General features: G+C 48.0%; 61 protein-coding genes, 2 pseudogenes and 1 riboswitch (2 of these 64 running past the window's edge). Of the genes and pseudogenes, 5 read left to right on the top strand and 58 right to left on the bottom strand.

Annotated features, from left to right (window positions below):
- From DESHY_RS00625 to metF, 3 genes are all read right to left on the bottom strand, one after another.
- Window positions 1-241, bottom strand: partial view of an L-lactate permease gene (locus DESHY_RS00625; protein ID WP_008409633.1) — the 5' end (the start) only. Its footprint begins 1,502 nt before the window's first position; only the first 241 of its 1,743 coding nucleotides appear in the window; its start codon is at window positions 239-241; its stop codon lies off the left edge, out of view.
- 435 nt (window positions 242-676) lie between these two features.
- Window positions 677-1,531: a nitrilase family protein gene (locus DESHY_RS00620; protein WP_008409632.1), complete on the bottom strand. Its 855-nt coding sequence runs from the start codon at window positions 1,529-1,531 to the stop codon at window positions 677-679.
- A 98-nt stretch (window positions 1,532-1,629) separates the two neighbouring features.
- Entirely contained in the window at window positions 1,630-2,499 is an 870-nt protein-coding gene (gene metF / locus DESHY_RS00615; RefSeq protein WP_008409631.1) for a methylenetetrahydrofolate reductase [NAD(P)H], read from the bottom strand.
- A gap of 191 nt (window positions 2,500-2,690) precedes the next feature.
- Between metF and DESHY_RS00610 the strand changes: the two genes are divergently transcribed.
- Window positions 2,691-3,182: a rubrerythrin family protein gene (locus DESHY_RS00610; RefSeq protein ID WP_008409630.1), complete on the top strand. Its 492-nt coding sequence runs from the start codon at window positions 2,691-2,693 to the stop codon at window positions 3,180-3,182.
- An 87-nt stretch (window positions 3,183-3,269) separates the two neighbouring features.
- Here the strand turns inward: DESHY_RS00610 and mqnC are convergent, their stop codons facing one another.
- The 23 genes from mqnC to DESHY_RS00495 form a co-directional block, all read right to left on the bottom strand.
- Window positions 3,270-4,337, bottom strand: a complete 1,068-nt coding sequence (mqnC, locus tag DESHY_RS00605) for a cyclic dehypoxanthinyl futalosine synthase (protein WP_174269689.1) — start codon at window positions 4,335-4,337, stop codon at window positions 3,270-3,272.
- Window positions 4,330-5,178 (bottom strand): menaquinone biosynthetic enzyme MqnA/MqnD family protein, encoded by an 849-nt coding sequence (locus tag DESHY_RS00600; RefSeq protein WP_008409628.1) that lies wholly within the window; start codon window positions 5,176-5,178, stop codon window positions 4,330-4,332. The genes mqnC and DESHY_RS00600 overlap by 8 nt, the downstream gene beginning before the upstream one ends.
- Complete coding sequence (mqnE, locus tag DESHY_RS00595) at window positions 5,178-6,281, bottom strand: aminofutalosine synthase MqnE (protein ID WP_008409626.1); 1,104 nt, start codon at window positions 6,279-6,281, stop codon at window positions 5,178-5,180. Before mqnE ends, DESHY_RS00600 begins: the two co-directional genes overlap by 1 nt.
- Window positions 6,282-6,317: 36 nt before the next feature.
- A complete protein-coding gene (locus DESHY_RS00590) occupies window positions 6,318-7,172 on the bottom strand; it encodes a UbiA-like polyprenyltransferase (RefSeq protein WP_008409624.1) in 855 nt (284 codons plus the stop codon).
- Window positions 7,162-8,607 carry a menaquinone biosynthesis decarboxylase gene (locus tag DESHY_RS00585; protein WP_008409623.1) on the bottom strand — a complete coding sequence of 482 codons (1,446 nt, stop codon included), beginning with the start codon at window positions 8,605-8,607 and terminating at the stop codon, window positions 7,162-7,164. Before DESHY_RS00585 ends, DESHY_RS00590 begins: the two co-directional genes overlap by 11 nt.
- A gap of 56 nt (window positions 8,608-8,663) precedes the next feature.
- A complete protein-coding gene (locus DESHY_RS00580; protein ID WP_048817774.1) occupies window positions 8,664-9,380 on the bottom strand; it encodes a demethylmenaquinone methyltransferase in 717 nt (238 codons plus the stop codon).
- Window positions 9,381-9,399: 19 nt separating this feature from the next.
- Window positions 9,400-10,167, bottom strand: a complete 768-nt coding sequence (locus DESHY_RS00575) for a polyprenyl synthetase family protein (protein ID WP_008409619.1) — start codon at window positions 10,165-10,167, stop codon at window positions 9,400-9,402.
- Window positions 10,168-10,338: 171 nt separating this feature from the next.
- Window positions 10,339-10,722, bottom strand: coding sequence for an adenosylmethionine decarboxylase (gene speD / locus DESHY_RS00570; RefSeq protein ID WP_008409617.1), 384 nt, complete (start codon window positions 10,720-10,722; stop codon window positions 10,339-10,341).
- 274 nt (window positions 10,723-10,996) lie between these two features.
- Window positions 10,997-13,231, bottom strand: coding sequence for a hypothetical protein (locus DESHY_RS00565; protein WP_008409615.1), 2,235 nt, complete (start codon window positions 13,229-13,231; stop codon window positions 10,997-10,999).
- 29 nt (window positions 13,232-13,260) lie between these two features.
- Window positions 13,261-14,403, bottom strand: coding sequence for a glycosyltransferase family 4 protein (locus tag DESHY_RS00560; RefSeq protein ID WP_008409613.1), 1,143 nt, complete (start codon window positions 14,401-14,403; stop codon window positions 13,261-13,263).
- Window positions 14,404-14,752: 349 nt separating this feature from the next.
- Window positions 14,753-14,941 (bottom strand): ferredoxin, encoded by a 189-nt coding sequence (locus DESHY_RS00555; RefSeq protein ID WP_008409611.1) that lies wholly within the window; start codon window positions 14,939-14,941, stop codon window positions 14,753-14,755.
- A 53-nt stretch (window positions 14,942-14,994) separates the two neighbouring features.
- Window positions 14,995-16,113, bottom strand: coding sequence for an HD domain-containing protein (locus DESHY_RS13300; RefSeq protein WP_008409610.1), 1,119 nt, complete (start codon window positions 16,111-16,113; stop codon window positions 14,995-14,997).
- Between the two features lie 179 nt (window positions 16,114-16,292).
- On the bottom strand, window positions 16,293-16,508 hold the full coding sequence (locus tag DESHY_RS00545; RefSeq protein WP_008409609.1) for a hypothetical protein: 216 nt from the start codon (window positions 16,506-16,508) through the stop codon (window positions 16,293-16,295).
- A gap of 167 nt (window positions 16,509-16,675) precedes the next feature.
- Entirely contained in the window at window positions 16,676-16,813 is a 138-nt protein-coding gene (locus DESHY_RS14165; RefSeq protein ID WP_162829788.1) for a hypothetical protein, read from the bottom strand.
- 94 nt (window positions 16,814-16,907) lie between these two features.
- The gene (locus DESHY_RS00535; RefSeq protein WP_008409608.1) at window positions 16,908-18,545 is read right to left on the bottom strand and encodes an ASKHA domain-containing protein; all 1,638 of its coding nucleotides are present in this window, start codon (window positions 18,543-18,545) and stop codon (window positions 16,908-16,910) included.
- Window positions 18,546-18,565: 20 nt separating this feature from the next.
- The gene (locus DESHY_RS00530; protein WP_082210437.1) at window positions 18,566-20,968 is read right to left on the bottom strand and encodes a homocysteine S-methyltransferase family protein; all 2,403 of its coding nucleotides are present in this window, start codon (window positions 20,966-20,968) and stop codon (window positions 18,566-18,568) included.
- Window positions 20,958-21,650 (bottom strand): Vitamin B12 dependent methionine synthase,activation region, encoded by a 693-nt coding sequence (locus DESHY_RS00525; protein WP_008409606.1) that lies wholly within the window; start codon window positions 21,648-21,650, stop codon window positions 20,958-20,960. Before DESHY_RS00525 ends, DESHY_RS00530 begins: the two co-directional genes overlap by 11 nt.
- Window positions 21,651-21,720: 70 nt before the next feature.
- Window positions 21,721-21,825, bottom strand: a riboswitch (SAM riboswitch).
- A gap of 27 nt (window positions 21,826-21,852) precedes the next feature.
- Window positions 21,853-22,884 (bottom strand): BaiN/RdsA family NAD(P)/FAD-dependent oxidoreductase, encoded by a 1,032-nt coding sequence (locus DESHY_RS00520; protein ID WP_052307675.1) that lies wholly within the window; start codon window positions 22,882-22,884, stop codon window positions 21,853-21,855.
- A 178-nt stretch (window positions 22,885-23,062) separates the two neighbouring features.
- Window positions 23,063-23,734 (bottom strand): aminoacetone oxidase family FAD-binding enzyme, encoded by a 672-nt coding sequence (locus DESHY_RS00515; protein WP_008409605.1) that lies wholly within the window; start codon window positions 23,732-23,734, stop codon window positions 23,063-23,065.
- Window positions 23,735-23,819: 85 nt separating this feature from the next.
- Window positions 23,820-24,920 carry a redox-regulated ATPase YchF gene (gene ychF / locus DESHY_RS00510; protein WP_008409604.1) on the bottom strand — a complete coding sequence of 367 codons (1,101 nt, stop codon included), beginning with the start codon at window positions 24,918-24,920 and terminating at the stop codon, window positions 23,820-23,822.
- A gap of 120 nt (window positions 24,921-25,040) precedes the next feature.
- Window positions 25,041-25,574, bottom strand: a complete 534-nt coding sequence (gene rbr, locus DESHY_RS00505; protein ID WP_008409603.1) for a rubrerythrin — start codon at window positions 25,572-25,574, stop codon at window positions 25,041-25,043.
- 150 nt (window positions 25,575-25,724) lie between these two features.
- Window positions 25,725-26,390: a formate dehydrogenase subunit gamma gene (locus tag DESHY_RS00500; protein ID WP_008409600.1), complete on the bottom strand. Its 666-nt coding sequence runs from the start codon at window positions 26,388-26,390 to the stop codon at window positions 25,725-25,727.
- 2 nt (window positions 26,391-26,392) lie between these two features.
- Entirely contained in the window at window positions 26,393-27,409 is a 1,017-nt protein-coding gene (locus DESHY_RS00495; protein WP_008409599.1) for a 4Fe-4S dicluster domain-containing protein, read from the bottom strand.
- 165 nt (window positions 27,410-27,574) lie between these two features.
- On the opposite strand from DESHY_RS00495, the gene DESHY_RS00490 reads away from it, so the two are divergent.
- The gene (locus DESHY_RS00490; protein ID WP_008409597.1) at window positions 27,575-27,853 is read left to right on the top strand and encodes a metal-sensitive transcriptional regulator; all 279 of its coding nucleotides are present in this window, start codon (window positions 27,575-27,577) and stop codon (window positions 27,851-27,853) included.
- A 147-nt stretch (window positions 27,854-28,000) separates the two neighbouring features.
- On the opposite strand, the gene DESHY_RS00485 is transcribed toward DESHY_RS00490, so the two are convergent.
- The 9 genes from DESHY_RS00485 to DESHY_RS00445 form a co-directional block, all read right to left on the bottom strand.
- Window positions 28,001-28,294, bottom strand: coding sequence for a PDGLE domain-containing protein (locus DESHY_RS00485; RefSeq protein WP_008409596.1), 294 nt, complete (start codon window positions 28,292-28,294; stop codon window positions 28,001-28,003).
- The gene (locus DESHY_RS00480) at window positions 28,281-28,925 is read right to left on the bottom strand and encodes an energy-coupling factor ABC transporter permease (RefSeq protein WP_008409595.1); all 645 of its coding nucleotides are present in this window, start codon (window positions 28,923-28,925) and stop codon (window positions 28,281-28,283) included. Before DESHY_RS00480 ends, DESHY_RS00485 begins: the two co-directional genes overlap by 14 nt.
- Window positions 28,926-29,084: 159 nt before the next feature.
- The gene (locus tag DESHY_RS00475) at window positions 29,085-29,420 is read right to left on the bottom strand and encodes a DUF4870 domain-containing protein (protein ID WP_008409594.1); all 336 of its coding nucleotides are present in this window, start codon (window positions 29,418-29,420) and stop codon (window positions 29,085-29,087) included.
- Between the two features lie 72 nt (window positions 29,421-29,492).
- Window positions 29,493-30,545 (bottom strand): hypothetical protein, encoded by a 1,053-nt coding sequence (locus DESHY_RS00470; protein WP_008409593.1) that lies wholly within the window; start codon window positions 30,543-30,545, stop codon window positions 29,493-29,495.
- 63 nt (window positions 30,546-30,608) lie between these two features.
- A complete protein-coding gene (locus DESHY_RS00465; protein WP_008409592.1) occupies window positions 30,609-31,448 on the bottom strand; it encodes a tetratricopeptide repeat protein in 840 nt (279 codons plus the stop codon).
- 1 nt (window position 31,449) lies between these two features.
- Entirely contained in the window at window positions 31,450-33,900 is a 2,451-nt protein-coding gene (locus DESHY_RS00460; protein ID WP_008409591.1) for a tetratricopeptide repeat protein, read from the bottom strand.
- A 41-nt stretch (window positions 33,901-33,941) separates the two neighbouring features.
- Window positions 33,942-36,980 (bottom strand): hypothetical protein, encoded by a 3,039-nt coding sequence (locus tag DESHY_RS00455; protein ID WP_008409590.1) that lies wholly within the window; start codon window positions 36,978-36,980, stop codon window positions 33,942-33,944.
- A gap of 151 nt (window positions 36,981-37,131) precedes the next feature.
- The gene (locus tag DESHY_RS00450) at window positions 37,132-37,653 is read right to left on the bottom strand and encodes a hypothetical protein (RefSeq protein WP_008409589.1); all 522 of its coding nucleotides are present in this window, start codon (window positions 37,651-37,653) and stop codon (window positions 37,132-37,134) included.
- A gap of 220 nt (window positions 37,654-37,873) precedes the next feature.
- The gene (locus DESHY_RS00445) at window positions 37,874-38,512 is read right to left on the bottom strand and encodes a response regulator (RefSeq protein WP_008409586.1); all 639 of its coding nucleotides are present in this window, start codon (window positions 38,510-38,512) and stop codon (window positions 37,874-37,876) included.
- Between the two features lie 851 nt (window positions 38,513-39,363).
- Here DESHY_RS00445 and DESHY_RS00435 point away from each other — a divergent pair.
- Complete coding sequence (locus DESHY_RS00435) at window positions 39,364-40,068, top strand: SDR family oxidoreductase (RefSeq protein WP_008409585.1); 705 nt, start codon at window positions 39,364-39,366, stop codon at window positions 40,066-40,068.
- Between the two features lie 96 nt (window positions 40,069-40,164).
- Here DESHY_RS00435 and DESHY_RS00430 read toward each other — a convergent pair whose 3' ends face one another.
- The 3 genes from DESHY_RS00430 to DESHY_RS00420 form a co-directional block, all read right to left on the bottom strand.
- Complete coding sequence (locus tag DESHY_RS00430) at window positions 40,165-41,265, bottom strand: plasmid pRiA4b ORF-3 family protein (protein ID WP_008409583.1); 1,101 nt, start codon at window positions 41,263-41,265, stop codon at window positions 40,165-40,167.
- Between the two features lie 300 nt (window positions 41,266-41,565).
- Entirely contained in the window at window positions 41,566-42,810 is a 1,245-nt protein-coding gene (locus DESHY_RS00425; RefSeq protein ID WP_008409581.1) for a DUF4153 domain-containing protein, read from the bottom strand.
- 2 nt (window positions 42,811-42,812) lie between these two features.
- Window positions 42,813-43,019 (bottom strand): helix-turn-helix domain-containing protein, encoded by a 207-nt coding sequence (locus tag DESHY_RS00420; RefSeq protein WP_048817751.1) that lies wholly within the window; start codon window positions 43,017-43,019, stop codon window positions 42,813-42,815.
- A 144-nt stretch (window positions 43,020-43,163) separates the two neighbouring features.
- On the opposite strand from DESHY_RS00420, the gene DESHY_RS13390 reads away from it, so the two are divergent.
- Window positions 43,164-43,535 (top strand): HNH endonuclease, encoded by a 372-nt coding sequence (locus tag DESHY_RS13390; protein ID WP_072866169.1) that lies wholly within the window; start codon window positions 43,164-43,166, stop codon window positions 43,533-43,535.
- 8 nt (window positions 43,536-43,543) lie between these two features.
- Here DESHY_RS13390 and DESHY_RS14830 read toward each other — a convergent pair.
- The 19 genes and pseudogenes from DESHY_RS14830 to DESHY_RS00335 all read right to left on the bottom strand — a co-directional run.
- Window positions 43,544-43,621: pseudogene (locus DESHY_RS14830) on the bottom strand (type II toxin-antitoxin system YafQ family toxin); the annotation flags it as partial.
- Between the two features lie 39 nt (window positions 43,622-43,660).
- Window positions 43,661-43,930 carry a type II toxin-antitoxin system RelB/DinJ family antitoxin gene (locus tag DESHY_RS00410; protein ID WP_008409577.1) on the bottom strand — a complete coding sequence of 90 codons (270 nt, stop codon included), beginning with the start codon at window positions 43,928-43,930 and terminating at the stop codon, window positions 43,661-43,663.
- A gap of 706 nt (window positions 43,931-44,636) precedes the next feature.
- Window positions 44,637-45,401 carry an IS21-like element helper ATPase IstB gene (istB, locus tag DESHY_RS00405; RefSeq protein ID WP_008409571.1) on the bottom strand — a complete coding sequence of 255 codons (765 nt, stop codon included), beginning with the start codon at window positions 45,399-45,401 and terminating at the stop codon, window positions 44,637-44,639.
- Window positions 45,398-46,057, bottom strand: a complete 660-nt coding sequence (locus DESHY_RS14445) for a Mu transposase domain-containing protein (RefSeq protein ID WP_476580433.1) — start codon at window positions 46,055-46,057, stop codon at window positions 45,398-45,400. Before DESHY_RS14445 ends, istB begins: the two co-directional genes overlap by 4 nt.
- A gap of 72 nt (window positions 46,058-46,129) precedes the next feature.
- A pseudogene (locus DESHY_RS14920) lies at window positions 46,130-46,252 on the bottom strand (hypothetical protein); the annotation flags it as partial.
- A gap of 20 nt (window positions 46,253-46,272) precedes the next feature.
- Window positions 46,273-46,884, bottom strand: coding sequence for a helix-turn-helix domain-containing protein (locus DESHY_RS14440; RefSeq protein WP_235695486.1), 612 nt, complete (start codon window positions 46,882-46,884; stop codon window positions 46,273-46,275).
- Window positions 46,862-47,377 carry a hypothetical protein gene (locus tag DESHY_RS00395; RefSeq protein WP_008409566.1) on the bottom strand — a complete coding sequence of 172 codons (516 nt, stop codon included), beginning with the start codon at window positions 47,375-47,377 and terminating at the stop codon, window positions 46,862-46,864. The genes DESHY_RS14440 and DESHY_RS00395 overlap by 23 nt, the downstream gene beginning before the upstream one ends.
- A 112-nt stretch (window positions 47,378-47,489) precedes the next feature.
- Window positions 47,490-48,263, bottom strand: a complete 774-nt coding sequence (locus tag DESHY_RS00390; protein ID WP_008409564.1) for a distal tail protein Dit — start codon at window positions 48,261-48,263, stop codon at window positions 47,490-47,492.
- A gap of 13 nt (window positions 48,264-48,276) precedes the next feature.
- Entirely contained in the window at window positions 48,277-50,463 is a 2,187-nt protein-coding gene (locus DESHY_RS00385) for a phage tail protein (RefSeq protein WP_008409562.1), read from the bottom strand.
- A gap of 27 nt (window positions 50,464-50,490) precedes the next feature.
- A complete protein-coding gene (locus tag DESHY_RS00380) occupies window positions 50,491-50,682 on the bottom strand; it encodes a hypothetical protein (protein WP_003520671.1) in 192 nt (63 codons plus the stop codon).
- Complete coding sequence (locus DESHY_RS00375; protein ID WP_048817770.1) at window positions 50,679-51,062, bottom strand: hypothetical protein; 384 nt, start codon at window positions 51,060-51,062, stop codon at window positions 50,679-50,681. Before DESHY_RS00375 ends, DESHY_RS00380 begins: the two co-directional genes overlap by 4 nt.
- The gene (locus DESHY_RS00370; protein ID WP_008409548.1) at window positions 51,062-51,661 is read right to left on the bottom strand and encodes a major tail protein; all 600 of its coding nucleotides are present in this window, start codon (window positions 51,659-51,661) and stop codon (window positions 51,062-51,064) included. Before DESHY_RS00370 ends, DESHY_RS00375 begins: the two co-directional genes overlap by 1 nt.
- Window positions 51,662-51,666: 5 nt before the next feature.
- Window positions 51,667-52,011 (bottom strand): hypothetical protein, encoded by a 345-nt coding sequence (locus DESHY_RS00365; protein WP_008409546.1) that lies wholly within the window; start codon window positions 52,009-52,011, stop codon window positions 51,667-51,669.
- On the bottom strand, window positions 52,008-52,439 hold the full coding sequence (locus DESHY_RS00360; protein ID WP_008409544.1) for an HK97 gp10 family phage protein: 432 nt from the start codon (window positions 52,437-52,439) through the stop codon (window positions 52,008-52,010). The genes DESHY_RS00365 and DESHY_RS00360 overlap by 4 nt, the downstream gene beginning before the upstream one ends.
- 17 nt (window positions 52,440-52,456) lie before the next feature.
- The gene (locus tag DESHY_RS00355; protein WP_008409542.1) at window positions 52,457-52,792 is read right to left on the bottom strand and encodes a head-tail adaptor protein; all 336 of its coding nucleotides are present in this window, start codon (window positions 52,790-52,792) and stop codon (window positions 52,457-52,459) included.
- Window positions 52,793-52,899: 107 nt separating this feature from the next.
- Entirely contained in the window at window positions 52,900-53,208 is a 309-nt protein-coding gene (locus DESHY_RS00350; RefSeq protein ID WP_013297317.1) for a head-tail connector protein, read from the bottom strand.
- Between the two features lie 20 nt (window positions 53,209-53,228).
- Window positions 53,229-54,431, bottom strand: a complete 1,203-nt coding sequence (locus tag DESHY_RS00345) for a phage major capsid protein (RefSeq protein ID WP_008409539.1) — start codon at window positions 54,429-54,431, stop codon at window positions 53,229-53,231.
- Window positions 54,432-54,481: 50 nt separating this feature from the next.
- The gene (locus DESHY_RS00340) at window positions 54,482-55,210 is read right to left on the bottom strand and encodes a head maturation protease, ClpP-related (RefSeq protein ID WP_008409538.1); all 729 of its coding nucleotides are present in this window, start codon (window positions 55,208-55,210) and stop codon (window positions 54,482-54,484) included.
- Window positions 55,149-56,471 (bottom strand): phage portal protein, encoded by a 1,323-nt coding sequence (locus DESHY_RS00335; protein WP_008409536.1) that lies wholly within the window; start codon window positions 56,469-56,471, stop codon window positions 55,149-55,151. Before DESHY_RS00335 ends, DESHY_RS00340 begins: the two co-directional genes overlap by 62 nt.
- A 107-nt stretch (window positions 56,472-56,578) precedes the next feature.
- Here DESHY_RS00335 and DESHY_RS00330 point away from each other — a divergent pair, with 107 nt between their 5' ends.
- Window positions 56,579-56,983, top strand: coding sequence for a hypothetical protein (locus tag DESHY_RS00330; RefSeq protein WP_008409535.1), 405 nt, complete (start codon window positions 56,579-56,581; stop codon window positions 56,981-56,983).
- Here the strand turns inward: DESHY_RS00330 and DESHY_RS00325 are convergent.
- Window positions 56,980-57,671, bottom strand: the 3' end of a protein-coding gene (locus tag DESHY_RS00325) for a terminase large subunit (protein WP_476580434.1). It continues 910 nt past the right edge of the window; 692 of the gene's 1,602 nt are visible here — the last part of the coding sequence; its start codon lies off the right edge, out of view; its stop codon occupies window positions 56,980-56,982. The two genes, DESHY_RS00330 and DESHY_RS00325, sit on opposite strands and share 4 nt — an antisense overlap.

Genomic DNA, 57,671 nt, shown 5'->3' with positions numbered 1-57,671 from the left:
TCCAGCCGATCGGGAATAAACCCGTTAATACACCGTACAGTGTGGAAAGCAAGGCTAATTTTACCGGCATACCATAGGCAATAATAGCCACTGCAATGGCGGAAGCCAGGGTAATGGCACCGGCAATGTGCCCTTTCATTCTTTTAATGGCCAAGGCGTAAAATAAGATCAGTATGGGAATTGATGCCACCAGGGCCGACAATCCTATGTTACCGAAAGGGTTTGTTTCTTGTACCCACATGTTGCTTTACCCCTCATTTCCAAAAAATTAATAAAATTATTGCTGCAAAAAATCCGGTTGCTTGCCAAATTCCTTCCTTCCACCTCCCGACTGTAGTTTTATATTACACAACATTCTTTTTTGAAGAATGTCACTTGCAGTCATTAAATATCCCTTCATTATTCTGGCATTACTTTATAGGTTAGCCGGTTAACCAGTCAAACGGTTAATCAGTGTGTTGTGGTTTGTGGTTTGTGGTTTGTGGTTTGTGGTCAAGCGCTCTTATGTTTAGAAGTTATTATCGTCATATGGCATAATGGTATGACCACAAATAATAATATAAACTTTACTCATCATTGTCATTTTTCAGTATATTAAAAAAATCGACAAAAATCAACTTTAATTTTAGCCGAAAAATTTAATTTAACCACTTTTATCCTTAAATATCCAGCCTGTTTAACCTGTATTTAAACCAGTCTGGCCTTTCACCAATTCTTGATACAGCTCAGGTCGCCGTGCCCGAAGATAAAAACTGTTGGCCATGGAACCGGCCTGTTGCTGCCTGATGGTGTTAATTTTGCTGCCCGCTAAATCTGCCACCAGCAAAGATGCTTCTCCCCGAAAATCTTCCGCCACAATATTACCTTTAGGATCAAGTATCAGGGCACCGCCGCAAAAAATACGCCCCTGTCCGTCCTCCCCCACCAGGTTGCATGCCCCGATAAAAACGGTATTATCATATGCCCTGGCCGGCAGGTACTTTAGCCAGATATCCCGCCTGTCACCCACAAAGGAAGGAGAGGCATGGGGAGCAAAAATGATTTCGCAGCCCCGCAGGGAAAGAATGGTTGCCAGTTCCGGAAAATGAGTATCCCAGCAAATTTGTATGCCGAACTTTGCCTTGGCAGTAGCAAATACCTTAATATCATCACCGGCACTGAAGTAAGGTTGTTCACTTTTGCCCAAGTGTGTTTTCCTGTATTTATCCACCGTACCGTCCGGATATACAACTATTTGCGTAATAAATGGCTTGGCCTCTCCGTTTCTTTCTGCCATTCCGGCAATCACCGTGATATTATTCAGTTTTGCCATTTGTTCCAGGGAAGTGACAAAGGCACTGGACGTAATATCCTGGGCAAATTCACCCGCCTTTTCTCTATGGTACCCTTGTAAGCACATTTCGGGAAAACAGATGATATCCACCGCCTGCGCGGCTGCTTCCTCAACAAATCTCCCCATCACTGCCAGATTATCATTCAGCCGTCCCACTTTGGCCTGCATCTGTACCAGCCCAATCCTGGTGTCCAGCAATTAGCAAAACCTCCTTGCCCTTTAAGTCGGGGACGGTTGACAAGCGGCATTCGTCAGACAAATGCCGCTTGCCAACCGCCCCGACCAAAAAATAATTATTAATACACTCTCCCGGTATTACATAATATTTCAGTAATTTGCCGTGGCTTATTCATAGTGTATAAATGAATGCCTTCTACGCCATTTTCCATAAGATCCAGTACTTGTTGGCTGGCATATTCTATGCCGGCCTTTTCCATGTCTTCCGGCCGGTCACCGTATTTATCCACCATCATGAGCAGTTTGGCAGGCATTGAAGCACCGCATAAAGATATGATGCGTTTAATTTGTTTTGCGTTTAGCACCGGCATGACTCCGGCCATAACCGGACAGGCAATGCCGATTCGGCGGGCGTTTTCCATAAAATTATAAAAAATTCTGTTATCAAAAAATAACTGGGTAATTAAAAAGTCTACCCCTTGATCAACTTTGTACTTTAAATGGTTCAGGTCTTCACTTAAACGCCTGCAGTGGGCATGTCCTTCCGGATAAGCGGCTGCCGCAATGCAAAAGTTGTTATGCTTTTTAATATGACTTATCAAGTCAGAAGCAAAGGAGAATGCACCCTTTGTAAAATCATAATGCGGATTATCAGCCGGCGGGTCACCCCGCAAAGCCAACACGTTTTCTATGTTCGCCTCCTGCAGCCCTTGCAAAATCATATCAATCTCGCCGGCTTCATGTCCTACACAGGTTAAATGCGCCAGTGTTTCCACCCGGTAGTGGTTTTTAATACGGGAAGCAATTTCTTTAGTCCTGCTGCGGCTGCTGCCGCCGGCACCGTAGGTAACACTTATAAAATCAGGTTTTAATTTTATTAAACCTTCCAGGGTAGTAAAAATTGTTTCTACAGGCGTATCTGCTTTGGGAGGAAATATTTCAAAAGAAATAACCGGCTGTTTGGTTGCAAAAAGCTTAGCAATTTTCATTTTTCATCACCTTGTTTATGTAGTTTGTCTGTGTTTTATTATAACTGCAGTTAACCCATTGGAAAATAACAAAATGTTTGCCCTTTCCTTACAACCTTCTTAAATCTTGACTGCTGTTATTGAATGAAAGTTCGGGAGATAATATACTGATAACTGTCAAGAACAGAGATAATTTGGTAAGGAGGATTTCCATGACTACTGAAAACAATTTGAAAGCCGCTTTTGCCGGCGAATCCCAAGCCAACCGCAAATATCTTGCTTTTGCCGCTAAGGCCGATCAGGAAGGATATCCTGCCGTGGCTAAGCTCTTTCGTGCCGCCGCCGAAGCGGAAGCCATTCACGCCTTGAGCGAATTAAAGGCTCTGGGGGCTGTTAAATCTACCGCTGAAAATTTACAGGCCGCCATAGACGGCGAAACCTATGAATTTACCCATATGTACCCTGGCTTTATTCAAGAAGCCTCGGGTGAAGGTAATGAGCAAGCCCGGCGGGCTTTCCATTTTGCCAATGAGGCGGAAAAAGTACACGCTGCATTGTACAAAAAAGCCCTGGAAGCTCTGGAGAAAAAAGAAAACCTCGATTATTACCTCTGTCCGGTATGCGGCTATATCCATGAGAATACCGCACCGGATAAATGCCCGATCTGCGGTGCCAACGGCAGTGCCTTTAAAAACGTAGGTTAACTTGCACCGGCTTTAAAGATTAAAAGGCCCTTCTAATTCCTGACTGGCTTAAATGTAAAGCAGGCTGTATGCAGCCTGCTTTGTTCGTTACATCTCCCTGATAATCCGGTAATCCGTGGTGCGCTGGGCCGGCCGAAACCCGGCATCTCTGATGCAACGCAGGATTTCCTCCAGTTTAACCCGGTAGGTGACTCCTGCTGCCCGCACAACATTTTCCTCCAGCATGGTACTGCCAAAATCGTTGGCTCCAAAACGCAAGGCCACCTGAGCCAGCTTGGCTCCCTGGGTCACCCAGGAAGCTTGCAGGTTTTTCACATTATCCAGCATTAATCTGGCCACTGCCAGGGTTTTTAGGTACTCAACGCCGGAAGCGGTTTCACCGCCCAGCCGGGTATTCTTGGGTTGAAAACTCCAGGGGATAAACGCCGTAAAGCCGCCGGTTTTGTCTTGAACCTCCCTCACCCGAACCATGTGCAAAATTCTTTCGGTAGGGGTTTCAATATGCCCGAACATCATGGTGGCAGTGGTTTTCATGCCCAGGCTGTGGGCAGTGGTCATAACCTCCATCCATTCTTCCCAGGTTATCTTATGCGGGCTGATGGCTTTACGCACCCGGTTATCCAGTATTTCGGCACCGCCGCCGGGCAGCGAGTCCAGGCCGGCCGCCTGCAATTGCTGTAATACCTGGCGCAAGGAGAGTCCTTCCTTTTTGGCAATATGCCAAATTTCCGGCGGGGAGAAAGAATGAATATGAATGTTATACCGCCGCTTGATGTCTTTAAGTAATTCTAAGTAGTAGTCCAGTCCCAGTTCTGGATGCAGGCCTCCCTGAATCAGCAGTTCGGTTCCTCCGGCAGCAATGGTTTCGTCAATTTTTTGATATAGTTCCTGACGAGCAATGATATAGGCATCCGGGGCATCCGGTTCCCGCCAGAAAGCGCAAAATCGGCACCGGCAACTGCAAACATTGGTATAGTTAATATTGCGGTCAATGATAAAGGTAACGCGGTTTTCCGGATGCATCCTTTGCCTGACGGCATCCGCCGCTGCCCCCAGGGCAAGCAGATCAGAAGAATTTAAGAGGGCAACGCCCTCTGCCACACTTAACCTTTCTCCTGCCACAGCCTTGGCCAATATTTCAGATATTTTAGGCATCTTCTTCACCCCAAACAGACAACCGCACCCGTTCCTCAATCAGACCGCTTTTATAACAGTAGTCATAATAGGTAAGCAGGGCCCTGCGATGATCTGCCTCAAATTCATTGTTTATGGTTTTAAAGTATTCCTCCAGGTACTCCAGCGGCATGCCGGTACGGCGTCTGCTTTTTTCCAGCAGTGCCGGCATGTTTTCTCCCGCTATGCGTTTGGCTTCCGCCAGCATGCCGCAAAGGGCCTGTACCTCTGCCGGGTATTCCCTGGCAAAATCCTTGCGCACTATCCATAAGGCATAGACCATTCTTTCGCCGGTAAATTGCTTCCAGACCTCTCCCAGGTCTGTTACATGATAAGGTAATTGTTCTTGCACAACCCTGAGATGCGCCCGCATGGCATCATCACCGATTAACAAGGCAGCGTCTCCTTCTGCCATCATGTTATCCAGATTCGGCGGCATGGTGACAAAATTAGCTTCTACATGATAATAGTGATCAAAAAGCACCTTTAACAGAGCCACTGCAGTGGCAGAAGAAGATGTCAGGCAAACCTTCTTGCCGTCCAACTCGGTAACAGAGTTATGGCTGAATAATAAAATGCTTTTCACCGGCCCGTCAGCACTTACCGATAACCGGGGCAAAATCATATACTTGTCAATATGCCTGGCATATTCAACAGATGATATAGAGGCTACCTCTAACCGGCCCGCAGAAAGCATTTGGTTTAACATGGTGGGCGGTCCCTTCACCAGCTCACCGTTAAAGGGCAGCAAACCTTCCTCAAAAGCATGGAAAACCGGTAAAGTGTTCAGGTAATCCACCTGCCCCAACCTTATTCTGGCCACTAAAAACCCTCCTCAATAACGTTATACAGGGTATCTCTTTCAACTGGTTCCTTGCCTGCCGACTTAATTAAATTTATCAATCTGCTTTTTGCCATCATTTGAGCTGTTGCCGCACCGGCTTCGTGAACAATTTTTTCTTCTACAACCGTGCCGTCTAAATCATCGGCACCAAAATGCAAAGCTACCTGGGCAATTTTGGGACCCAGCATTACCCAATAGGCTTTGATGTGATCAAAATTATCCAGCATCAACCTGGCAATGGCCAGGGTTTTTAAGTCATCAAAGCCGGTTGTCAAAGACAGGTTATGGTCAGCCAAAGCGGTATTCCGGGGGTGAAAGGCCAGCGGTATAAAGGCTAAAAATCCACCGGTCCGGTCCTGCAACAGGCGCAACTGAATCAGGTGATCTATTCTTTCTTCAATGGTTTCTACATGCCCGTAAAGCATGGTGGCATTAGTCTTCATCCCCAAACCATGAGCCGCTGCATGAACTTCCAACCAACGACGGGCACTGATTTTTTGGGAGCAAATAATATCCCGTACCCGCTGTGCAAAAATCTCGGCACCGCCACCGGGTAAAGAGTCCAGGCCGGCTTCCCGCAATGCCTTAATGACATCCGTCAGGGACATATTATGCAATGTTGCCAGGTAATCAATTTCCACCGCAGTAAAGGCCTTTATAGCGGCGTTGGGAGCCGCGGTACGGACACGCCGCAGCATAGCCAGGTAGTAATCCAGTTTAAGCTCCGGGTTAAGCCCGCCCACGATGTGTATTTCTGAAATTTTTAAACCGTGACACTCCCTGGCCTTGGCTTCCACTTCATCAAGGGACAAAGTATAAGCCCCCGGGTCTTCAGCTTTACGGCCAAAGGCGCAAAGCTGGCAAAGATTCTTGCAAACGTTGGTATGATTAATATGCCGGTTAACGTTAAAATAGGTTTTGTTACCGTTCTTGCGCGTTCTTACCAAGTTCGCCAGATAACCGATGAACAATAAATCAGGCGAACGATAAAGGCGGATGCCGTCTTCCCTGCTTAACCTTTCACCTGCTGTCACCTTTGCCTCGATATCTGCTAACTCATGGTTTGCCAAAAAAGTATGCATAACTTTCTCCTTTCCTTACCGGCCGCATTTCCGGTATTAAGGAAGCAATATGTCAGCTACCGTGCAAATAAACATCATCACACTTAAGGTACCGTTTAACTGGAAGAAGGCCACCCCGGTCCTGGAAAGATCCTCCGGAGTTACCAGGATATGTTGGTAGGCCAGCAAACCGCACGCTATAACCACGCCCATAAAATAAAACAGACCTAAATTCAACAACAGGCCCACCGCTAAAAAGCACAGGGGTGCCAGCACATGGACAATGGTAGAGATCCTGAGGGCATTCTTGATGCCAAACCGAGCCGGAATGGAAAAAATTCCTTCCCGCCGGTCAAAGTCATAATCATCACAGGCATAGATAATGTCAAAACCCGCCACCCATAGCAAAACGCCAATACCCAACAGGATGGGCGCCGGATGAAAACTGTCGGTAATGGCTACCCAGGCCCCCAAAGGAGCCAACCCCAAGGCAATACCACACCAAAAATGACAGGTCCAGGTAAATCTTTTGGTATATGAGTAAAAACTCAGGGCAAAAACTGCCACGGGAAATAATTTAAAGGCCAGCGGGCTTAAATTGTAGGCAGATACTGCCAGCAACCCAAAGGATAACAGTATATAAATCCATACCTCGGTTACTCCCAATAATCCTCTGGGCAGCGCTCGTCCCGCCGTACGGGGGTTTTTGGCATCAATGCGGCGATCCACCAATCTGTTAAAAGACATGGCAGCGGTCCGGGCCCCCACCATGGCTAAGGTAATCCAAATAATATGATGCGGGGCAGGAATCCGCTGTTCGGTTAACAATGCCCCGATATAGGCAAAGGGTAAAGCGAATACTGTATGCTCAAACTTAATCATCTGTAAAAAAATTTTTAGTTTAGAAGCCATACTCTTTCCACTTCCTGTCTACCAGGGCCTTAATATCCTCACTCATCACAATATCTGCCGGCCATTCCCGGGGATGACCCTCGGCCGGCCACTTTCTGGTGGCATCTATCCCCATTTTGGCCCCATAATAGGGGGTTGGCGAAGAATGATCCAGGGCATCCAGGGGGCCGTCTACAATTAATACATCTCGCCGGGCATCAATGTTATTAAAAACGCGCCAGGCCACCTCCGAAAGATTCTGAACGTCCACATGATCATCCACCACAACAATTAATTTGGCAAACATCATCTGTCCCATACCCCACAGGGCATTCATTACCTTTTTGGCATGGCCGGGATAGCGCTTTTTAATGGAAACGATAACACAGTTGTGAAACACGCCTTCCGGCGGCATGTTCATATCTACCACTTCCGGCAACTGCAAGCGCAACAATGGTAAAAAAGTTCTTTCAATGGCCTTGCCGATAAAATTATCCTCGATAGGGGGCTTGCCCACGATGGTTGCGGGGTAGATAGGCCGCTTGCGGTGCGTAATGCAGGTCAGGTGAAAGACCGGATAGTAATCAGCCAGCGAATAATAGCCGGTGTGGTCGCCAAAAGGTCCTTCCCAGCGGGTTTCTGCCGGATCAACATAACCCTCTAAAATGATCTCCGACCTGGCCGGCACTTCAATATCCACCGTTTCGCATTTTACCATTTCCACCGGTTCCTTGCGGATAAAGCCCGCCAACAGCATTTCATCTATACCCGGCGGCATGGGGGCAATGGCTGAGAAAATACAGGCCGGGTCAGCACCCAGGGCCACTGCTACTTCCAGCCGTTGCTTTTTGTTTTTTTGTTTGCGGTAGTTTTCCGCACCGTCTTTATGTTTGTGCCAGTGCATACCGGTGGTGGTTTCGTCGTATACCTGCATGCGATACATACCGACATTTCTTCTGCCGGTATCCGGATCTTTGGTAAACACCAAAGGCAGGGTAATAAAAGGACCGCCGTCCAGAGGCCAGCATTTAAGCACCGGCAACGCAGCCAGTGAAGGCTTATCTTTGATAATTACTTCTTTACACGGACCGGTGCGAACTGTTTTGGGAATAAATGAAGAAAGCTGAGCCAGCTTGGGTAAGGCTTTCAGTTTATCTATAAAACCGGTAGGCAGTTCGGGGGGCTGCAGAAACTCCATAATTTGCCGGCCGATATCATCCAGGTGGTTAACCTGCAGGGCCAGTTTCATGTGTTCCAAGGAACCCATCAGGTTAGTCACCACCGGCATGTCATAGCCCTTAACATTTTCAAACAGCAGGGTGGGACCGCCCATTTTGCAAACACGATCGGTAATTTCCGTAATTTCCAGGTCAACGCTGACCTCAGTGGTTATTCTTTTTAATAATCCTTTGTTTTCCAAGGTTTTTATATATTCACGCAAATCTTGATAGGCCACGTTTTATACACCATCCCATATAATGATTAAAGGGAAACGGTTTGACATCTTAATTTTTATTTGGTGCCTACATGCACCGCTACAATGCCGCCGGTCAGTTCATGGTATACGGCATCCCGCAGTCCGACCTGGGTAAAAATATCCCTGACCACAGACTGGTGGGGAAACATTTTCAAAGAATTGGGCAACCAGCGGTAAGGCCCGTCTTTGCCCACACCTAATTTGCCCAACAGAGGAACCAGTTGGTCAAAATATAAATAATACAGTTGTTTAAAGACGGGCGCACTGGGCTTAGCCAGCTCCAATGACACCACCCGGCCGCCGGGTCTTACCACCCGCCTCATTTCTGCAATACAACCCGCCACATCGGGAACATTTCTTAAAGCAAAGCCAATGGTGGCACAATCGAAAGTATTATCTGCAAAGGGCAGGCTCATGGCGTTGCCCTGAACCAGCTCAATATTATTTTTGTAAGGCGTTTTTTCAATATTGCGTACAGCCTGCGCCAACATGCTTTCACAAAAGTCCAAGCCGATCACCCGGCCGGTCTTTCCTGCAACCCTCGCCAGTTCGATGGACAACATGCCTGTACCACAGGCTACATCCAGTGCCACCCCCCCGGGCTGCAAACCGGTTTGCGACACCGCAAACCGCCGCCAATATTTATCCCGGTTAAAACTGAGGGTTGTATTCATTAAATCATAGCGGTGTGCGATGGCGGAAAATACCCCGTGCACAAACTCCTCTTTGCTTTTCCCGTTGTACTGCTGCACCGGCTGTCCCGCTCCCTTCTTATACAACCTTGCGAATGTCCTCCGTTAAAGACAAAGACCGCACCAGATATTCCAACATGGCTTTTTCCGGTCGATTGGGCAGTTGTTCCAATGCTGCCAAGGCTCTTTCAATATATTGTAAACCCAGGACGGACAGCATATTTTTTTGCCCCAGGCCGTAAACCATACCTAAATTTATACCATACTGGTACAGGTACTCCCGGTCGGTGTCCGGCGCCCCTGCCAGATGCCCGGCCAAGCGGGCCGCCCCCGCCATTAACTCGGCAGTTTCTAAGCGAACTATTTCCTGAACTAACTGGTGATTTTCTTCCAATGCATGAAGATGCCGCCGGCGCAAGATACCTCCCTCATGGATCAGGCCAATCATTTCCGCCAGGGGGCGCAGGTAGGGCAAAAGACCCGCTTGGCAGAGGGTGGTAAAAAACTTGCCGTACAGGTAATCGCCCACCAAAACCGGAAACTGGGTGCCGTCTCTGGGGTCCGGCCGATGGGATGGCACAACTGTTTCCGGAATGTTTTTATGAATCTGGGAAGCCATAAAAATAAACTGCACAATTGCGCCAAGGGAGATTACCTTGGCAGACCTGCAGTTATATAAGTTAGCAGCACTTAATACCAATGCTGGGCGTATAAAATTGTCTAAGGGGGAAAACTCCAAATGGGCATAGTCCCCCACATGCCCGGCTTTAATGAATAGATGTTGCGAAATATTATTGTGAATAATTTGAATATCTTCCCGGATGCTTGCGAAGACGTCGCCTGACATCAAAAAGCCCCCTTTTGGCGGTTAACTTATTAATACTTCGTTAAGCATAAGAAATTTCCTCCCTTTCCGTCCTGGAAAAAAGCCGCAAAAAAACTAACGAGCCTCGCTCCATCTTGCCGATGAGCCAGGCTCGTCAGTTCCCACTACTCTTGGTACTAATAAATATCCCTCCTATGAGTTTACGGCCACCAAACGCGGCGCCATTCCAGGCAGGATTCCTCTCTTAGTCTCCTGAGCAGCCATATCCTTAGCACCAAATTCTCTGGTTAAGAAATTGCATGCATCCCACGGATTTACGGTATCACCGCAGGTGAATACATCGACCGCAGCATAGCCTAATTCGGGCCATGTATGAATGGCAAGGTGGCTTTCGCTGATAACAACAACACCGCTAACACCCTGTGGACTAAACTTATGGAATACTACTTCACGGACCTCAGCCCCAGTTTCCAGAGCTGCGTTAACCATAATTTCCTCAACCTTCTTCACATCGTTGAGGATGTCAAATTCACAGCCATAGATTTCTGCCAAGACATGGCGGCCCAAAGGTTTCATTATAGTTATCCTCCTCCTTTAATTAATAAAATGTTGGTAATGACAGACCCGCCAAGACGGGCCGGCCATTCCAACCAAAATCCATTTTAACATAAACTTTTCCCATGTCAATAAAATTTTACGCAAATTTTGCCTCTAAATGCCGAATTTATTTATTTGCAACTTGATTCACTTGTTTGTTTAATTTAACTAAATATTCTGCTTTAAAACACAGGTTTTTCTCGCCCGGACATCATAATCTGCCGCCTTATATCCTTATATATTAGTAGTCCGGTTATTTTATAGTATGTCTATGATCGGCCGTTTGTTCTGTCAGCACCAGATAAACCAACGGCGGTGCCCCGAAAATCATGGTTGTGGCAGCAGCCACCACGCCGGAATCATTAACCAGAAAAGCTACAATGGCACCGGCTACCACACCAATAAAGCCTTTAAAAAGATAAGGATATTTTACCCGGATGTTCTCCATGACACCCCTGGGACGGTAAAACAGCAAAGCCAACACCCCTAAGCTGGCCAACAGCACTCTGCTCCATACGGTGTAGCGCAGCAGTTTCATATTCATGGCCCACTTGCGTTGGATAATATCAATAGCTTGGGCAGGCCCTGACTGCAGGATCAAAGATGCGGTGGTTCCCATATGGGAACGCATATCCGGCGGCCTGGTAAGATCAAAAGCAATAAACCCGCTCACTGCCAGCACCACCGCCAGACCTACCAGCAACAGGGTGCGCAGCCGGAAACGTACTCCTGCCAACAACAGAAAAGTAACCAGCAGGGCCGATGAGGCAGCAATGGTTCCTCCCACATTGGTGCCAATATTGGGGGCAGCCATGGCATAAATTGTTACCAGAAACAGCAACCCGCCGGCGGCAATCAAGGGCCGGCGCCATTTTGACCAGTATTGGATGGCTGCGGTGGTGCCAATAATCACAGAACCGATCAGCACACCCATATATTCGTTGCCAATACCGTAAAACCGCGCCCCTACAATGGGATCGTAACCCAGCAGAGACTGCTTTTGCAAGAACGAACCGTTTAGCAAATCCATTAAAATGGCAGCGGCGCTGGTGATGCAAATAAAAATAAACGGATCCAGGCCGGTTTTTTTATTTACCAGGATGGCTGAGGCGGCAATCAGCAGGGTGGTTAAGATAAGCATCAGGGCCATCACGGCCACCGATTGTCGAGGCAGCAGCGGCATTAACAGTTCTGCCAGAGGCACAGCCATGACCACCAGCAAAAAGGGTTTTATCAACTCTGCTATATGGCGTTTAAAGAAAATACCGTACAATGCTGTAAACAGCACAAACAACTGTACCAAAACATAGGCTGACTGCAGCGGCGGCCTGGCCTGGTATGTGGTCACCAGCTGCCGGTTCAGGTCAATTAAATAGTCCAATCCATTTTCCTTCAATTGCAAGCCGGAAGCCAGCAGCGGCCTGCCCGACATGCCCACTGCCGGCGGCAGACCCAAATACTTCAAAACGGTAGGAGCGATGTCAGTATTCATAATAATGCCGTCCCGTTTGGTGGTGCCTGAGGTTAACAAACTGCCCGCCGGCAAACCGGGCCCGACGGCGATAACGGGGGTGAGATTTTTATTTTCCTTGACGGCTTCAGCCGTGGGCGTAGGGGTAATAACCAGCAAAACCTCTCTGGTGAAATCCATTTGCCCGGCTAATTTGCCCACAAACCGATCAATGCCGGCCAGCACTTCTGCTCTTTGTCTGCCATAAGCAAAATCCGTGGCTTTGTCCTTTTCTTCGTAAAGCCGGGTGCTGTCACCGGTTTCGATCACTATCAGGGAAGCCCCTTTGTTCCGGTATTCATTAAATTTTTTAAGCACCTCGGCAAAATTAGTACGGTAGAACCCCAGGCCGGTAGGATATGGCAGCAAAATAGTTTCATCAACGCAACCCATATCAGTTAACCCTTGGCTGTCCATAGAAATGGCAGTGGCCAACCGCCGGGTAACCCCCGGGGTATCGGCATTGCCAAGCACCGCCGTTTTAAGGCCTGCCGTATGCAAAGCCTGCCCCAAAGCGCCTGGTACAGCAGGATAAGGCAGGTTATTATTGGTACGCATCAGCTTACCCACAGCCAGCTGGACAACCGCCTGGGGCGGCGCCTGCCAGCCCGTACGCCGAAAATATTCATTGGCTGCCGTAGTATCTGCTACATGTTCAGAGGCATTAAAACCGTTATTTGCTTCTCCCACACCGATTAAGTGGGCTCCCCCGCCAATCGTCGCATAGGTATGTTCTGAATAAATACCGGCACCGGTATTATTGTTTAATAACCCTACCGAGCCGCCGGTAGCCAGGGACTTTATTTCAGGCAAGTAATTATCGGCAAAATCATCCACGGTTAATTTATCAATAATCACCATAACAACCCGCTCTGCCCGGGCGGTGTCCGCCGCTCCGGCGGCCTGCACCAGGCACACCAGGCTGAGTATAAGAAAAGTTAAAAAACCGGCAGCTCTGTGCCAGAGTGAACCAGCCAACTACATATCCCTCCAAGTCTGTCAGCAAATCAAATGAGCTTCTTATCTGCTAATAACTCATAATATAAGGTCATGGTTTTTTCTACCATGTTTTGCACGGTAAACTTTTCTTGCACGTATTTCTGTCCGTTATTGCCCAGCCTCTGCAAGCGATCCCTTTCTCCAATCAGTTCTGCCAGAGCCACTGCCAGCGCTTCCGGATCCTTCGGCGCCACCAGCAGTCCGGTTTTCCCTTCCACAATGGCTTCCGGTACCCCGCCAACCCGGGTTGCAACCACCGGCTTGCCGGCAGCCATGGCTTCCAAAATTGTTAAGGGTAGGCCCTCGGTAACCGAAGGCAGTACAAAAATGTCCAGTAACGCCATGATTTCTGCAATATCATCCCGCTGCCCGGCAAAAATAACCCTTCCCTGTAATCCCAGCTCGCAAGCCTCCTGTTTTAACTCATCGGCCAGGGGGCCGTCACCTACCACCAGAAAATTCACTTGATAATCTTTTAACAGAGAGGCTGCTTTCAAAAAATAGCTGACGCCCTTTTGGGGTGCCAGACGGGCAACGGTACCCACCAGTTGCCCCAATTCCGGAATATTGAGCCGGCGCCGCACCGTTTTTACATCCACCTTGGTATTAAACCGGTCAGTCTCAATGCCGTTATAAATGGTGGTTATTTGTTTGGCAGGCAGGCCCTCCATTTCCATTAGCTCCTGTTTTAAGGCATCCGAAACGGTAATAATTTTATCGGTAAACCTGGCCAGCAACCGCTCCACCCGCGCAAATAATTTTTTCTTCCAGGCCGGCCATGCCTCATAAAAAATACTGTTATGAGCCGTAAAAACAATTACCGGCGTACCGGCCAACAGAGCCGCCAAACGACCCACCAGTGCTCCTTTGGAACTATGGGCATGTAGAACGGTGGTGCCGGATTGATGCAAATATTTAACTAAACTGCGAACCGCTGCATAATCCCTGGTTGGTGAAAGTTCTCCCACCAGCGGGATGGGTATGGTTTTAATTCCCCGGGCAACCAGCTCGTCCCATAAGACGGTATTGGGCGGGCAGGCCACTGTCATATCAAACCTTTTTTTATCTGCGTATTTTACCAGATTGATCAGGTGGTTTTTCATACCCCCTGCAGCGGGTCTTACCACATGCAATATTTTTATTTTAGACAACCGGTTTCACCCCTGCAAATGTATATCTTCCCCCGAAATAAGCAAGTGTATGCATCCCAGTTTATTCGCCATAACTTGTTCTTTCACCTGCCCCCCAAAAAGAAAAAGCGGTGAAACACCGCCCCATACTTACAAAGGTTGAATAACTATGACGAGGGGGTTTTATGTTCCCCTGCCAGCCACAGCACTTGATCAGCGGCGGGCCGTTTGAGGCAACCGGTGGCGACCGTAGCGAATTAACGTGCTGTCGGTGTGCAGACCGGCACAAAAGGGGATCATAAAACACCGTTAAAATTTATCGTAGCTTGTCAGCAGTCAGACGGCCGCCACCAGGGCGGCCGGACGGTTGTTAGCTGATTTTAATGGCTTCCGTGGGGCAGCCATCGGCTGCTTCTCTGGCTTGATCTTCCTGTCCCTCCGGTACCTCATCCACAATGGCGTGGGCCTTTTCCTCATCATTCCAATCAAAAACCTCGGGACATACATCAATGCAGGCACCACAGCTGATACATAGATCTTGATCTACCACTGCTTTCATGGTTACACCTCCGTTTAATTTAACAGCCTTATTTTTCCTGCCAATATCGCAAATTATGCCCTCGATCGATATTTTTTATTACCGTCCGGGGAATTATGGCAGTATTTTACCTGGCCGGTAAAAAGATTAAGAGAACGCTTATTATTGTATGCCGGGTGATGGTTTTTTTCTTCAACAATAATTAACTCCTTATGCACAGTCAGCTTTATTTGGGCCTTGCGTCTGGTCAGGGCCGCCGAAAGGCCATCAATTAATTTTACCATCCTTAACATGGGCAGCAAATACCTGGGAAAGGAAGCTGGCAGCTCATCCTCGGCATGATGGTGGTAACGGATCAGCGTGCACATATCCGGCGGCTTTTGGTAGATGTGTTGGGCAATTTCAGCACTCCGCCCGGCATGAAGCTTGCTGTCTTCAAACACTTCCGCTGCAATTACCCGCTGGCCCACAGCAAGATCCGGCTGGGATTTGCCAATATCGTGAAAAATTAAGGTCTGTACCAGCAAATCTTTATCAATACCTAATATGCTCATGGCACCTTCCCGATGCAAATCTCCCGCAATCTTTAAGGCATTAACCACATGTCGGTAGCCACCGTCCTGAATAATTTCGGTTATGGTAATCTCTCCTTGATCCGGGTTATAAGTATCTACATATTCTGGCGTATTTTTTAATTTGTATTCCACTTTGGAATTAGGCAGTGTCAAGGCAAAGGCAGCATCCAACTCCTGCCCCATTTTAATAATTTCTTCTTCTAATTTTTTTCGTTTGGTAATATCGGTAAAAGTTATCAGGTAATATTTTAGGTTATTCAACATGACGGGATGATAGTTGGTCAGGTAACATCGCTTGGTTAAATCCGAATACCTTTCTACCCCGATTTTTTCTACATTGTGAGCCATAACTTCAAACATGGGAGAGGTTTTTCGGTATTCCTCCGCAGAAACGCTGAAGAAGGTGCTGAAAATTTCTGTAAAATGCTTGTCCAAAAGGTGCTGTGTATCCCTTTCCAGCATATGACCCACTGTTTTGTTTAAATAACATATTTTACCCTGTTCATCCAGTAATATTACACCAATGTCCATGGCATTAAAGAGAAGATCTAGGGGAAAGCTGTTCAGTTCCGGTTGAAGCGCCTTCTTTATATCACAAAGCGTTCCCTGGGCACACAATCTACCCACCCCCTAGTTTTCAGAATATTATTTTTTATTATACAATAACTTTTGCCAAGGTGCAGACATTGTAAGAAAATAGTTATCTTTAGCAGAAAACTTTCATAAATTCAAGGTGCATGACACATCTCTGAGGTTGACAAACCCCTGGTGACGGTTAATTAAATTCGTCCTGCGCCCTAATAGCGTTCCCTGCCGGTATCTGTTCTTTTTTCTTCATCCAACCCCACGGCAGCAAACAGTTCCTTAAATTTTAAAAAATCTTCCACACTCATAACTTCCGAATTTGAATAAAATATACGTCCGGCATTGTTTACGGCTCCCCAGGTCACTTTGACAATATCTTTATCTAAGCCCCGGGTGGTTTGGGTTTTAATAAACAGTTTTACCGTCATATGTATTCCCCCGTAGCATGATCCTTTAATAGAATATGGCTGGTTAAATTATAACAAAGTTTTTTCTTTGTTACCGGAAAAATGTTAAACCTGGCAAATTAAGTTGTTTGCTGTTTCCTGTCTTAAATTAAAAAGAAGAACGGCAAAACCGCTCTTCTTTAAGAGTGTTACTTGTGGCAATCGCTGGAGATGCTGCCGCAGTCTTCAGTGAGGCTGCTGCAGGCATCCGGACATTCTTCGGTACAGCTGGATGTCATTTTCTCCAGTTCTTCCCGAGCCCTGACCGTCCGTTTTTCTTTTGCCATTAATGTAACACCTCCCGTACATATTGTGTACATTCCCGGCCTGATCACTCCCGGAAACATCATCCAAAAACAAACCCCGGCTGTTTGCGGCATGCTATGAACCATATTCATGAGCAGGAAAGTTTAATTCTTGCATAAAAAATTCTTGATAACCTTGCCGGGCCGCCAGTTCCAGGTGTTTAAAACGTTGACTTAAACTTACCGCTTTTTCCCGGGCCGCATAAGAAAGCAGCATTTGACATGCCCCTGCGCCGGCCGCATTGCCTACTTGGCGAATCCGGCCCGGCTCCGGCTCACCCAGCAGGCCAATCCTTAACGCATTGGACGGGTTTAAATAATTGCCAAACCCACCGGCCAGCCACATAACGTCCAGTTGGCGGGGAGTCAGACCGGCTTCCGCCAACACCGCCTTAATGCCTGCCGCCACCGCAGCCTTGGCCAGCTGAACCTGTCGAATGTCGCGCTGGTCCAGAAAAACATTGTCAGCCAGCAAAAACCGCTTGTTTTGTCCGGCCGGCTGCAGTTTTTGTTTAATTTTAAAAGAAACCACCGGCGGCACCTCTTTAACTTCCACCAGACGGCCGCTTCTATCAAGCAGGCGCAAGCGCAGCATTTCTGCCACCGCATCCACCAAGCCGGAACCGCATAAGCCTATTGGCTTAGTATCCCCGATCACTTGCAGGCGAACGTCATAATCCATGGTGACCTGGCAGACGGCCCCCCTGGTGGCCGGCATGCCGCACTGAATATTACCACCTTCAAAGGCCGGTCCCGCCGGCACGGAGGCAGCCAGCAGCAACGGGCCGTTCTGCAAAAGGATCTCTCCGTTAGTGCCAATATCTACCACCATGCCGGTCTCATTAGACGGTCGGTCGAAACCCTGAGCCAGGGCGGCCGCCAGAGCATCCGAACCAACAAAGCCGCCGATCAGAGGCGGCAAATAACACACCGCCTCAGCCGCAGCTGTTAAACCCAGGTCACCGGCATGGCAATACCAGGGGCCGCCGGCTGCCGGCTGAAACGGTGCCACCGCCAACCCCCGAACCGGCAGATTCAGTAATAAATGAATCATGGCCGTGTTGCCGACTATAACTATTTCTTTAATATCCCCGCACTGCACTTGCGCCAGCCGGCTGCAGTTTAAGATCAACTGATCCAGGCTGTGGCTTAAAGCTTGCCGCAGCTGCCGGTATGCCGCTTCGCCCTGCAGGGCGTGGGCCAGGCGGGAAAGTACATCCGCCCCGTATGTCAGCTGACCGTTCACCCCGGCGGCTGTTGCCAACCGTAGCCCGCCGGTCAGGTCGTATAAATATCCCACCATGGTGGTGGTACCCAAGTCAACCGCCAAACCAAGCAGCCGTCCCCGGGTGGCGGCTCCCTCCAGCTTCAGGCCAGCCCGGTGCTTAAGCACACCGTCTTTCCAATAAACAGCCGGCGCCAATTCCTCCCGGGGAGCCTGTGCCTGTTCTAAAATAATTAAAGGGTCAGCGGGCAATTCTATTTGTACGGACCGGGTAATTGTTGTTTGGCAGGCGGGTACATATTGGGGAGTTTGTTGGTCCGGGCCGGGAGTCATTTTAACCAGACATTTGCCGCAACGCCCGCTGCCCCCGCAGGGTGCCGGCAGGTTTACCCCGGCCAGCCGGGCAGCTTCCAGAACGGTTAAGCCGGGCGTTACTTCCAGGCTGCACGAGCCAGGTACAAAGGTAACAATTATTTTGGGGGACGCCAAGCAATCAACTCCGTTTTTTTTTATAAGCCGACCAGGCCTTTCGCTACGCTTACGGCTTCCACCGCATCCACCGCATAGCCGTCGGCGCCAATCTCCCGGGCATACTGGGCGGTAACCGCCGCTCCTCCCACCATCACTTTAAAGTTTAAACCTTGCTCCTTAACCCGCTTTATTAAATCTGCCATGTGAACCATGGTAGTAGTCATCAAAGCGCTCAGCCCGATGATTTGGGCCTGGTGCTGTTTAGCAGCCGCAATAATATCTTCATTATCTACGTTCTTGCCCAAATCAATAACTTCAAAGCCATGGTTAGCCAGCATCACAGATACAATATTTTTACCGATATCATGGATGTCTCCCTTGACGGTGGCCAGTATCACTGTGCCGACCCTTTTCGACGGGCCCTTGGCCAGTTCAGGCCGCAGCCGGGCAAAACTTTTGGTCATGGTTTCGCCGGCCATCATTAATTGCGGCAAGAAATACTGCCCGGCGCCATACCGGCGTCCCACTTCTTCAATACCTGGAATTAATGCTTTATCCAACATTTCCATGGGACTTAGTCCCTCTGCCAGGGCATTTTCAATATATGCTACAATATTATCTTTATCACCGGACAGCACTGCCTGGTATAAAACCTCCAGCGGAGTAGCGGCAGCTTGTACCGCCGGCTGCGGGGTTACCTGAATACCGGCCGCCTCTTGTGCATGGGCAATGTAACCGGCTGCCTGGGGGTCCCGTCCGGTGAGCACCGCAGCAGCCCGCAGGGTTTCCATCATCCGCTGTTCCTGGGGATTTAATATGGCTGCATCCAGACCCGCTGCCAGCGCCATGGCAAAAAATGCCGCATTGATCAGCCCGCGGTTGGGCAAGCCAAAGGACACATTGCTTACTCCCAGACTGGTGGTAAGGCCAAGCTCTTTTTTTACCAGACTAATGGCCTTGAGAGTTTCCGGTACCCCTGCGGGCTGGGCACTGACTGTCAGCACCAAACAATCTATCATTAAATCGCTTCTGGGTATTCCCATAGCCTCAACCCGCTCCACCAGCCGCCGGGCTACCGCCAGACGTTCCTCGGCGGTGGCGGGAATACCCCCTTCGTCCAGGGTAAGGCCAATAAGGGCCGCCCCGTATCGTTTAGCCAGGGGCAAAATGGTTTGCAGGCTTTTTTCTTCTCCGTTAATCGAGTTTATAATGGCCTTACCATGATATATTTTGAGAGCCTTTTCAATAACCGCCGGATCAGTGCTGTCAATACACAAGGGAGCATCCACCAGCACCTGAACCGCCTGGACAGCCCGTTCCATAGCGGCCACCTGGTCTACCCCCCCGACCCCCACGTTGACATCCAGTATGGCAGCGCCCGCGGCCACCTGGGCCAGGGCATCCCGGCGGGTAATTTCGGTCTTGCCCTCTCTTATTTCTGCCTGCAGAGCCTTTTTGCCGGTGGGGTTAAGGCGTTCCCCTACGGCCACCGGCATAGCCTGCGGGTGAACAGTTACGGTCTTAACCCGGCTGGCCACCCGCAAACCAAAATCCCTGTTGCGCTCCTTGAGGGGCAACCCCTTAACGCTTTGCTGAATGGCTTTAATGTGTTCCGGGGTAGTACCGCAGCACCCCCCCAGCAGGGAGGCGCCAAAAGCCACAAACCGGGCTGCAAACTCAGCCATCGTAGCCGGCGTTTCCCGGAAAACCGTGCGGCCTTCCACCATTTCCGGCATGCCGGCATTGGGTGAAACTAACACCGGCAGGTTAGTGCTTTGGGTAAGCTGCTGCACTACCGGCACCAGTTCCCGGGGACCCACCGAACAATTGACGCCAATGGCCGCTACTCCAAGCCTCTCCACCACTACCGCCGCTGTTTCCGGGTCAGTACCCGTAAAGGTACGGCCGGTTTCGTCGAAGGTAAAACTGGCCACCACCGGCACCGGACCGGCATCTGCCGCAGCAATCAGGGCCGCCCGCATCTCGCCTATATCACCGAAGGTTTCAAAAAGAATTAAATCCACCCCTGCCTCTACCAGGGCCCGGCACTGTTCATAAAACTGCTCATAGGCCTCATCAAAAGTCATGGTGCCCAGAGGCTGCAAGAATTTGCCCAGGGGGCCCACCGAACCCGCCACCATCGCTCCGTAAGGCCGGGCAGCTTCCTTGGCTAAACTTACCGCGGCCAAGTTGATCTCCCGCACCAGGTGGTCCAGGCCGTAATCTGCCAGTTTCAACCTGATGGCACCAAATGTATTGGTGGTGATAATATCGGCACCGGCAGCCAAATATAATTTATGAACCTCTTGCACCGAGGCCGGACGGCTAAGATTCCATTCCTCCGGACACCACCCGGCCGGCAACCCCAGTTGCTGCAGCAGGGTACCCATTGCGCCGTCAACCACCAAGATTTCTCTTTTAATTCTTTCCCTAAAAGACAAGTTCGCTCTCTCCTTCTGCATTGGCTTGCCGCATGCGACAATTTGTCATCTGACAGGACTGACATTTTACCTGTTTTTGAGTTGGCCGGGGGCACCACCCCACCATAAAACAAAGGGACTTTGCCGGCTGCATTTGATAATATTCATTGCAGGCAACAGCAATTTGTTCTGCCCCTGACATTTGCAAAAACAAGGGCAGGCAATCCATTGGCAGGCCCCGGTAGCCCGGACCAAGCCGGGGGGCAGGAAATAAACCCTTACTTCTTTGCCGGCCGGCCAACAGTCTGACCACTCGCCGGGCAGCTTCCTCCACGGCGGCCGTTCCTACAGCATCCAACAGAACGGCATCCGCCGCCAGGCCCTGGCTAAACAAGCCGGTCACTTCTTTCTCGATAGTTTCTCCCACCGTTACAGTTACCACGCTGGCCGTGCTACAATTTTCAAGATAAGAGCCTGGCCAGGGCAGGTTAAATGAAGCTTCCCGGCGATACAGGGTGGCACCGTCCGGCGCCAGCTGCATGTGAGCGGCTACCGCAGCCGGCTGCATTAAGCATTTGCCCAGGTTAATCATCTCCTGCACCCGGGCCAGCCAGCGCGGCTCAACAGGTTGTTTGTTCCCCACTCCCAGGCAGGCCGCCACCTGCTGCGGTTGTAGGTCTAAAGGTATGTGAGGCAACAGCATAATAACCTCCGGCAAGGAAAACAAAAACGCCCAATAAGGGCGTAAGGTGTTAAAAATAACTCCATGGCGCACCTTATCTCTCAGGAACTAATCCTGCAGGAGTTGGCACCGCCGCCAGAAATAGGCCGGTTGCCGGGCTTCATTGGGCCAGTCCCTCCACCACTCTTGATAAGACTTTTAATATTTTTTATTTAATGGTAATTTACATGAAAGTATTTCTTTCGTCAAGAGTTTCCTTGCAGCAAGCAGCCGCTGACTCACCTGCCACATAGCCGGTGCTGAAAGCCACCTGCATATTATAGCCGCCCGTATGGGCATCCACGTCCAATACCTCGCCGGCCAAAAACAAACCTTTAATAAGACGGGAACCCATGGTTCGCGGGTCAATTTCTTTAATATTGATGCCGCCGCCTGTTACGGTTGCCTCGGCCAGGGGGCGGGTGCCGGTAATCTGCAGCGGCAACTTTTTCACTAAGGCCAGAAGCCTTTGGCAGGCGCCTTTGTCAACCTGTCCCCAGGTGGCGTCCGGGCTGATATCGGCCAGCTTGACCAGTACCCTGGCCAAACGTTCCGGCAGCCAGTCGGCCAGCAGATTTTTTAAAGAGCGCCGGTCGCCTTCTTGCACCCTTTGCAGCAGGCGCTTGGCCAGCAGATCCGGAGATTGGTCAGGTAAAATATCCATTTCCCCTTTGAGCATCACACCCGGCTGCCGCTGCTGCGCCAGTGCTACGGCCCGCCCCAGCCGCAAGGCGGCGGGACCGGACAAACCCCAGTGGGTAAAAATAACATCTCCCTGTTCGGCAGCCATTACTTTTCCCCCACTATTGTATAAGACTATCTTCACACCGGACAAACTAACGCCCTGTACCTGTCGTTCGGTAATCCAGGCGTCGTTGCAGGTAACAGCCACCGCAGCCGGAAACAGTTCGGTAATGTTGTGTCCCCACCGGCGGGCCATGGCATATCCTTCACCGGTACTGCCGGTATGCGGGTAAGACATGCCGCCGGTGGCCAGCACCACCGCTCCCGCCCGAAAGGTGTGAGAGCCCGCTTGTACGCCCAGGCAACGCCGGTCTTTGACTAACAGACCGTCCACTTGGCTTTTGTACCGCACGGTTACCCCCTGCTGCCGTAAATACTGCTCCAAGGCCTGCACCACCTGACCGGCCCGGTCACTGACCGGAAACACCCGGCCCTGGTCTTCCACCTTGGTGGGAACACCCAACTTTAGCAAAAAATGCCGCAAATCCTGGGGGTAAACCGGTGTAAAGCACTGTAAACAAATTTCCCGTTACCCGGAATATTGGCTATGACGGTCTGGATATCCGTGTCATTGGTTAGGTTGCAGCGGCCGCCGCCGGTAATTAACATTTTCTCGTATAACTTCGTATAATGTATGCTATACGAAGTTATTACGATAAGACTATCTTCACACCGGACAAACTAACGCCCTGTACCTGTCGTTCGGTAATCCAGGCGTCGTTGCAGGTAACAGCCACCGCAGCCGGAAACAGTTCGGTAATGTTGTGTCCCCACCGGCGGGCCATGGCATATCCTTCACCGGTACTGCCGGTATGCGGGTAAGACATGCCGCCGGTGGCCAGCACCACCGCTCCCGCCCGAAAGGTGTGAGAGCCCGCTTGTACGCCCAGGCAACGCCGGTCTTTGACTAACAGACCGTCCACTTGGCTTTTGTACCGCACGGTTACCCCCTGCTGCCGTAAATACTGCTCCAAGGCCTGCACCACCTGACCGGCCCGGTCACTGACCGGAAACACCCGGCCCTGGTCTTCCACCTTGGTGGGAACACCCAACTTTAGCAAAAAATGCCGCAAATCCTGGGGGGTAAACCGGTGTAAAGCACTGTAAACAAATTTCCCGTTACCCGGAATATTGGCTATGACGGTCTGGATATCCGTGTCATTGGTTAGGTTGCAGCGGCCGCCGCCGGTAATTAACATTTTCTTCCCTAAGCAATCATTTTTTTCCAGCAAGCACACCTGCACTCCCAGGGCGGCGGCCCTGGCGGCAGCCATCATGCCGGCAGGCCCGCCGCCAATTACAATAACGCCGTTCTCTTGCATTACGCTGTACAACTCCTATGCAGCTATAAAAAACAACCCCGGGCAGCCGGGGAAACACTGATTCGTGCCGGCAGACCGGGCAACCTTAGACATTAAATCTAAAGTTAATAATATCCCCGTCCTGCACTATATATTCTTTACCTTCCAGGCGCAGCAAACCCTTCTCGCGGGCTTTGGCCAGGGAACCCGCCGCTGCCAAATCGTCAAAGGCCACCACCTCGGCCCGGATAAAACCGCGCTCAATATCTGAGTGGATTTTGCCGGCTGCTCTTTTGGCATCCGTATGGCGCTTAATAGTCCAGGCCCTTACTTCGTCCTCCCCGGCTGTTAGAAAAGAAATTAAACCCAAGTAATCGTATACCGCTTTGGCCAGGCGCTCAATACCCGTTTCCGCAAGACCCAGGTCCTCCATAAACATGGCCCGATCCTCGGCCGGCAGCTGGCTGATTTCCATTTCCAGGCGGCCGCAAATTTCCAGCACAGGCATTCCCTTATCGGCGGCATACTTGGTTACTTCTTCCTTACCGGGATAACTGCCCTGCCGAAATTGTTCTTCATCAATATTTATTACCAGCATCATCGGCTTTTCGGTTAAAAAGGCGTAGTTTCTCAGGGTGTGTTTTTCTTCTTCGGTAAGCCCCAGGCTGCTGATGGGTAGTTCATCCTCCAGAGCCGCCAGGCATTTTTTTAACACTTCCAGCTCAAAGGCATTTTCTTTAGTAATCTTTTTGCCCGACTGTATTCTTTGAATTCTTTTTTCCACTAAATCCATATCCGCCAGCAAAATTTCCACGGCAATAGTTTCAATATCCCGCAGGGGATTAATTTCATCTTCCACATGGGGTACATCCGGATTGGCAAAAGCTCTTACCACATGCACCAGCAAATCGGCATGGCGGATAGCACTTAAAAACTGGTTGCCCACTCCCTTGCCTTCGCTGGCCCCCCGCACCAGACCGGGCACTTCACTGAACTGAATTTGGGCATAGGTAGTCTTGCGGGGCTTATACATATCCGCTAAAAATTCTATCCTCTTATCAGGCACCCGGGCGGCTGCCGTAACGGTTTCGGTTTTGCCGCTGAGAAAATTTGAAGTTTCCAGGTTGGAGTTGGTTAATAAATTAAAAATGGTTGTTTTTCCTACCATGGGTAGGCCAATAATACCGGTGGTCAGGTTGGTTGACACGTTTCTATCACCTCTGCTATTTCATTACGACAGGATTTTATCACATTCGGCGCGGCTTTACCACTCTGCATTAAAATAACCCGCATCACCGGGCCGGTGATACGGGTTATTTTAAAAGCCTTAGTAGTTTTCGCAAAGGATTTCATAGTGGGCCTGCGGGTGGGCACAGGCCGGGCAAACCTTGGGTGCCTCTTGCCCCTTATGCACATAGCCGCAATTCCGGCACTTCCATTTTACTGCCTCATCACGTTTAAAGACTTTGCCTTCTTCGATATTCTTTAACAGGGCCAGGAAGCGTTTTTCGTGTTCCTCCTCCACTTCGCCGATTTCCCGGAAAACATCCGCAATTTCCGGAAAACCTTCTTCCCTGGCCACCTGCTCAAATTCTTTGTACATACTGGTATATTCATAGTTTTCCCCGGCAGCAGCCTCTTTAAGGTGGGTTTTGGTATCTGTAATACCATTAAGGAATTTAAACAGTCTTTTGGCATGTTCTTTTTCGTTATCCGCAGTTTCTAAAAAGATAGCGGCGATTTGTTCATAACCTTCCTTTTTGGCCACACCGGCCCAGTAAGTGTATTTGTTCCGCGCTTGGCTTTCACCTGCAAAGGCTGCCTTAAGATTTGCTTCGGTTTTGGTTCCTTTTAAATTCATAATATGCCTCCTTCTTATACGTTTGTTGTGAATAACCGGTTATTTCTGCAACCAGGTGTTTTTTCCCTTTATGTTCATGGTGATTTAAGAATTTGTTCATTATTATGTCATAAGTTTCTATGTTTAACAGGCAGCCCACGGATACACGCCTTACATATCTTCCTTGTCCTTAAATACCTTCTTAAACCAGATGCTATGGCGGTGTTTGGCGTAGTTCAGGTCAATCTTACCGGTAAACATACCCGGCAGCAGCGCCCGGTTTTCCTTAAACAGAAAGGCAGCCAGGTGCCCCACGATACCTGCCACCAGCAGTATGCTGGCCAGCGTATGGAAATTATTTGTCCACACGATCAAGGCCGCGGGCATATCCACCCGGGGTAAATTCTTTAGCATCTTTACTATCCCTGTAATAATAATCACCAGCAAGTTGCCGCCGATAAAAGCATAGGCCAATCTTTGCTCGGCCAGGTATTTATCGCTGGGGGGCTCCGGTTTTTTAAGAAGCATGGCTTTAATTATCTCATAGGAAGCTTTAACATCGCCACGCCGGGGCATGATATCGTACTCTCGGCGCAGAACATGGTAAACAATATGATACGCAACGGCCAACATAAGAACAGCCGCTGCCAGGTAATGAATTACCAGGGTTATTGAATAATCTGCCGTCCAGCCAAGGCCGGGCAGATCAGCAATTTTATAACGCTTATACATGGGCATTTGGCCAAAACCGGTGACAATTAACAAAAAGGTGGACAGCGCTACGGTCCAGTGCACAAACAAGACCGGAAAACCATGTCTTTTTATTTTTTTCCCCATTATTATTCACCGCCCCTCATCTTTTGGTAGGCCGTAAAGCCCGCCAGGAAAGCTCCTGCCACCGGAGCTGCCAGGGCACTGAGCAGTAAACCGTTGGCTGTATCCAAGAAATTACCGACCTTTACCGGCATTAAAGGATAGCCGGTAGCGGAGGGAGCAAATTTGCGGCTTTTTTCCTCTTGTAAGGCCTGATGAATTTTCTCAAAGGGTACCGGCGCCACATAAAATGTTGAAGTACCCCCGTTTTCGGCATCCCCATACAGGTAGCCGTTAATTTCCTTAGCTCTTTTTCGGGCAAGCTCTTTCATTTCTTTTTTCAAACCGAAATAAATGGCACCTTGCGGGCAGGCTTCCACACAGGCCGGTTTTTGGCCAACCTTAATCCGGTCGTAACAAAGGTCGCATTTATACATCACCCCGGCCCCCAGGTAGCGGGGAGCCATTTTCATGTACAAGCCTACCCCGGCCTGCCGGGCCGGTATACCCCAGGGACAAACATCCCGGCATTTGGCGCCGCCCAGACACAAATCCTTGTTGATTAAGGTAACTCCCTCTGCGGTTTTATACTGGGCTCCAAAGGGGCACAGGTTGGCACAGGGGGGATTTTCACAGTGCATACAGCGTCGCGGGATTGATACTGTTATTTCTTTACCCGCATGAACCACCTTTACTTTTTGCACAAAAAGCCAATTGTAGGGGGTCAGCCGATCCGTTAAATGTTTTTTATCCTGCCAGTCTTCTTTTTTATTTTTGTTGGGCCAGTAATAAGGAATCTCCTGTGAGGGTACCGGGTTGGGGTATTTGGCCTGATTTTCAGCCCGGCAGGCGGCGACACAGGCAGGGATGCTTTGCCCCGCGCAGCCGTTGCATTGGGATAAATCGATAAACGTTCCCACCGATCCTTCGACACCTTTAGCAGCGGCTGCTGCAGGCTTATGAAAACCATACAGGACAGCGCTTCCCGCCACTCCGCCGGCAACGGAGCGCTTAATAAATTCACGCCTTGACAAACCGGCCATGCAGATCATCTCCCTTCTATACCCATACGGGTATATGTATTTAAAACAAACATAGCACAGCTCTGTTTGTCAGTCAATAGCTATTGTTATGACTTATTGACATTGCAAAAAAGAGCTTATAAACTTATACCATGTAGGGGTATACTGTGTTAGGGGGCGAGGGCGTTGCCAAAGAATATTGATCCCGAGATACAACAGGACTTGCTGACCCGCTTAAAAAAAATCGAGGGGCAGGTGCGGGGAATTCAAAAAATGATTGGTGAAAACCGCAGTTGCAGTGATATAGTAACACAACTGGCTGCTGTTAAGGCAGCTGTCAATCGTGTTGGCTTCTCTGTACTGGCCTGCTACCTGGCCGGCTCCTTGAAGGATAATCTGGAGCAGGGCAAAGAAATTACCGAATCTATGGATGATTTTATGAAGATTTTTAAAAAATTTTCATAAAAGCTGCACGGCCGGCACCCACCGGAGTTGGGCGCCGGCCGAACCATGACAGCCAACGGAGAAATCAAAGTGTTGTCGGGGCAAAAGACGAAGCTGGCAGGATGGCAAACCACCCCGGTTAGTTAGCCAGGGATACTGATTCGCACTTTAGATTTTCCTGCCACTGTGCGCCTTTAGCAAATAACCCAAACCAAAAACAAGACAAAAAACTACCGCGCAACCTAATATTCCTGCCAAACCGGCGGACAGGTAGGGGTTGTTGATGAAGGGTAAATTATAGTCACTTAAGATTGAACTATGATCTTGGGCCTGTGTAATAAACCCCAAATCTTCAGCCACTCGTTCAAGCCCGTCCGGGCTTGCTGCAGAAAACCCGGACAGCACTCCGGCAACAAAAACTATTAACAGCAACTGCACTAATACATGCTTATTTTTCGGCATATCTTTTCACCTGGGGGAGATTAAGGTTTTTACCGGTTTGCCCAAGAAAGCACCTGGCGCAGGCCAGGGTTATAATAGCTTCCCCTGCCCCGATCAGGCTATGCCAACCCAGCATTGCCGGAAGCACCTCCGTGAAAGCGGAAGTTCCCGCTATAGCCAGTTCCATAGCTGCCGCACCGGCTGCCGCAACAACGGATAACCAGGCCCCTAAAACCATGGCCAGCCGCCGCTTGCCAGTTTTTTCAAATGTCCTTTGGTAAACAGCATGGCTCACCGCAGTGGCAATAACAGCCATATTAAGTATGTTGGCGCCCAGTGCTAAGGTGCCGCCGTCATGGAAAAACAAACTCTGCACACCTATTATTGAAGCCATTAACAAACCTGCCGCCCAGGGGCCGCAAACCACAACGGCAAGCATGGCACCGATTAAGTGTCCGCTGGTGTGATGGCCGATGGCATAATTGACCGTTTGTGCCGCAAAGATAAAGGCTGCCACCATGCCTAAAGTTAACGGGGAATGCCGGCTGATTTCTTGGCGCAACCGCTGCCAACCATAAGCAAGTACTCCTGCGCTGACAGCCGTTGTGGTGGCAGCAGTTACCGGATCTAAAAAACCATTGGGTATATGCACCTTACTTCTCCCCTTTTTCAATTGCATTTTAGTAGTATAATTTGATTTTTCAGTTTAAACAGTTAACTTTTAAAATGCAACTCCCAATATTTCTTATATTTTTTATTTTTAAACATGTTGCAAGCAAATTAATGCTTATTTAAGTTAATTATTGGTTTTTTATGTTATAATTTTTATCCCTCCCAGTAATGGTAAAGGTTTGGCCTCTCCTTTATAGGCGTTGACAATCCCCAGAATCGCCAGGACAATAATCACCAGGTTGCCAAGCGGCAGAATCACAAACCAACCGATAAGAGGAATGAAAGAACCGAGAACATTTACAATCATAGCTGCCAAAAAAAGCACTAATCCCTGGTTAGCATGGTACATAGCAAATTTTGATTCCCGGGCGGCCAGCAAAGGGATAAAAAACAGAATATAGGCCAAGATGGCCACCGTCTTGTTCTTGTCGATATCTTCCGGACTGTACCGCATGTTGCTACCCGGCATTTCCATTGGTCATCCGCTCCTTTTCTTAATCTTTATTTAAAATAGCCTTATTTTAAACTTATTCCGGCACCGCATACTTCATTCCCCGCTGCCTATGATGCCGCCCCATTCCACCACAGCGTAAGGGCTGTGAACCACTTTTTCCGGCCAGGCGATAGGCCTGCAGGGTTGCCCCCGATCCTTCTCGATTAAAAACCACAGCCTGCTGATGCTGATTGGCTCCGGTTCTACAACGACAGGCATAATTTTATCCAGTATAGCCGTGCCCTGTGGGTAAAAAACGTAGTCTTGCCGGCTTGAAAGCTTTTTCTCCCAATATTCCACAAAATCGGCAGTTTCTCTGGCATTAAAGCCGTATCGCTCCATCAGGCTGCACAGGTCATGCCTCAGGTTATTCCCCCTGATTTTATACCCTGCTTCTCTCTGGAATCCCCGATCCGGCACCCGGGCTTCATAAAACAGATAATCATTGCATCCGTTGAGTGACCCGCCAAATACTTCTGCCTGCCAGCCCTGTTCCCGGTCGTACGTCGGAGAAGAAGCTGTAATATAGCTGCTGGGCTCCAAACGCACCCGGACAGCCAGATCCATGTCAGAATAAATATAGATGTTAGGTTTGTAAACATCCAGAAAACTGCGGGCCGCATCGCCCAGGTTTTTTTTCAGCCAAGAAAATATTTTATCAATATTTTTTAGGTTATCAACAGCCATCTTGCCCAGGGTTACGGTAATGGTTACGGCCGCCAACACCGGCAGGGTGGCTGTTCCCGTGGCCAGAGTATAAATTATGACACCCGTCTGCGCTGCGTTAAGAACAACCTCTGACCAGCCCGCTACCTTACCCACCATTGTGTGTTCTCCGGCAAGCATGCCGATGGTGCCTGACAATGTATCGTAAATACCCTTGCCCAGGTTATAGACAGGCCCGCCGGCCAGCTTGCAGCCGCCGTCAAAAATATCGTCCGCTACCTTTCCTGTCATACCGTCCAACCCGAATACGTCGGATACAACTCCGGCCTGCACCTGGGCGGGATAAAGGGCAGGATAAAGACAGCCTGCCGCTGTCAGCGTCAGGATCAAAATTATGGCAAGTGCCTTTGACCTTGTACCGCTTATGGACCATCTCCACATTTTGTCAACCTTCCTTTAACCCTAAACCTATTAACACAAATATTGGTATTCAGCAGTTTTTGCTCAATTGCTGCTGTCAGCCGTCCGGCTGCAGTAATAGCCTGCTTCCTGCCGCAACTTGAGGATTTCTTGCCGCCAAGCGGCCTCAGGTTTAAGTTCCAGCGCTTTCTCCAGTTCGGCCAACGTTTTCCGGTAGTCCATAACCAGCAGGTGCGCTCTGGCCAGCTGCACATGAACCAGGGGCAGCTGCGGCTCTATTTCTGCCAACTGGCCGCAATAGTACCGGGCAGCTTTATAATCTTTCAGCTTGAGAGCGCATTCTGCTGCATACAACCAACCTTCCACCAGGCCAGGGTCCTGCTGCAAAGCCTTCTGCAAGTTGGTCAGGGCTTCTTTGTATTCCCCCTGCTGGTAATAAGCCAAAGCATAATTAAACAATTCGTAAGCATTAAACAATCTGTATTCTTTAACTTCTCCCAGCACACCCGCCGCTTTTTCCGGCTGTCCCTGCCGCAAGTAAACAGATGAAAGGTTAAGCCTGAGCTGCGCAACATCCGGATGCCGAGTCAAAAGCTCCTGGAGCAGCTGCTCCGCACGGTTCAGGTCGTTGGCAGCCAGCAGGGAAACACTTTTCTTTATCGCCCTGTCCAGGTATTGCGGGTCAAAAGCAGCGCCTAAGACAGGCGCCAGCAAAACTGTGACTACCGGCAGGACAATCAGCCCCAAGTCATAAACCAAACTTTTTCTTCCTTTTTGTGGGCCAAACTTTTGCCGGATATAAGGACAGCCTAAAACAGCCGCCGTGGCCCCGACCGCCAGGCAAACCCCGGCCCAGGTTTCCCAGCCGGATAAAAGGCTATGCAATAAAACGCCGATTGCCACCGTTATACTTGCAATGACCATTTTACTCCTGTCCTTTCTGCTTGATTCTTTCAATCTCAGCCAGCGCATGATTGTACATGCTGAAAGGTTCATACAATGGATTGTCCCGGCGGGGGTTGAGAGCGATTACTTTGCGGAAAGCGCGCTCGGCCTTGGCCGGTTCGCCGGTGTGCTTATAAACCATACCCAGGCAGAAATACCCTTCCACCACATCCGGCCGACGCTCCAGAAATTGCAAGAAATTTTTTTCAGCCAAGCGATAGCAGTCTTGCTTAAGGTAGCCGGCCATTTCATTGTAATTGACGCCCAGCAAATAGTAGGGATAAGCAAGGTGGGAATTCAATGCCAGCAACCGGGCAAAATAACTGTTAGACTGTTCATAATTTTCAGCCTGTCTGGCTTCCAGGCCCAGAACATAATAATAGACAAGGACCGGTTCCTGCTTTTTCTTCACCTCTGCGATCAACTCTTGGCCTTTCACCGTCCCCCAGGCAGCTAATTCCTGGTACTCCAGCAAAAAACGGTAAAGGTATTCGTCAATTTTTCTTATTTCATCAGGAGCAGCGCCCCCTCGCTCCGCCTCACGGCAGAGGCTGGCCAAAGCAGCCAGAGCCCCCGGATAATCCTGCATTTGCTGGGCGGCTACAGCCTGAAGATAAAGCAGGGAAACATCCTGCACCCCCAGAGCTTTGATGACAGCCAAAGCCCTGGCCGGCTTTTGGTTTTCCAAAAGGGTATAAGCATAATCGCCGGCAATTTCCGCATTCTCCGGGTATTTGGCATGCATGGCCGCCATCAGTTGCTCAGCTTCTCCAGGGTGGCCGGATTTGACATACATGTATGAGGTGAACAAAGCCGCTTTGATCTCTTCTTCTTTCTCCCATGACTTGGCGGTAAAATATTTTCGGGCATATTCATACATATAGTCCGGGTAAGGTATCCGTTCCGCCAGCAGCGCCGCCTGGTAATAGCTTTCCGGCCCGGGGTTTTGCTCTGCGTACTCCAGCAATTCCGGCAAAACCGCACTTTCGTCCTCATACTCCGCCCTGTTCAAAAGCACATAAAGTTCTCTTACCTTAAGCAAGTTCTCAAGTTTGGATATTTCCTGCCGCAAACCGGCCAGCCTTTTCTCGCCGGCACCTGCCAGTCCGACAAACCTGTCGCTGAATATGCCCCGAGCAATGGCCAAACTAAGCGCCTCCCGGGCCTTTTCCTTGTCTCCCGCTGCCCAATAGCCGCCGATAGTCCAGAGTCTTGCTTCGGGGACATGCGCCGTTTTTTCTCCAGCACTCTTAGCTGCTGCAGTGGCAAACAAATTATTAATCTCCGGATCGGTTTCGGCCTGAGGAACGGCCAGTTTAAGCAGCATTCCCCGGAAATAGGGGACATAAGGCGAATCGGGACAAATCTCCTCTGCTCCGGTCAAAAAATCCCGGGCTTTTTCAATTTTACCGTTCTCCCGTATTTCCTCGATCCCCGTTAAGTACGCCTGAAAAGCCAAAAGATCCGCTTGGGCTTTGCGATATTCTGCAGAAGCCTCCCCGTCACGGCCCAGATTCCTAAAGCTATCCGCTCGGATTATCCTGGCTTCGATGTTTTTTACCACCTGCCCCGGAGCATCCAAATAAGGCAAAACGTTAAAGACGGTCAACACCGCAGTTAAAACGGCTGCTCCGGCCGGGAACCACAAAGCTCCGGCTGCCTGCTCCCCGATTTTTTCTCTAAGTTTATCCCCGTCTTTGGCCAGCATGAGCTGAGTGCTCCCCAATAAAAATAAAGCAAGGGCCGTCTTCCCTCCGGCCAAAAACATCTCCAGAACATAGCGGGAAAAAAAACCGTAAGGAAGAAGCTCCTTGAGAAACACTTCAATTAACTGCAAAACCTTGAGCAACACAGCTCCAACCATAAGATTGGCCAGAACCAACAGCAAAAAGACAGGCAACCTTCGCAGGCAAACCGCAACCAGAGCGGCTGCCACCCGTCCTGTGCCACGGGCCGCAACCCCGTACAACAAAAAGGCGCAGGCAGACATTCCGGCAAACATGGCAAACACAGCCATAACCAGCAATAACCCGGCAAACGTCAAGGCTGCTGCCCAATTGCTTATATCTCCCCGTCCAATCATCTCAGCCAGATAACAGGTCCAGGCCCGCATGGCCAACGGTACTGCCGCAACAACAACAGCAAGAGTCAGCGTTGCTGCCAGAAGGGGCGGGAAGGAAGCGCGGACACTCTTAAAGCCGGCAAACGCTTTGCCGGAAAAAACAGCAGCAGCCAGCAGGCCCAGCAAGAAAGACGTAACGGTAAAAAGAACTTGCAGCCCCAACGGAACAGGCCTTTTCATCAGATAAAGAGCCAAGCTGCTGAAAAGCCAGCTGCTATTCAGGAGAAAAAAAGCCAACCAAAGCCAGCTCCAGTATCGGGCTGCGTATTTTGTTTCGGATTCCTTAAGCAGATTTAAATATTCTACCATGCAGAAACAACCTCTCTGTCTGGGAATCACATTATATTTCCCTACGTATTGCCAGAACCGTTTTCACCCATTGCAGACTCCTCAGCCCGCCCCCCCGCAGAAGCAGGAAGCTCAAGCTGTACCGCCGGCAGCCTGATGCCGCCAAAAGGAGTCATAAAAAGCCCGCTGTTGGCGCTGCCCAGCGCCTGACTGCCTGAGGCGGATGCTTTTTGCCAGTTGGCAAAGTTCAGTTCAATTTTTTGATAATAACCGTCTAAGAAAACCACCTTGAGCGGTAAGTTGCTGTCCGGCGCGATGAACAGCTGAACTTTAACGTAAATATTCATAATGGGGTCGATCTTTTTGCTTTTTTCCCAGACCTGACAGGGGATACCGTTGACCCGTTCCATCCCTTTTAGGATAAAAGGAACATTCTGCAATTCCGGAATGTAGTCGTCCAAATCGTAGCGGACGCTTTCCTTGCCGGGAAACTCCTGGTACTGCACAACCTTGGTGCCGGCTCTTTTATCCCATAACAGGATAGGATCGCGGGTGCCGCTTTCAACCCTTTGCTGGCCGTTTAAGACAGAAAATTTAATATTTTTGCTGTAGGAAGGGGTAGCAGCTGTGGCGGAAGGATAGTATTTAACAGTTGCACCGGCAGCACAATTTTGTGCGGAAAGAGTCGTAGACATCCCCGTTGCCGGGCTTTCTGACGGTGGTTGTTCTGCCAAATTCAACATTATTGCTTCCAAAGTTTTTAGAAAAAAGCCGGCCGGTATGGAGCCCACCATCGGAACGTTTTTTTCGATTTTGCCGGCAAGACTGTTGTATCTTTCCGCCTCACATGTTTTGGCCTCGTGGAAATACTCCAGTTTTTTGCCTTCAACATAAAATTTTACTGTTTCAAAGACATGGTAGTTGACGGAACGTCCTCCCGGCAAAGAACTCCGGAACCTATCCGACGGGTCAGCAATCAGGCCGGCCGGGCTGTGCAGATCCAGTTCCCAGGAACCCGTGCCCGCAAAAGAGTATCCTTTGCCGGCCACAGGAGTAAACCGCAGGCGCCACTCCTTGGACTTCAGCGAATTTTCCGGTTCGGTGCAGTGAGGATAAAGGGCCGCCACTTGAAAATCGGCTTCTCCGCCAAAAGGCAAAACCGTCCCCGAACCCCCCAAGACCACGGTACTGTTCGAAGAGCTCAAGCTATGCGCTTCCTGCAAATATCCCCCGTCAACATGAACAGTTATGCCGTCTGCTCCCACTTTGGCACTGTTTATCGTGAAGCCCTCCCTGTCAACCACGGCATAAACCCGGTCAAAGGGCCGCAGATCAACTCCCTGCAGTTGAAAGAATCCGCCGCTGCTTTGTGCCTGTAGACGAATGGTATAATCAACAGGAAGCGAGATATCCTCTTCACAACGCAGTGGAATGTTGTTAGACCGCTCGATAAACAGCGAAACAGGGCCGTTATAGGGCAAGTTGCCCTGGCCGGAACTGCTCACATGCCCTTTAATGGTATTGGAGAGATAATCGGCCGCCTCCACAGCAATGTGATTATATGGAAAACTTGCCTCCCGTGGATAGGACCATAAATCGACGTTTCCGGGGATTTTTACCCTTACCCGGTCACCCTTTTTTAAGTCAAAAGACCTGCTAAAATGCCCTAAACTATCTGTAAAGGAGTTGAGAACCTTTTCTCTGCCGGAAGAATCGGTTACTTTTAACAGGATTTCCTGGTTGGCAAACGGTTTTCCCGTACCTTTTTCGACAATGCTCCCCTGAATAAGGTCTCGGTAGGCGCAAGCTTCAGCAATTTCAATATTGTAACTGCCGGAGCGTTCTTTAACGTAATTAAAAACGGGGTATTTATATTCATAAATTGTTTTATTTTCATCAAAGGATTTAATCTTCACCCTGCCGTTTATTTTGGCAAAGCCGTCGCCTTTAATGCTCAAGTAATCGCTTCCCCCGCCTTGCACACTGGCTTTGGCCTCCAAAAGAACGCCAATCTTGTTGTCTAAAATAACCTTGCCCTTGCCCAGAATGTCAAAGGCTGCCTCGGCAAGCAGGCTGGTTTCCCCCTTTATGTCGGCGGACAATGATAAATTCTCAGGGGTAAAAGCAAAGCTTACCTCTTTTACTGCATGAAAGCTTGTTGGCAGGTAATACGATGTGTTCCCTTGCAAACCCGCTCTGACAGAAGAACTTTGGCTTACAGAAAATTCCAGTGTGATCTTGCCGTCAACCCCCAACACCAGGAAAAAGCCCACCGTAATTTTGCAGCCTTCGGCAGGAACAGTAAAGTCATACAGCGGAATTTTAACTTCTTTTTTCAGCTGGGCCAGCAGCTCCGCCTGCACTTCAGCCCTTTGGGAAGCAAAATAGATAAATTTATATCCACTGTCTGCTGTGTATTTTACCTCCACGGCCGGAGAATCAACATTGATGCTGCCTTTTAAGGCTACCTCGACACGTTTCCCCTCCTGGTCGTACCCCGGCAGCGTGTGTTTTTCATCAAAATAAAAATTAAATCCTGCCCTCTCCGTCGCGCCCGATTTTATCTTGTATGAGGAAATATTAACCCCATGCGCCAAGTAAGTAAGGTTGGCCTCGTTAAGAAATACTGTCTGTTCAGGGATGGACAATTCATCGACAATTTTGTCATCATCTGCCAGAAGAATATAAAAGGTGCCTCCTTCTCCCCTGACAAACTCCAGAGCAAGAAGAGAGAAAGGGTCGATATAAATTTTGCCGGGCTCAACGGACGGCAAAAAAGATGAATTTATCTTCCCTCCGCCGGCATGATCTCTGATGGCCCGGACCTGGGCTTCGTTCAACCAATTTACCCCGGGCTTTAATTTCAAATTGACATTTTTTAAAGAGGCAGGCCGGAGACCGTTTGCTCTGGCCTCCCGGGAGATGTCGGGAAGACTTGGCGGGCCAATTTTTTGAAGAAGGTTACCTTCGATGAGGCCCGGTACTTTGGCGTCATTTTGGGCAACAGCATAAGCAAATGAGCCGGGCATGATTAAAGCGATTACCAGTGCCGGCAGAAGGAAAAAAATGACTGACTTTTTAACTAAAGCAAGCCTTAACACACCTAATTCACTCCCTTCTGGCAGGGTGGTGCAAATTTAACCAACGGCACAGCTGAACCAAAATGTTTTTTCCATAGCGAATGGCCGGTTTGCTTCGCAGATAAAAAAACTGCCTGCACCAAATAGTGCTCGCATCTGATTTAATCTTCATTTATTTCTTACCGCCCGGCATACTCCCGGACATCTCTTTAAGGCTTTCGGCCATGCCTTCCGGAGCCGGTACCAGGCTGACAGACAGCGAAGTCGGAAAGTCTTTGAGTTCTTTATCTTGCTGCGAATTCTTGGTGACACAGAATGTATAAGTGTACCCGTCTTTTACTCCCATAACGGTGTACTCGTCTGCCCGATCTGTCTGTGAAATGATTTGGGAATCCTTCAACAATTCCTTATAAAATGCTGCGACCTCTTGGATGCTGTTTTGGCTGAAACAAACCAGTATATACGATTTGTCCATAGTCTGTACGGACATGACATAAGCGTCCTTATAAACCGGAAACTTGTCTTTTGGATAATCGGCCGGCAACTCTACCCCTTTCTTGATTTCAGTAGAATATTTCGTGGTCATCTCCCCTTGCTTGACCGTCTCCGTGCTTTTGCCGCACCCTGCCAGAACAAAAAGAAAAAGCCCTGCAAGAACAAGCGGCATTGTCCAAAAAGCAACCTTCTGTTTCACTAAATCATCCCCTCTTTCTCAAAATTACTGTAATCCCCAATTACAGCTGTATTTTTAGTGTATTAAGCCGTTATTGTCCCTACAAGCAACACGAGTCACCTAATCCGGTGACTCGTGGCTAAACTGCGGAGTGACTTTGGGCTATGCTCCTTCTGGCAGAGCCAAAAAACTTTAAATTTCGTAAAGCCGTTTTAGATTAAGGACATCACCCCGCCCAAAACTAAATTATGCTGTTTTTAAAGGCATAGAGTACCAGCTGCGTGCGGTCTTTAGCCCCAATCGCTTCCAACATCCGGGAAACCTTATTTTTGATTGTCCCTTCCGAATAATTCATAATCTCGGCAATTTCTCTGTTATTTCTGCCGTCAGCGATCAGCTCAATAATTTTAATTTCCTCGGGCTTGAAAATTCCCTTTATTTTGCCGCCGCTTTGGGCTAAATTGGCTATCGCTTCCCTGAGGATGTCCCTGACCGTGCCGTTCAACACGCAAAAGCCCGCAACCGAGCATTTAATGGCTAAAGCCAGTTCGCCGGGCGTGACATCTTTTAAAATATAGCCGTCTACACCCTTAAGCACAGCGGCCACAACATTTTCTCTTTCTTCAACAGTTGTCAGGATAATTACCTTAATTTGAGGCCAAAAGCGTTTAATTTTCCCTGCGGCCTCCAGCCCGTCATAATTATTCAGCATTTTAATATCAAGCAGGACAACCTCCGGTTTGAACTCTTCGCACATCTGCAGCGCTTTCTTGCCGTCAACGGCAATCCCCACTACTTCCATGCTGCAGTCTTGCTGCAGCATAAACTGCAGGCTTTCCGCTAACAAAACATGGTCATCGGCTATCAGGACACGGATCATCGTCCGTTCCCCCTTCTTTTCCCGGCAAAGACAGCGCCGCAACAGAACTGCGAATCTTTTTGATGCTGTTCCTGGCGTAGTCCACAGACTCCCGGATTTTTTTCTCCGTCAAAACCGTATCCCCCTTTTTTTCTTTATTTCTTCCAGGTTGGCCACAATTCCGGCAACCGCTTCTCCCAGCGTGGCATTAACCCGGACCCAGTTTCCGGCTTGGGCAGCTGTTGAACGCTGCCACGCAACAACAGAGAAAAAAGAAAAAGCAGCCCCCAAAGTCATAAGCTGCTGCTTTGCATACGAAGAAAAACTCAATTTCCGCCGAAGCTGCAGCCAAAGCAAGAAATTGGCTGCTTTGGACCAACAAAATGACCCCCTGGAAAATTTTTGCGTTTCGCAGGCAAATTGCCGCAATAGAAACAGACCGCCGGTACAGTACTCAGGACGACCGCCGCTGCAAGCAACCAAAATTTCTCCATATGGTAGACAACACTGAACGGACAAGCCATAAGACTACCCACCAAAATTTGGAATAATATATATATAAATATATACTACGCAATAAAAAAAATCATTAAAAACTTTTGGTATATACTTGATTTTGTCAACACAAAAGTTGACCGGCCCCGATATTAACCGGTAAAGTGACAGATAATTGTCTGCGCACCACTCTCTGACCCTGAGGCCGCCGGCCTGATATGCAATTCTTTCTTGTCATTCTTTTGGCCGTTTGGCTTTGGTCATAAAAAATCTTCCTCGTTTCAATATTTCCTAGAATAAAGCAGCGCTAAATCTTAAACATAATATATGGCGATTTCTAAGCTGATGCAGTATAATCCCTAAAGGGGGGAAACACTATGTTTCAAAATAAAGTTGCCGTCATTACAGGCGGCGCACAGGGAATCGGCAAAGTGATTGCTGATGAATTCAGGAAAAACGGAGCCATCGTTTGCGTGATCGACAAACAACCAGGTGAATATTTTACAGGGGATCTGGCTGAAGAAGAAACGCTGTCGCGTTTTGCCAAACAGGTAATTGCTGACTATCGCCGGGTTGACTATCTAATCAATAATGCCCTGCCCATCATGCGAGGTATCGACCAATGCAGTTATGAAGAATTCAACTATGCACTGCGTGTTGGCGTAACCGCACCCTTTTATCTCACCAAGCTATTTCTTCCGCATTTTGCACCGGGTGCTGCTATCGTCAATATTTCTTCCACCCGCGACCGTATGAGCCAACCCCAAACCGAAAGCTACACCGCAGCAAAGGGCGGTCTCTCTGCCCTTACCCATGCTTTGGCGGTTTCTCTGGCAGGAAAGGTGCGGGTCAATTCAATCTCTCCCGGCTGGATTGACACAACCTCTGCCAAACATTCCGGCCCGGATGCTTTGCAACACCCGGCAGGGCGGGTAGGTAACCCCATGGATGTTGCCAATATGGTATTGTTTCTCTGTTCTGATAAGGCTGGATTCATCACGGGGGAAAATATTTGCATCGACGGCGGCATGACAAAGCAGATGATTTATCACGGTGACCACGGTTGGTCCCTTCAAACGTAAGATGAAAGGTCAAACCGCAGCCACCTGCTCTATGTTTTAGCTTATAGTATAGTCTTCCTCAGGTTACAAACGAGGAGGATTTTTTTATGAATTCATTCAAATATGGATCACCCTTGGGCGTCTTTCCCAATCACTAAGCTCAGTTGTCCAATACTTTGCCCATTCCTTCATTTCCCTATATTCCGGATGACTGGGATTCAACATGATTTCTCGGAAATTTACAAATCCTCCAACGCCGCCCACATCCTCAGGCGGTGTTTGACCACTTGCTTCCAGCAAGTAGGGTGATTCCTTGTCGTACTCCTCGATTACACGCAAAAGCCGGATCTCATGCTCCCAGTTATCCCCCATGTCATATGTATAGAGCATATGTTTGTGCTTAGGCAAAAACTCTGATAAGGTATGCCCTTTCATTAAAATAGCATCTTCATCATACTCCAGGTCTTCCTCAAACGGAACAAGTCTGGCAACTGGTTTACGTTTATTACTGCCAAAAACGGTAAAATCATATAGGTGATAGTTTTTCCAACCAAACACAGACTGCAACACCTTGTGGAGCTGTGAAAACTCAATGCCTGCGGGTACAATAATTCTCCGTACCGCTTTGTATACTTCTAAATCAAGTGTAACCAACAATTCAAGGGCCCGGTACTTGTAGGCCTGCTTTCCGGTAAGCTCAGAAAGTGCTTTAATCATTGCTTGGTAGGGAATAAACCCCTCGTTACTTTTCCCAGAACAATTGACAAGGTGGTAATTGGCGGGAACTCCAACCGTATCATTGAACATTTTCGCAATACCGTTATATTCATTGCCAACATAAAAGGCACATTCCAACCCCGCTTTTGTTACCCATGCCGCTGTCTGCCTGCTGCGATTTTGGACAAACTTCACTTCGCCTGCCAGACGCATATATTCCTCCACAAGCTCGGGGTTTATATTCATGGACAGTAGGGTGTTAGAGATAGCCTTTCTCATCATTTCCGCTACATTTTTCAGATTTTTCCGCTTGACTTGGTAAATCGCAACGGTAAAGCGTGTGGCGTTGTTCACCAACACGATCATATCCTCCGATCTACGATTATCCCAAACCTTTGTCCAATTTGCTGTCCAAGAAAACAGCTGATTTTCAGCTTCACGTACGGAAGGAAAATTTATTCCCATGGCATCCGCTAATTTTTTAGTCAGTGCAATTTGCATGTTTCCTTCTCCCCTTTATCATAAGGATTCCATGTCATCGCCGATTGCTATGAAAGCCAGAGTGTAATAGTGACTTCCAAACTAGAGTTTGGGAGCCAACTGCGGCGTTCCCCGTTAAATAGACACATAAAACACAAGTATTGCTTCCTGTTTTTATAAATCTATCAAAAGGGGTACGGGGTCAATTCCAGTGTATTCGGCATCCTGCACTATTTCAATCATATCATTGCCAAGCCTTTATTTATTGCTTCCTGAACGATCTATTGGCAGCAAACTCCCATTGGATTCTTTCTAACGAACCTAAAAAATTAAAGGAAAAGTAAATGTAACAAAAGCTGCCCAAATCCCGTAAACCGGCAAATACTTAGTAACGGCTTCCTGGATCGTTGAGGTTCCGGTTTTGTTTCGCAGAAAACGCATATAGGAGAGCATAACCCAAATCAGATTGGCCCAGATAAGTATGTTTACACCTAAAACAGCAACTCTGTTGGGCGTAATCCCGTAAGAAGAAAGCCTGAACAATATGGCTGATAAAGCCACACTGTCAATGATAAGGGCAAGAACAATCAGGGCAAAATTTATATAATCGGAAATGGTCTTTTTCTCGCCTGTGCCACTTTCGGTAATGGAAAATATGGTGACGGCCAATACACTAAGGAGTATTCCGTTAAAGACCAGGAGGAAATCACGATCCAAGAATGGATTTTTTCCGACCAAAATAGCCGTTATAAGATAGACCAGCAACGTAGCCAGTACAAGAGGACTAAAAATTTTGGCTATATATGGCGCAATATTTTTAGCAAGTTTAAGATTCCTTGATACCAGGTATGCAGCTACAACAGCGAGAGCCGCAGCACCAAATACAACGACATTTTTAAAATAGAATTCCTCTATATCCATGCCTATAAATCTAAATAACTGCATAGTTAAAGCTGTCAACAGCATCTCGCTGGCGGCCATGCTGGCATAGAGAATTAAGAATTCCCCGTTAAACTTAAGATAAGCTAATCTTCTGCTGCCTAAACCATATTCATTTCCTGTAAATGCAAGCCCCAATAATACCCATAAGAAAACGGGGAGATGCATATAAGCCAGGATAATACTGTCTTTATGCTCCAGGGGCAGCATATTAAGATAAATTCCGGCAATTAGGAATAACGCTGCAAGGGTGCAAAGGATATTTTTTTTCGGAGTATTTTTGTATACAAAACAGGCAGCTATGAAGGGGACTATGCCAAAAACAAGGTTAATAGGGGCTATTGCCTGCTGTTCGCAAAGTGCCAAAAGTATTCTGGTGCTTACTCCGGCCAAAATCGCTAAAAGGCCCATGATTAAGAAATCTTTCCGGAGCCAGGGGGCTTTATCTGTACCTGTCGTCTCTTGGAAATATAATCTTTCATGCCAAACGGCAAGAACCTGCGAATCGGGGTTTTGTCTCCAAGCGTCTGAGAATGCCTTTTTAAAACCTTCGGGGTCTTTTCTAAACATTCGCTCCAGCTCACGGGGGTTAACCATATTTTCAATAATAGAATTGCCGGTATCCATGGTTATACCTCTCTTTCTTCCTGATTATCTTCGTCATTTTTGTATTCCAAAATATCTCCGGGCTGACATTGCAGAGCCTTGCAAATCCCCTCCAGTGTGGAAAACCGAATCGCTCTTGCCTTGCCGTTTTTCAATATAGAAAGATTAGCCATCGTTATGCCAACCTTTTGTGCAAGTTCTGTGACGCTCATTTTCCTTTTTGCAAGCATCACATCAATATTGATAGATGAGGGAATTATGAGGGAGTGTTTGATCCAGGACCATGTATAATAATAGTATCGAAAGCTGTATCAAGAGCCTTCGCGGGACAAACCTGCGGGGGCTTTCTTTATGCCTAATTGAGGTGAAGCACTATGCCATTTAAACCCAAACGGCCGTGTTCTCACCCCGGCTGCCCGAAACTGACGAACGGAAGATTCTGCGAGGAACACGCTAAACAGGAAGCCGCAAGATACGAGAAATACCAGCGGAACCCGGCCGTGAAAAAACGCTACGGCAGGAGCTGGAAGCGCGTCCGTGACAGGTTTCTTACCCAGCACCCGCTCTGCGAGGTGTGCCAAAAGCAAGGCAGGCTGACGTCGGCGGAGGAAGTGCATTATATTGTACCCCTGTCCAAAGGTGGTACCAACGCGACGGAGAACCTGATGAGCCTGTGCAAGTCCTGTCACTCGGCGGTTACGGCCAAAGAGGGCGGGAGATGGGGACGAAACTATTCCCGCAAATAAAATCTTAGTCAGAACAAATCGCTGTGGGTTCCTGTACGTGTAAGGGTCAGGGTTAGAATATCTTTTTCAATTTTATATATGAGCAAGTTTTGAAATCTCTTTTAAACCGGCTGGAGTATCTGATCTTAAGCATTTAAGTCCTCCATCAGGTCATCGACGCTGGTAAAGGTTTTGCTCATATTGCGGTTGTTGTTAACATCGTCGATGGCCGCCAGAGTTTCTGCGTTAGGCTTTTCGACGCGCAGCTCAAAAGGGATGCCGCCGTAACGGACGGAATAGCGCAGAAACATATTTATCGCCGTGGACATGTTGAGTCCGAGTTCTGAAAAAATAGCGTCCGCCTGGCGTTTTAAATCCTCGTCGATGCGGATGTTTAAATTGGTGGTGTTAGCCATCGTATCAGCTCCTCTCTAACCTTGATTATAAAGCATCATATGCAACCATTCAATATAATATACTGAATTGCTTTACAACGTGATTACAAATTGCAAAATTTAATGGCCTGGGGGGGCAAAATCTTTACAGCCAGCCGGCAAGGCCGCCAAGATATTAAAAGTCCCGGACCTGCATCCCGAGTCAATGCTTGAAGCGGATGACCTTGATGATGCGGCCGATTTATACGGAGAAGATATGCCCACGCCCAGCGATTACCTCAGCGCGAGACAGAAAGACGGCAGGCCCTTGGGAGCCGACGCTTTGTATAGATAGACCTGGAAATGGCTTAAGGAGCGCGGATGTGAAAAATTCGTCAACCCGCGCTTGGGTACGGGCATTGCGGGCATATGGCACTAACCGGTCAATATTAACTTTTTCAAAGCGTTCGGTCGTGTTCATCCATACTGTTGATTGTCAATAGATTTGACCCACCTTGTGCAAATAAATTTGACCCACCTGAATACCTAAAATAATAAAACAATCACGGATGAGGCGAAAATTTTGCCTGGCTCGCTTCCGCTCAGCCATGACAGGTACCGTCAGTAGCCGGTTCAGGAGCGAGGCAATGAGGAGATGATTGGGCTAACCGCCTCGCCTCAATCAATTGTACCGGCTGCTGCCGCCTGTAAGGCAGGCAAAATTTTAGCATTTAAAGGTTATGGGCTTTCATTTTAATGGGTTGTTTTCTGGTTTTAGCTTGCCCTTTAGCCTATAGCTTGTCCCGTTGATATAAAATATCCGGGCATGATGAACAAGTCGGTCAATTATGGCTGCCGCCACCACCTGGTCAGAAAATATCTCCCCCCATTCATTAAAGTTATAATTGCTGGTTAAGATAATACTTCCCTTCTCATAGCGCATGGAGATCAAGCGGAAAAGAAGATCGGCCTGCTCTTTGCTTACTGGCATATAACCAAGTTCATCTATTATCAAAAGATTAAGCCGGGAATAGCTCAGGAGCTTGTCCATAAGACTACCATCCCGTGAGCTTAGCATTAATTCTTCCATCAGCTTCTGGGCAGTAATAAATACCACTCGGTATTTGGCCATGCATGCCTTAATACCAAGGGCTACTGACAGGTGGGTCTTGCCCACCCCAGGCGGGCCTAAGAAAATTACATTTTCCTTTTTCTCAATAAAGTCCAAAGAACTTAAGCTGATGATTTCTTTTTCTCTTAGTGAAGGCTGAAAGCTAAAGTCAAATTCCTCCAATGTTTTAATATATGGAAAGCGGGCTTTGTTAATTTTAGTCCTGATTGTTCCCTCGTTTTTTCTTTTTAATTCCTCTTCGAATAACAGAGAGAGGTATTCTTTATAAGACAAGTTGTTTTGACTTGCCTTTTCCGTGATTTCCTGATAATGTGTAAGTACACCTTTCAGTTTTAATGCTTTCATCTGGCTTTCTAAATAACTGGTCAACTTATTGCTCATGAAATTGCCGCCTCGCTTTCATTCAGGTCATAATAAGAAAGGTCACGTTTAATTTTCATTGATGGCAGATTAAGATTTGTCTTGTTATAACCAGCCAAAGAAAGCGGGGTAATTTCTTTTTTCTCCAGTAGTCTTTTAATACTATTTTTGTGAAAAGAGCCGATATTCAGACATTCTTTTATGGCTGTAATAATTTCTTCAGTGGTATATATGTTTTGGTAGCGTATAATTTCTGCTAAATGCCAGTAGAGGTTGGCACCTGCCTGATTACGCAGGCCCTCCAGATAAACCTGGCCAGCTTCGCCAAAAGTGCTGATAAACTTCTCTACCAGAGCGGAACGAACTCTGGTTTTCTTTTCTTGAAATTGACGATTCATAGCCTCATGTTCCGGGTGGACCGGACGGCTGGCTTGTTTCTGCAGGTAAAGATCAAACTCACTCAGCAGTTTTCCAGCCTCGTCATATACTTTCATTCGCCGTCCATAGATAATCTCTGTCCACACCCTTTTTGTGCAGTAGCGCATGGGGACGGGATAAAGATTACCATCATAGGAAATATAGCCATCATTACTTACCCTCCTGGGTTCTTTAAATTGTAATAAAGCCGGTTCGATAGAAGGTATTTTCAACAGGTGTGCTTTTTCTTCTTCAAACATTTGCTCCGGTGGCCGCCCCAACGTGCTGTGGGGTCTTTTATTGTATTCATCCTGGAATTCTCTAAGTTTAACGGCAAAATCACTTAAACTGTCCACCTCCAGGCCACGCAGCAGTTGTTCCTGAACATAATAAAACGGACGTTCAACTTTTCCTTTTGTTCTGGCACGGTACTTTTCGCAGGCTGATGGCTGGATACCATATAAACCACAGAACTTTAGAAAATCATCATTGTAACGAACGATACCGTCCCCCGGTGGGTAATAACCATTTGCTTGGCATTGTCCATTACCAGTTCCAGAGCATACCCGCCAAAAAAATCAAAGGATTCAGCAAGGGCACGGATTACGTCGGCCGTGGTTATACTCAAAGAGAAGGCATAATGTTTCATCCGACTGCATGATAAGACTACTTCATGGATATATATTTTTACTGGCTTTCCGGCAACCGGCAGCATCCACTCCTTCCAATCATACTGCATCTGCCTGCCAGGATCAGTTTCAACACGGGTAGTAGCTAATTTATCGGCCTTATCATCTTCTTTAAAGGCTCGCAGGAAACGGTGTACACTGGATAAAGAGCCTTTGTAGCCTTTTTGAACCAATTCTTTGTGGATTCTTGTACCAATATAGCCTTTATGGAGCATAGTTTGGATTTCTTCACGGTACTGATCAAGTTGTTTTTCATGCTTTCTGGCCTTAAACTCCGGCGGATTAACATCTCTTAGGTATTTTCTAACGGTGTTTCTTGATACGCCCACTGTTTTGGCTATTTTTCTGATGCTAACCCCCTGGGCATACAGAGCTTTAATACGTTGCCATTTGTACATACTGACCACCTCTTTTGCATCCCCCTTTCGGGGGATATTTTATCATATGGTGGGTCAGTTTTATTTGACGATCAGGGGTCAATTCTATTTTACGATCTATAGGCTGACCGGGTCCTTGGCGGGTATTGAATATGGGTATATATGTCTGGCCGACCGAATAGGTGGTAGGATTAATCCAACCGCCTACAACAATCTTTTCGCCCAGATTGCTAAAGAAACTCCCATCATTTTCTGCTATAAGATGGGTCTTTTCAGAAGTCGGATTAACAATATTTTGCCTGAAGTATCTTCCGAATCTTCCAGCAATAAGGTTTGCCGATGTCCCTGCCCAGCCGGAGATGGTAAAATGTCTGCCATGTCCCGATGAGTCTATAAGCTGAAGATTTTCGTCTGGTGTTTTTTCATTAAATCGCCATAAAGCAGACGTCCTTGATGTTACAGGAAACTCACCGGTAAAATCCTCTTGGCTCGTTAGAATTGATTTTATCGCCATATCGTCGTCACAAACTCCTTTCTGCTACGCCCGCCTGTCGGCGGACATTCGCTCCAATCCGTTGTTCCTCCTCTCCCCACAAAGTCTTACGACTTTGCGGGGTCCCCGGCGTTTATCTCCATCTGCTTTTTGCCTGTATTTTTAACTCGGTAAAGGTCGCGTTTTCTGCGGCAATCTCAATATTATTAACACCTTTTCTGAGAATCGGAAAATTCAGATCCTGCAAGCTGGGAAGGCCATTTCTCAAGGTTCGGCCTGTTTCATCAATAACCTTAGCTGTTACCATGCCGGAGTCGACAATCAGAGTTTCACCTTCAGATAATGAGCCAACAATTAGCAATTCCTCGCCGTTTGTAATAAGCGAAATATAGCTTGATGAGGACGTTGATATCAAACCCTTCAAGAGATAAACCGGATTGGAATCCGTATTTCCTTTAACCCTCTCCAACTCATGCAGACCTGTTTCAGAAAGAACAAATATCTCATCTTCCAACGCGTAAACATACGGGTCGGGACAAACAAACCGAAGTTCAAAGCTGCCCGCTGTCCGCAATATCCGCTCACAGTCAACCGCTTCTGATAAGCGAGCCATGAAATATCGGTCGGGCAAATCATCTATAACAAGTTGCTTAAGCCCGTTTTCCGGATTTAACCATTCTGCAACATTATCAAGAACCGATACAAGCTCAGCAAAACTGCGCTGGGGAAGCACACTACAGCTAATTATTATGTTTCGTTCTGATATGTCGCAGCCAAAATCTGCAATACCTGCTTTGCCCGGCACAGTTTCAAAGGAATTGCGCAGGGCAGGGGAGACCTGCCATTTGGTAAGTCTTGCTCGTATTTTCATACTTTGCGACGATATTCCATTGTAGATAAATCCCATATGCTTCCCTCCATTACGCTGTTATAAAACGTCCCTGCGCCCTTGAACCTGTCTGCATCAGGTTATATAACTCCTGTGAAATCCTACGTATGTCTTCTTCACCACGAACAATCATCTGCTGCACCACAACAAGCGGCCCAGAAGCTAAATCGCTAAATCCACCTCTTCCACTTACACTAATATCAGGAGATATATTAAAATCTGTCGGCACTGCATTTTGCATATCGTCTGCCACTCTGGCCATAGCCTTGTCAAATCCCTCACCAATACCCAGTGCCATATTGCCGCCAATACCTTCAAAAACAGTGGACGGAGATCTGATTCCAAGAAAATTCTTTACTCCATCAACAATACCGGAAAAGAAACCGGAAACCTTATCCTTAATCCAGCTACCAAGGCTTTTAATACCTTCCCAGATGCCTTTTACAATGTTCTTACCAATCTCAACCACTGAAACAACCGCCTTGCCCAAACCTTCTATAATAGCCGCAACAATCTGAGGTAAAGACTTTACTAGTTCTGGAATGGCTTTCACAAGCCCGGCAGCAAGCTGTACGATAAGCGTAATTCCCAATTCTATGATCTTCGGCATATTGTTCGTCACAAAGTCAATGATTGTTGTAATTATCCTCGGCAGTGCTTCAATTAGTTCTGGCAATGCATTTAAAAGTCCCTGCGCCAGTCCCTGAATCAATGTAAAAGCAGCTTCAAGGATTTTGTCCATATTATCCAGCAGCCCTTGCACAATGGTGATCACTGCTTGAACCGCTGCTGGAATTAGCTCCGGTAATGCTTCTCCAAGCCCCATTACCAACGCTGTGATTAGCTGCACCGCTGCATCAATGAGTAAAGGCAGGTTATCAATGAGTGCTCCGACAATGGTCATGACCGCATCTACTGCTGCTGGAATCAGCTCCGGCAGCAGGCTCAAGAGAGTTTGAAGCACCTGAGAGAACAATTCAGTTACAGTTTGCAACAGCACGGGAAGCAGATCTTTGACTGCTGAGATAATCGCACCGGTTGCCTCCGGCAGAGCAGCCACTATATTTTCCAAAACCGGTACGATATTTTTAACTACAGCCTGAAAGGCATCCACAAGATTTTGTGTTAGGTTCGTCATATCAGCGTTCGCATTGCCAAGTCCTGCTATAAACGAACTTAGAGAGGCTTGTAAAAGACCAATGGAACCGCTGATGGTCTGGGTAGACTCTCTTGCGAAGTTGCCAGCATACTGTTCGGTTTTTTCAAAAAACATCTGCATGGCGATCTCGGCTTTTTCGGCATTGGTTGCGCTATTCCAGGCAAAGTCCAGCCCTTTTGCAAGAGCATAAGCTTCAATGGTAGTGGCGTTCATGGCGACACCCAGATTATCCATCATGGTAAAGTTACCCTTGGCTGCGCCAGCGATGGATTCCATGGCAGTCTGCATGTCAATACCCATAACCGAAGCCATATCTGCCGCCCGTTGCATGGCCTTCTCAGTAAGCTCCAGACTTTTTTGCTGATCGACACCAGCACCCTGAAACAGTGCGCCCATTTTGTTGGCGGTGGCAAGGTACTCGGATTGGGACAAGCCCAGGTTCTTGTAAGCTTCTTCTCCTGTTTTCTGGATACGTGCAGCATATTCTCCAAACACAGCTTCAGAACCGCCAAGGTTCTGCTCAAGCTCACCAAACTGCTCCACGACCTCTTTTCCCAGCTTGATGGCAGCCGCGCCCGCTGCGGCCGCTGCAGCACCCATAGCCGCGCCAACACCTTTAAGAACGCTGCCCAGCTTCTCAAATTTCGAGCTGGATTTTTCGGCATTGTCTCCACTTTCCTTCAATTCGTCCCCAAGCTCGTCTGCACTTTCAGCAGACTGTTCGAGCTCGCGCTCCATTTTGTTCAGTTCGGCTTTTGCATTATTAAGCTGTATTTGCCACGACTGAGTACGTCTGTCGGTTTCTCCGAAAGATGAGGCGGCATTGGCAAGCGCTTTCTCCAAAGTAGCTATTTTTTCTTTCTGCAATTCGATCTCTTTGTTAAGCACCTTGTTTCTTGCAGTAACAGCTTCAACTGACTTATCCTGCTTGTCGAACTGAGATGCAACCAGGTTCATTTCGCTACCCAGTACCTTAAAACTTTGGTTGATCTCACGAATGGCGTTTTTAAATTCCTTTTCGCCTTCAATCCCGATCTTCAGGCCAAAATTGTCTGCCACATAACCGCCTCCTTTCCTGCAAAATTTTTAAATTCCGTAAGGTATCACATCATCAATGGTAAGCATACGCTTTGGTTTCGCCAGCCCTAAAAACTGCTTATGGCACTCCCATAAATCAAGCAGGTACCCAATAGGCATTAGCCATACTTCATCCTCTGAACGGTTGAGCTGGACAGTGCCGTAATATAAAAGCCGAGTGAACAATTCCTCATCGCTCACTCGGCCGTTGTGTTTTTTAAATCATCCTCACTTTCAACATTTCTTTTGGTACCCTTGAACATTGCTTCCATGATAGCGTCTTTATATGCTGCCAGTTCCAAAGGAGATGTGAGAAGTTCCACTGTCTCTTCAGTCAGGAGTTCACGCTTATCCTGATTTTTGAGGTTGTGTATCAAAATGCTCTGGTTAGCCAGCAGTGTAATCAGCCATACCACTTCGTCAAGAGCCATCTCGAAGTTCTCGGTTTTCATCAGTTTCGTGCCGAGGTTTTCAAGACCGCCGTACCTTTTTGCAATCTCCTTTGTCGCTTTAGTGGTTAGAATAAGCTGATATTCTTCATCGCCGATTTTGATAATCGCGCTTCTGTCATTATCCTGCATCATTCACTGCCTCCTCCCACAGCAAATACCGGCTCATAAACTTCCGTATACCAGCCGGTAATAGTTTCAGGCGATACACCGGGATCGTCTTCGCTGACCTCCGCCTTCCAAGGGTGCTTTCCCTGGCCATCTGGTTTGTTACGTCTCATGACTGTCCCTTCAATGGTGGGTGTCGAAAAGGTAATGCTGTCGCCCTTCGTCTGCAGATTTGTCGCCGGAATGCCGAATTTTACCCTATAAAGCCAAAAATACCTGTACTTGCCGTTAGCTTTCTTGGCCCTAAAGCCGATTGCCACAGGGGTGCCACCATCCTCACTGGCAGAAATCAGCACATTATTGTCATCAAGAGTGGCTCCCGTCAAAACCTCAGCAGCGTCTACTCCGATATCTGCAACACCAAGAGTCAGTGTGCCGCTTTGAAATTCCTTGACCACTTCTGCCGCCCCGTCATCGGCATAAAGTGTCGCCTCTGCCAGCTCCACAGAAAGCTCTGCCGTAATAGCCTTAGCCAGCGGAACAGGCGTGTCGTATGTCTCTTCTCCGTTTTCATTCTCAGTTATTTTGGCATAATATAACCTGTCCAGTCCGATTGTGGCCATGTTTTTCATTCCTCCTTTACTTCATACTCTTTTGCCACATCAATGGCATAGTGGTGATAGCCGGTATCGTCCTCATGGCCTATATACCGCCTGTCGGTAATGGTAAAGCCTGCTTGAAGCAATGTGTTCACTATTTCGTTTTTACGGGCAGTGTAGTTTCCCTTTATAAATAAAGACAACCTTACCTCCTGGGTTTCTACCTGAGGCCGGTTGTCTGCAAAAACTTCAAATGTATCTGTCATCGGAGTAATGACAAGGTACTCATCTGTCGGTACACCGCTAAATACCCCGGTTTCAATGGGGATACCCAAACCATCCAATAACGAGTTTAATTCTGACAATATACTCATATACAACCCAGCTCCTGTTCCAGTCTTGACTTCATTACTTCGATGCAGGACTTCCTTGTAGCTGATTTTGCCGGTTTCAAAAAGGGCCTTGGAGGCTGCCCGGACTTGCCATACTCAATAATATTAGCAATCTTCGCATTGCTTTCCCCATCCTTCCTTGGTTCAGTAAAGCCGATTTTTATGTTGTGGTTTCCATCCCTGTCCTGTTTGGCAGGAGAGAGTCCCAAAGCATTTACCAATTCACCGGTTGCTCTGGACGGATATTTAGTGCCGCTCCCGATAACTGACTGAAGATTGGACTTCACTTTTGAAAGAACCACTTCCCCGCCTGCTTCCAGCACCTTAGGTATGATTTCGTCTGTTCTTTCTCCAAGTCTGGATAACTTGAGCAAGAACTGTTCCGGCATTTTAACTTCCACCTTAGCCACGTTGCAGCCACCTCCTCTTATGCTTTGCTTGATTTCACTTTTTCCGCAAGCACCTCAATATACATTCCGCGTCCTTTTACGTCCTCAACACTTATAATGTTGTACCGGCCATCGCGGCAAACGAGTACAAGATCTGTAGTAATTTCAAGGTTAGGGATCCTACGGAAGCGGAACAGGGCAGACGCCTGCGAAAACGCCGCCCTGTTTGCCCATTTTTCACTGCCATGCCTATCTTCCTTGTATGCCCTTACCGAAGCAAGAATAACATCACCTTTTTCAGCAAAACCCTCACTGTCCTTAACCGGCTTGGTTGAGATAATATCCACAAAAGTTCTCATTTTCCCAAAGCTCATATCGTCCTCACAAACTCCATATCATTCGTTTCCGCGCAAGCGCGAAAAGCTCATTCATTCCGTTGTTCGTCCTCTCCCCACAAAGTCGGATGACTTTGCGGGGGCCCCTATATCTTCCAATCCCGGTCAAGCCGCAACAAAAGGTTAACTGTATTCCATACCTGCTGTCCTGCCTGCACACTATCCCCAAAAAAGCCAGCCGTCGAGCCATCCCTGCTTTCATAAAAATGGCTCGACAGCATAATGACAGCCTGCTCAGTAGTAGGCAGCATTGGGTTTTCGGCATAATATCCTTCCGGCTTTTTCTGGTAACTTTCTGCATAGGCCACTGCGGCTTTGATATACTCTTGTAAAAGTGCATCATCTTCGTTGTGTTGCAATATGAGGTTTGCTTTGACCTTCTCCAAAAGCTCCATGCCGCTGCCCTCCGTTTTCATTAAGCTGATTTCTGCTGCAGTATCTTGACTGCTTCTGTCAGCACCAGCTTGCCATCTACACGTTGGGTTGCCATGAATCCTACCTGTCCGGTAGCAGCATACAACTCATTAAGCCGCTTAAAAACCCTGCCCTGGCGGTCTGCCACACAGTAATAAGAAAAATCGCCGAATACAATCGTTTTTGCTCCGGCGGCAATGGCTGGCATAAATGCAGAAGTTTTAACTGGACGATTGAGGATAGTATCCGGTGTTCCAGCAGTTACAGAAGGCTGCCAGAGATACTGACCGTTGTTGTCTTTGAGCTTCCTTATAGCTTTAATTGTCGAATCATTCATAATGAATACAGCGTTCCTGCGGTACGGAGACTTTAGGCTGTAGAACAAGTCCATGATCTCGTCAAGGGTAATGGCTGTTGCACTCGCCGCAGTTACTCCTATCTCGCCACCGCCGTTATCCGCCAAGATACCGGTTGGCTTGCCAGATCCGTCGCCGATAAAAAATGCTTCCTCCTCTTTTGCTCCGATTCGGCGGGCGAATTCTTTGGCTATATACTGTTCAAGGTTAAATACACTATCGTTTAACAATTCCTCTGATACCTTGATCATAGTAGCCAGCTTATATGCGCCGATGGATACCTGAGCAAAGGAATCGTCGCTTTCGGGAATCTGGCCTTCCTCATCCACCCAGGATGCAGTACCCTTGCTTGCCACCACTGGAATTTTCTTGTCACCGCTGGACGTGGTAATAACATTGGCAATCTGCCTAAAGATATTCTCCTCCTCCAGTGCTTCCACAAGAGTACGCTCAAAGTCGTCGGGAACAAGATATCCACCTTCGGTGTCCTCTCCGATCTGCAGCGCGTTGTGTACGTCATATTTGCGCCTGCCGCGCATCATGTTCCAGAAAGACTGCCTGTACTCATCGCTGGCACGTCCGGTTTTTTCATTGTTGCCAGATATGGAAGTGGGTTTGTCTGTAATAGGAATATTCAACGGTTTTGACAGTTCCAAATCTATGGCAGCCTGACGCTCAAGACGCTCTATTTCTTTGCCCAGCGCAATAACGTCGGCTTCCATTTTTTCATAAGTCGCGGTATCCTCCGGTGAAAGCAGTCCGTCGTTCCCGCGTTTGCTGTCGAGGAAAGCTTTAGCAGCTTCCCATACTTTAGCCCGTTTTTCACGCAGTTCCAGTATTTTGCTCATAATCAAATCCTCCTTACGGTTTTATTTGGGGTCCCCGCTAAATCGCAGATTTAGTGGGGTAAAAGTAGAAAAAGCCGCTTTTCAAGCGACTCAATTGGTGTTCCTTTTGGTTTTTCTTTTGGTTTAAGCTTTTGCAGGATGGAATTTGTTACTGCCTGCCTGCTGAAGATCATTCCTCCTGATACTTCAAATTCGGATGGGAATGATTCATCCTCCATAAACAAGATTCCATCGGCAAAGCCAAGTTCCACCGCTTTTCTTGCGTTAAACCAGCTTTCTGCATCCATTAGGTGCGATATTTTTGCCCTGGAAAGTCCGGTTTTCAATTCATAAGCGTTGATGATGGATTCCTTTATTTCTTCCAGCATTGCGATAGCTTTCTCCATTTCTTCTGTATCACCGATGGCTATTGTCATAGGGTTGTGAATCATCATCATGCTGACTGGTGACATAAAGACGTCACCTCCGGCCATAGCTATGACCGAAGCGGCACTGGCTGCAATACCGTCAATCTTTACCGTCACTTTGCCTTTGTAATCCATAAGCATGTTGTAAATCTGATTTGCTGCAAATATATCTCCGCCAGGGCTGTTGATCCAGATCGTTATATCACCCTCTCCGGACAACAGCTCTGATTTGAACTGCTTGGGAGTTACTTCGTCTCCCAGCCAGCTTTCTTCAGCTATTGGGCCGTCAATATATAATGTCCGGCTGCCATCATCGTTTTGTATCCAGTTCCAGAAGCGGCGAACCGGTTTTGGTTTTTGTGATTTGTTCAACTTTTGATCCCTCCGTTTTAGCATTGTTTTTGCCTGCAAAGGCACCTGCATCGGCAAGCCTGGTCATGTTACCGTTAACAAGATACAGATCTCCACCCAACTCCGCCGGAATCCGGTTCATGTCCTCAAGCTCGCGGATATCGTTAGCAGACATCCAGCCGTTCTGGCGAGCTACAGCATAACCATTCATGCGGCTTGCATAATCACCGCGCAGAAGGCCATCTACATTGAATTTGACAAAGTATGCCCGCTTCTCTGATGGTAAAAGCAGCGCTTTTTGGAGAGCCTGTTCCCAACGCACCACCCACGGGTCAATCGTGTATTTAACAAATTCCAGAGATTGTTGTTCGATGTTTGAAAAGCTTGACTTTTCAAGATCTCCAACCATATGGGGAGGTACTCGGAATATCCGAGCAATTTCATTTATCTGAAACTTTCTTGTCTCTAAAAACTGTGCCTGTTCGGGTGGAATGCCGATTGGTTGAAACTTCATTCCCTCTTCCAGAACTGCAATGCGATGAGCATTGGCACTTCCTTGATAAACAGCATTCCAGCTTTCTCGCACCTTTGCCGGATCCTTTAATACGCCGGGATGTTCCAGAACGCCACCCGGATTTGCTCCGTTGGCAAAAAAGGATGCACCATACTCCTCACAGGCAATAGCCATGCCTATGGCGTTCTTGGCCATAGCAATAGGGGAGTATCCGATCAGTCCGTCAAAACCGAGTCCCGGGATGTGAAGAACCTCATCACTTCGTAGGTATATAAGGCCTGCTTTTGGATTAACCCTACTCTCATCGCTGTCGCGCCGATAAGTGTAAAACAGTTCTCCGTTTGGAGCCCTGTCTACCGTCATTTTGTTTGGCAAAAGTGGATAAAGCGCCAGCACTCGTCCGGAACCATCCCTAATAATTTGAGCGTAAGCATTTCCCCATAAAAGAAGATGACTCATCAGTGTTTCTCGGAACACGAATGAAGTCATCTCAGGGTTTGGTTCGTCATGGAGTAAATAATAGAGCGGGTGGGTCAACGCTTTTTCTTTGCCACCGTCTTCTTTATAGCGGTACACATGAAGCGGAAGCCCGGCGATGGCTTCTGCAAGTATCCTTACACAGGCATACACTGCAGTTGTCTGCATTGCAGTCCGCTCATTGACAGCTTTTCCGCTGGATGTGCCGCCGAAGAAAAAGCTATATGCATTACCGAACAGGCTGTTTTTCGGCTTATCCCTTGCTTTGAACAAACGGGAAAAGATTTTCATAGGCATCACTCTCCGATAATACTTTTTATAAATAACTCATTGACATCTAATTTTACATATGTTATATTACATATGTAAAATTAACTACCTGAAAGGGGATTTGTATAATGAAAGCTACTTTTAATGATTTTCTCAAGGAAAATCCTAATTGCTCAAAATTTGCCAATAATCCTGATGCAATTGCTATTTTCAACATTCTCTCGAAAGAAGAAAACATAATTGCTATGATAGATGCTTCAAATGCAGGCAAGCCAGCATTATCAGCTTGTGTCAGCGAAGTCGAGAGCTTTTTTGATAATAGCAATAACCCCACCATAGACTTAAGGGACGGTTTCACAAGAACTGTCATCGGTCGTATGGTAAAGTCGATTCTTGCACCATTTGGTTATGAACCTAGCGTTCAAAAAGACTTACCTAAGGCTACACCCGCTAAATACTTTACTTCAGCATCCTGTTATGAAAAAACCGGTACGGCTTCAATGCGGATTGTTCGAACTATAGAAGAAATTTAGAGTATTAAAAGCCCACGCTCATCATAGACTGAACCGATATTTTCTCCTCCATGCCTTAACGCGCGGTCAAGCGCCATAATGAGCGCAACCGCGCCATCTATTCTCTCGGTGGATTTTTCTTTATCCGGCTTAATGTTTCCGGCGGGATCAGTTTTGACATAGATATTGTCCATCATCCACCGCAGTACTGGATTACCGCCATGGGCGATGCGTTCTTCCAATGTCAGCTTCATCAACTCTTTTGTAGGCGACGACATATCCTTGAAACCCTGACCGAATGGAACAACCGTAAACCCCAAAGCCTCAAGGTTTTGCGTCATCTGAATTGCGCCCCAGCGGTCAAAGGCTATTTCCTTAATGTTATATTTCATTCCGAGTTCCTCAATAAAGGTTTCGATAAAGCCATAATGCACAACGTTACCCTCAGTGGTATATAAAAAGCCCTGCCTCTCCCAGACATCATAAGGCACATGATCTCTCCGCACACGCTGGGCAATATTTTCCTCCGGTATCCAGAAAAAAGGTAGAATCTGATATTTGTCAGATTCATCAAGCGGTGGAAACACCAGCACAAAGGCGGTAATATCGGTAGTAGATGACAGGTCAAGTCCTCCGTAACAGGTTCTGCCGCGCAATTTTTCTGCATCAACAGGAAACGCACACTTATCCCATTTATCCATTGGCATCC

It is taken from the genome of Desulforamulus hydrothermalis Lam5 = DSM 18033 (assembly GCF_000315365.1).
Taxonomy (GTDB): domain Bacteria; phylum Bacillota; class Desulfotomaculia; order Desulfotomaculales; family Desulfotomaculaceae; genus Desulfotomaculum; species Desulfotomaculum hydrothermale.
The sequence above is the reverse complement of the archived record's forward strand: the minus strand, read 5'-3'. Positions and strand labels throughout refer to the sequence as shown.

Coding starts and splice junctions, on each gene's coding strand:
- DESHY_RS00420 (WP_048817751.1), bottom strand. CDS start 43,019: ATGCTTGCAAAAAGGAAAATGAGCGTCACAGAACTTGCACAAAAGGTT.
- DESHY_RS00355 (WP_008409542.1), bottom strand. CDS start 52,792: ATGAGCTTTGGGAAAATGAGAACTTTTGTGGATATTATCTCAACCAAG.
- DESHY_RS00335 (WP_008409536.1), bottom strand. CDS start 56,471: ATGAAAATCTTTTCCCGTTTGTTCAAAGCAAGGGATAAGCCGAAAAAC.
- DESHY_RS00555 (WP_008409611.1), bottom strand. CDS start 14,941: ATGAAAGCAGTGGTAGATCAAGATCTATGTATCAGCTGTGGTGCCTGC.
- DESHY_RS00395 (WP_008409566.1), bottom strand. CDS start 47,377: ATGGCGATAAAATCAATTCTAACGAGCCAAGAGGATTTTACCGGTGAG.
- DESHY_RS00330 (WP_008409535.1), top strand. CDS start 56,579: ATGAAAGCTACTTTTAATGATTTTCTCAAGGAAAATCCTAATTGCTCA.
- DESHY_RS00365 (WP_008409546.1), bottom strand. CDS start 52,011: ATGAGTATATTGTCAGAATTAAACTCGTTATTGGATGGTTTGGGTATC.
- DESHY_RS00410 (WP_008409577.1), bottom strand. CDS start 43,930: ATGGCTAACACCACCAATTTAAACATCCGCATCGACGAGGATTTAAAA.
- DESHY_RS00575 (WP_008409619.1), bottom strand. CDS start 10,167: ATGTCAGGCGACGTCTTCGCAAGCATCCGGGAAGATATTCAAATTATT.
- DESHY_RS00425 (WP_008409581.1), bottom strand. CDS start 42,810: ATGGATACCGGCAATTCTATTATTGAAAATATGGTTAACCCCCGTGAG.
- DESHY_RS14440 (WP_235695486.1), bottom strand. CDS start 46,884: ATGTACAAATGGCAACGTATTAAAGCTCTGTATGCCCAGGGGGTTAGC.
- DESHY_RS13390 (WP_072866169.1), top strand. CDS start 43,164: ATGCCATTTAAACCCAAACGGCCGTGTTCTCACCCCGGCTGCCCGAAA.
- DESHY_RS00470 (WP_008409593.1), bottom strand. CDS start 30,545: ATGTGGAGATGGTCCATAAGCGGTACAAGGTCAAAGGCACTTGCCATA.
- DESHY_RS00495 (WP_008409599.1), bottom strand. CDS start 27,409: ATGGCCGGTTTGTCAAGGCGTGAATTTATTAAGCGCTCCGTTGCCGGC.
- istB (WP_008409571.1), bottom strand. CDS start 45,401: ATGAGCAATAAGTTGACCAGTTATTTAGAAAGCCAGATGAAAGCATTA.
- mqnE (WP_008409626.1), bottom strand. CDS start 6,281: ATGCATACTTTTTTGGCAAACCATGAGTTAGCAGATATCGAGGCAAAG.
- DESHY_RS00460 (WP_008409591.1), bottom strand. CDS start 33,900: ATGGTAGAATATTTAAATCTGCTTAAGGAATCCGAAACAAAATACGCA.
- DESHY_RS00375 (WP_048817770.1), bottom strand. CDS start 51,062: ATGCAGGATAATGACAGAAGCGCGATTATCAAAATCGGCGATGAAGAA.
- DESHY_RS00485 (WP_008409596.1), bottom strand. CDS start 28,294: ATGCCGAAAAATAAGCATGTATTAGTGCAGTTGCTGTTAATAGTTTTT.
- DESHY_RS00475 (WP_008409594.1), bottom strand. CDS start 29,420: ATGGAAATGCCGGGTAGCAACATGCGGTACAGTCCGGAAGATATCGAC.
- DESHY_RS00515 (WP_008409605.1), bottom strand. CDS start 23,734: ATGCAAGAGAACGGCGTTATTGTAATTGGCGGCGGGCCTGCCGGCATG.
- DESHY_RS14445 (WP_476580433.1), bottom strand. CDS start 46,057: ATGTTTGAAGAAGAAAAAGCACACCTGTTGAAAATACCTTCTATCGAA.
- DESHY_RS00350 (WP_013297317.1), bottom strand. CDS start 53,208: ATGGAGCTTTTGGAGAAGGTCAAAGCAAACCTCATATTGCAACACAAC.
- DESHY_RS00345 (WP_008409539.1), bottom strand. CDS start 54,431: ATGAGCAAAATACTGGAACTGCGTGAAAAACGGGCTAAAGTATGGGAA.
- DESHY_RS00370 (WP_008409548.1), bottom strand. CDS start 51,661: ATGGCCACAATCGGACTGGACAGGTTATATTATGCCAAAATAACTGAG.
- DESHY_RS00545 (WP_008409609.1), bottom strand. CDS start 16,508: ATGACGGTAAAACTGTTTATTAAAACCCAAACCACCCGGGGCTTAGAT.
- DESHY_RS00430 (WP_008409583.1), bottom strand. CDS start 41,265: ATGCAAATTGCACTGACTAAAAAATTAGCGGATGCCATGGGAATAAAT.
- mqnC (WP_174269689.1), bottom strand. CDS start 4,337: ATGCCTAAAATATCTGAAATATTGGCCAAGGCTGTGGCAGGAGAAAGG.
- DESHY_RS00610 (WP_008409630.1), top strand. CDS start 2,691: ATGACTACTGAAAACAATTTGAAAGCCGCTTTTGCCGGCGAATCCCAA.
- DESHY_RS00465 (WP_008409592.1), bottom strand. CDS start 31,448: ATGGTCATTGCAAGTATAACGGTGGCAATCGGCGTTTTATTGCATAGC.
- DESHY_RS00590 (WP_008409624.1), bottom strand. CDS start 7,172: ATGGCTTCTAAACTAAAAATTTTTTTACAGATGATTAAGTTTGAGCAT.
- DESHY_RS14165 (WP_162829788.1), bottom strand. CDS start 16,813: ATGGCAAAAGAAAAACGGACGGTCAGGGCTCGGGAAGAACTGGAGAAA.
- DESHY_RS00390 (WP_008409564.1), bottom strand. CDS start 48,263: ATGGGATTTATCTACAATGGAATATCGTCGCAAAGTATGAAAATACGA.
- rbr (WP_008409603.1), bottom strand. CDS start 25,574: ATGAATTTAAAAGGAACCAAAACCGAAGCAAATCTTAAGGCAGCCTTT.
- DESHY_RS00525 (WP_008409606.1), bottom strand. CDS start 21,650: ATGCTGTTGCCTCACATACCTTTAGACCTACAACCGCAGCAGGTGGCG.
- metF (WP_008409631.1), bottom strand. CDS start 2,499: ATGAAAATTGCTAAGCTTTTTGCAACCAAACAGCCGGTTATTTCTTTT.
- DESHY_RS00500 (WP_008409600.1), bottom strand. CDS start 26,390: ATGGGGAAAAAAATAAAAAGACATGGTTTTCCGGTCTTGTTTGTGCAC.
- speD (WP_008409617.1), bottom strand. CDS start 10,722: ATGAAACCTTTGGGCCGCCATGTCTTGGCAGAAATCTATGGCTGTGAA.
- DESHY_RS00435 (WP_008409585.1), top strand. CDS start 39,364: ATGTTTCAAAATAAAGTTGCCGTCATTACAGGCGGCGCACAGGGAATC.
- DESHY_RS00445 (WP_008409586.1), bottom strand. CDS start 38,512: ATGATCCGTGTCCTGATAGCCGATGACCATGTTTTGTTAGCGGAAAGC.